The organism is Paraburkholderia sp. HC6.4b (assembly GCF_014200875.1).
GTDB classification, from domain to species: domain Bacteria; phylum Pseudomonadota; class Gammaproteobacteria; order Burkholderiales; family Burkholderiaceae; genus Paraburkholderia; species Paraburkholderia tuberum.
The window spans coordinates 1-56,237 of sequence record NZ_JACHDC010000015.1 but is presented as its reverse complement, the minus strand read 5'-3'; the positions used below and the strand labels follow the sequence as shown (position 1 = coordinate 56,237).

Annotated in this window: 54 protein-coding genes (1 of these 54 running past the window's edge); 41 read left to right on the top strand and 13 right to left on the bottom strand. The window is 64.2% G+C overall.

Annotation, left to right across the window (positions count from 1 at the left end; all coding sequences use genetic code 11):
• From HDG34_RS22345 to HDG34_RS22330, 4 genes are all read left to right on the top strand, one after another.
• Window positions 1-844, top strand: the 3' portion of a protein-coding gene (locus HDG34_RS22345) for a hypothetical protein (protein ID WP_184062219.1). It extends 362 nt beyond the left edge of the window; only the last 844 of its 1,206 coding nucleotides appear in the window; its start codon lies beyond the left edge, outside the window; the stop codon is at window positions 842-844.
• Window positions 845-1,001: 157 nt separating this feature from the next.
• Entirely contained in the window at window positions 1,002-1,916 is a 915-nt protein-coding gene (locus HDG34_RS22340) for a glycosyltransferase family 2 protein (protein WP_090803220.1), read from the top strand.
• Between the two features lie 58 nt (window positions 1,917-1,974).
• Window positions 1,975-3,711 carry a hypothetical protein gene (locus HDG34_RS22335; RefSeq protein ID WP_184062218.1) on the top strand — a complete coding sequence of 579 codons (1,737 nt, stop codon included), beginning with the start codon at window positions 1,975-1,977 and terminating at the stop codon, window positions 3,709-3,711.
• A gap of 31 nt (window positions 3,712-3,742) precedes the next feature.
• Window positions 3,743-5,032: an oligosaccharide flippase family protein gene (locus HDG34_RS22330; RefSeq protein WP_184062216.1), complete on the top strand. Its 1,290-nt coding sequence runs from the start codon at window positions 3,743-3,745 to the stop codon at window positions 5,030-5,032.
• A gap of 102 nt (window positions 5,033-5,134) precedes the next feature.
• Here HDG34_RS22330 and HDG34_RS22325 read toward each other — a convergent pair whose 3' ends face one another.
• A complete protein-coding gene (locus HDG34_RS22325; protein WP_184062214.1) occupies window positions 5,135-6,346 on the bottom strand; it encodes an MFS transporter in 1,212 nt (403 codons plus the stop codon).
• 44 nt (window positions 6,347-6,390) lie between these two features.
• On the opposite strand from HDG34_RS22325, the gene HDG34_RS22320 reads away from it, so the two are divergent.
• The 4 genes from HDG34_RS22320 (at window position 6,391) to xdhC (ending at window position 11,280) form a co-directional block, all read left to right on the top strand.
• Window positions 6,391-6,582: a hypothetical protein gene (locus HDG34_RS22320; RefSeq protein WP_184062212.1), complete on the top strand. Its 192-nt coding sequence runs from the start codon at window positions 6,391-6,393 to the stop codon at window positions 6,580-6,582.
• Window positions 6,583-6,734: 152 nt separating this feature from the next.
• A complete protein-coding gene (gene xdhA / locus HDG34_RS22315; protein ID WP_184062210.1) occupies window positions 6,735-8,252 on the top strand; it encodes a xanthine dehydrogenase small subunit in 1,518 nt (505 codons plus the stop codon).
• Window positions 8,253-8,288: 36 nt separating this feature from the next.
• Window positions 8,289-10,658, top strand: coding sequence for a xanthine dehydrogenase molybdopterin binding subunit (gene xdhB, locus HDG34_RS22310; protein WP_184062208.1), 2,370 nt, complete (start codon window positions 8,289-8,291; stop codon window positions 10,656-10,658).
• A gap of 31 nt (window positions 10,659-10,689) precedes the next feature.
• Window positions 10,690-11,280, top strand: coding sequence for a xanthine dehydrogenase accessory protein XdhC (gene xdhC / locus HDG34_RS22305; RefSeq protein ID WP_184062206.1), 591 nt, complete (start codon window positions 10,690-10,692; stop codon window positions 11,278-11,280).
• Here xdhC and HDG34_RS22300 read toward each other — a convergent pair.
• From HDG34_RS22300 to HDG34_RS22290, 3 genes are all read right to left on the bottom strand, one after another.
• The gene (locus tag HDG34_RS22300) at window positions 11,277-12,227 is read right to left on the bottom strand and encodes a LysR family transcriptional regulator (protein WP_184062205.1); all 951 of its coding nucleotides are present in this window, start codon (window positions 12,225-12,227) and stop codon (window positions 11,277-11,279) included. The genes xdhC and HDG34_RS22300 overlap by 4 nt on opposite strands.
• Window positions 12,228-12,427: 200 nt before the next feature.
• Entirely contained in the window at window positions 12,428-13,084 is a 657-nt protein-coding gene (locus HDG34_RS22295; RefSeq protein WP_184062204.1) for a 2-hydroxychromene-2-carboxylate isomerase, read from the bottom strand.
• A gap of 160 nt (window positions 13,085-13,244) precedes the next feature.
• Window positions 13,245-14,648 (bottom strand): TAXI family TRAP transporter solute-binding subunit, encoded by a 1,404-nt coding sequence (locus HDG34_RS22290; RefSeq protein ID WP_184062203.1) that lies wholly within the window; start codon window positions 14,646-14,648, stop codon window positions 13,245-13,247.
• A 564-nt stretch (window positions 14,649-15,212) separates the two neighbouring features.
• On the opposite strand from HDG34_RS22290, the gene HDG34_RS22285 reads away from it, so the two are divergent.
• Window positions 15,213-15,557 carry a BON domain-containing protein gene (locus tag HDG34_RS22285; RefSeq protein ID WP_184055489.1) on the top strand — a complete coding sequence of 115 codons (345 nt, stop codon included), beginning with the start codon at window positions 15,213-15,215 and terminating at the stop codon, window positions 15,555-15,557.
• 350 nt (window positions 15,558-15,907) lie between these two features.
• Window positions 15,908-16,156 (top strand): hypothetical protein, encoded by a 249-nt coding sequence (locus tag HDG34_RS22280; RefSeq protein ID WP_184055491.1) that lies wholly within the window; start codon window positions 15,908-15,910, stop codon window positions 16,154-16,156.
• A gap of 41 nt (window positions 16,157-16,197) precedes the next feature.
• On the opposite strand, the gene HDG34_RS22275 is transcribed toward HDG34_RS22280, so the two are convergent.
• Both HDG34_RS22275 and HDG34_RS22270 read right to left on the bottom strand, forming a co-directional pair.
• Window positions 16,198-16,986 (bottom strand): sulfite exporter TauE/SafE family protein, encoded by a 789-nt coding sequence (locus tag HDG34_RS22275; RefSeq protein ID WP_090803240.1) that lies wholly within the window; start codon window positions 16,984-16,986, stop codon window positions 16,198-16,200.
• 255 nt (window positions 16,987-17,241) lie between these two features.
• Window positions 17,242-17,889 carry a LysE family translocator gene (locus HDG34_RS22270; protein ID WP_184062202.1) on the bottom strand — a complete coding sequence of 216 codons (648 nt, stop codon included), beginning with the start codon at window positions 17,887-17,889 and terminating at the stop codon, window positions 17,242-17,244.
• A gap of 121 nt (window positions 17,890-18,010) precedes the next feature.
• Between HDG34_RS22270 and HDG34_RS22265 the strand changes: the two genes are divergently transcribed.
• From HDG34_RS22265 to HDG34_RS22230, 9 genes are all read left to right on the top strand, one after another.
• Window positions 18,011-18,181 (top strand): hypothetical protein, encoded by a 171-nt coding sequence (locus HDG34_RS22265; protein WP_184062201.1) that lies wholly within the window; start codon window positions 18,011-18,013, stop codon window positions 18,179-18,181.
• 129 nt (window positions 18,182-18,310) lie between these two features.
• Window positions 18,311-18,742, top strand: a complete 432-nt coding sequence (locus HDG34_RS22260; RefSeq protein WP_184062200.1) for a hypothetical protein — start codon at window positions 18,311-18,313, stop codon at window positions 18,740-18,742.
• Window positions 18,743-18,744: 2 nt separating this feature from the next.
• The gene (locus HDG34_RS22255) at window positions 18,745-19,674 is read left to right on the top strand and encodes a 3D domain-containing protein (RefSeq protein WP_184062199.1); all 930 of its coding nucleotides are present in this window, start codon (window positions 18,745-18,747) and stop codon (window positions 19,672-19,674) included.
• A 565-nt stretch (window positions 19,675-20,239) separates the two neighbouring features.
• Window positions 20,240-20,407: a glycoside hydrolase family protein gene (locus tag HDG34_RS40205; RefSeq protein WP_409259510.1), complete on the top strand. Its 168-nt coding sequence runs from the start codon at window positions 20,240-20,242 to the stop codon at window positions 20,405-20,407.
• Window positions 20,408-20,480: 73 nt separating this feature from the next.
• The gene (locus HDG34_RS22250) at window positions 20,481-20,984 is read left to right on the top strand and encodes a lysozyme inhibitor LprI family protein (protein WP_184062198.1); all 504 of its coding nucleotides are present in this window, start codon (window positions 20,481-20,483) and stop codon (window positions 20,982-20,984) included.
• A 194-nt stretch (window positions 20,985-21,178) separates the two neighbouring features.
• Entirely contained in the window at window positions 21,179-22,072 is an 894-nt protein-coding gene (locus HDG34_RS22245; protein WP_184062197.1) for a LysR family transcriptional regulator, read from the top strand.
• A gap of 245 nt (window positions 22,073-22,317) precedes the next feature.
• Window positions 22,318-23,334, top strand: coding sequence for a hydroxymethylglutaryl-CoA lyase (locus HDG34_RS22240; RefSeq protein ID WP_184062196.1), 1,017 nt, complete (start codon window positions 22,318-22,320; stop codon window positions 23,332-23,334).
• Window positions 23,331-24,578 carry a CaiB/BaiF CoA-transferase family protein gene (locus tag HDG34_RS22235; RefSeq protein WP_184062195.1) on the top strand — a complete coding sequence of 416 codons (1,248 nt, stop codon included), beginning with the start codon at window positions 23,331-23,333 and terminating at the stop codon, window positions 24,576-24,578. The genes HDG34_RS22240 and HDG34_RS22235 overlap by 4 nt, the downstream gene beginning before the upstream one ends.
• 61 nt (window positions 24,579-24,639) lie before the next feature.
• On the top strand, window positions 24,640-26,142 hold the full coding sequence (locus HDG34_RS22230) for an MFS transporter (protein WP_184062194.1): 1,503 nt from the start codon (window positions 24,640-24,642) through the stop codon (window positions 26,140-26,142).
• A 288-nt stretch (window positions 26,143-26,430) separates the two neighbouring features.
• Here the strand turns inward: HDG34_RS22230 and HDG34_RS22225 are convergent, their stop codons facing one another.
• Window positions 26,431-26,580 (bottom strand): hypothetical protein, encoded by a 150-nt coding sequence (locus HDG34_RS22225; RefSeq protein WP_167368625.1) that lies wholly within the window; start codon window positions 26,578-26,580, stop codon window positions 26,431-26,433.
• Between the two features lie 876 nt (window positions 26,581-27,456).
• Between HDG34_RS22225 and HDG34_RS22220 the strand changes: the two genes are divergently transcribed.
• The 5 genes from HDG34_RS22220 (at window position 27,457) to HDG34_RS22200 (ending at window position 35,058) form a co-directional block, all read left to right on the top strand.
• Window positions 27,457-28,452, top strand: a complete 996-nt coding sequence (locus tag HDG34_RS22220; RefSeq protein ID WP_184062422.1) for a helix-turn-helix domain-containing protein — start codon at window positions 27,457-27,459, stop codon at window positions 28,450-28,452.
• Window positions 28,453-28,542: 90 nt separating this feature from the next.
• Window positions 28,543-30,144 (top strand): sugar phosphate nucleotidyltransferase, encoded by a 1,602-nt coding sequence (locus HDG34_RS22215; protein ID WP_184062193.1) that lies wholly within the window; start codon window positions 28,543-28,545, stop codon window positions 30,142-30,144.
• Between the two features lie 55 nt (window positions 30,145-30,199).
• Window positions 30,200-31,585, top strand: coding sequence for an undecaprenyl-phosphate glucose phosphotransferase (locus tag HDG34_RS22210; RefSeq protein ID WP_184062192.1), 1,386 nt, complete (start codon window positions 30,200-30,202; stop codon window positions 31,583-31,585).
• A 40-nt stretch (window positions 31,586-31,625) separates the two neighbouring features.
• Window positions 31,626-32,765, top strand: a complete 1,140-nt coding sequence (locus HDG34_RS22205; protein WP_184062191.1) for a polysaccharide biosynthesis/export family protein — start codon at window positions 31,626-31,628, stop codon at window positions 32,763-32,765.
• Between the two features lie 49 nt (window positions 32,766-32,814).
• Window positions 32,815-35,058 carry a polysaccharide biosynthesis tyrosine autokinase gene (locus HDG34_RS22200; RefSeq protein ID WP_184062190.1) on the top strand — a complete coding sequence of 748 codons (2,244 nt, stop codon included), beginning with the start codon at window positions 32,815-32,817 and terminating at the stop codon, window positions 35,056-35,058.
• Window positions 35,059-35,154: 96 nt separating this feature from the next.
• On the opposite strand, the gene HDG34_RS22195 is transcribed toward HDG34_RS22200, so the two are convergent.
• Both HDG34_RS22195 and HDG34_RS22190 read right to left on the bottom strand, forming a co-directional pair.
• A complete protein-coding gene (locus HDG34_RS22195) occupies window positions 35,155-36,624 on the bottom strand; it encodes a hypothetical protein (protein ID WP_184062189.1) in 1,470 nt (489 codons plus the stop codon).
• A gap of 83 nt (window positions 36,625-36,707) precedes the next feature.
• Complete coding sequence (locus HDG34_RS22190; protein ID WP_184062188.1) at window positions 36,708-37,331, bottom strand: hypothetical protein; 624 nt, start codon at window positions 37,329-37,331, stop codon at window positions 36,708-36,710.
• A gap of 350 nt (window positions 37,332-37,681) precedes the next feature.
• Between HDG34_RS22190 and HDG34_RS22185 the strand changes: the two genes are divergently transcribed.
• The 4 genes from HDG34_RS22185 to groL all read left to right on the top strand — a co-directional run bounded on the left by HDG34_RS22185 (window position 37,682) and on the right by groL (window position 41,713).
• Window positions 37,682-38,071, top strand: a complete 390-nt coding sequence (locus HDG34_RS22185; protein WP_184062187.1) for a hypothetical protein — start codon at window positions 37,682-37,684, stop codon at window positions 38,069-38,071.
• 485 nt (window positions 38,072-38,556) lie between these two features.
• Window positions 38,557-39,195 carry an FkbM family methyltransferase gene (locus HDG34_RS22180; protein WP_184038579.1) on the top strand — a complete coding sequence of 213 codons (639 nt, stop codon included), beginning with the start codon at window positions 38,557-38,559 and terminating at the stop codon, window positions 39,193-39,195.
• 533 nt (window positions 39,196-39,728) lie between these two features.
• The gene (gene groES / locus HDG34_RS22175; protein ID WP_008923887.1) at window positions 39,729-40,019 is read left to right on the top strand and encodes a co-chaperone GroES; all 291 of its coding nucleotides are present in this window, start codon (window positions 39,729-39,731) and stop codon (window positions 40,017-40,019) included.
• Window positions 40,020-40,072: 53 nt separating this feature from the next.
• Entirely contained in the window at window positions 40,073-41,713 is a 1,641-nt protein-coding gene (gene groL / locus HDG34_RS22170; protein ID WP_184062186.1) for a chaperonin GroEL, read from the top strand.
• 205 nt (window positions 41,714-41,918) lie between these two features.
• On the opposite strand, the gene cysC is transcribed toward groL, so the two are convergent.
• Together cysC and HDG34_RS22160 are read right to left on the bottom strand one after the other, a co-directional pair.
• Window positions 41,919-42,557 (bottom strand): adenylyl-sulfate kinase, encoded by a 639-nt coding sequence (gene cysC / locus HDG34_RS22165; protein ID WP_090803263.1) that lies wholly within the window; start codon window positions 42,555-42,557, stop codon window positions 41,919-41,921.
• Window positions 42,558-42,583: 26 nt separating this feature from the next.
• A complete protein-coding gene (locus HDG34_RS22160) occupies window positions 42,584-43,603 on the bottom strand; it encodes a chondroitin 4-O-sulfotransferase (RefSeq protein WP_260321290.1) in 1,020 nt (339 codons plus the stop codon).
• Window positions 43,604-43,624: 21 nt separating this feature from the next.
• Here HDG34_RS22160 and HDG34_RS39385 point away from each other — a divergent pair, with 21 nt between their 5' ends.
• Complete coding sequence (locus HDG34_RS39385) at window positions 43,625-43,813, top strand: hypothetical protein (RefSeq protein ID WP_260321288.1); 189 nt, start codon at window positions 43,625-43,627, stop codon at window positions 43,811-43,813.
• Window positions 43,814-44,100: 287 nt separating this feature from the next.
• On the opposite strand, the gene HDG34_RS22155 is transcribed toward HDG34_RS39385, so the two are convergent.
• Window positions 44,101-44,964, bottom strand: coding sequence for a hydroxymethylpyrimidine/phosphomethylpyrimidine kinase (locus tag HDG34_RS22155; protein WP_090803266.1), 864 nt, complete (start codon window positions 44,962-44,964; stop codon window positions 44,101-44,103).
• Between the two features lie 382 nt (window positions 44,965-45,346).
• On the opposite strand from HDG34_RS22155, the gene HDG34_RS22150 reads away from it, so the two are divergent.
• From HDG34_RS22150 to HDG34_RS22110, 9 genes are all read left to right on the top strand, one after another.
• Window positions 45,347-45,517: a rubredoxin gene (locus HDG34_RS22150; RefSeq protein ID WP_006047743.1), complete on the top strand. Its 171-nt coding sequence runs from the start codon at window positions 45,347-45,349 to the stop codon at window positions 45,515-45,517.
• A 379-nt stretch (window positions 45,518-45,896) separates the two neighbouring features.
• Window positions 45,897-47,303, top strand: a complete 1,407-nt coding sequence (locus tag HDG34_RS22145) for a hypothetical protein (RefSeq protein WP_184062184.1) — start codon at window positions 45,897-45,899, stop codon at window positions 47,301-47,303.
• A 308-nt stretch (window positions 47,304-47,611) separates the two neighbouring features.
• Window positions 47,612-48,190 (top strand): YqgE/AlgH family protein, encoded by a 579-nt coding sequence (locus HDG34_RS22140; protein ID WP_090803272.1) that lies wholly within the window; start codon window positions 47,612-47,614, stop codon window positions 48,188-48,190.
• 10 nt (window positions 48,191-48,200) lie between these two features.
• Window positions 48,201-48,641 carry a Holliday junction resolvase RuvX gene (gene ruvX, locus HDG34_RS22135; RefSeq protein ID WP_184062183.1) on the top strand — a complete coding sequence of 147 codons (441 nt, stop codon included), beginning with the start codon at window positions 48,201-48,203 and terminating at the stop codon, window positions 48,639-48,641.
• On the top strand, window positions 48,628-49,167 hold the full coding sequence (gene pyrR / locus HDG34_RS22130) for a bifunctional pyr operon transcriptional regulator/uracil phosphoribosyltransferase PyrR (protein ID WP_184062182.1): 540 nt from the start codon (window positions 48,628-48,630) through the stop codon (window positions 49,165-49,167). Before ruvX ends, pyrR begins: the two co-directional genes overlap by 14 nt.
• A gap of 460 nt (window positions 49,168-49,627) precedes the next feature.
• A complete protein-coding gene (iscB, locus tag HDG34_RS22125) occupies window positions 49,628-51,034 on the top strand; it encodes an RNA-guided endonuclease IscB (RefSeq protein ID WP_184062181.1) in 1,407 nt (468 codons plus the stop codon).
• Window positions 51,031-52,056 carry an aspartate carbamoyltransferase catalytic subunit gene (locus tag HDG34_RS22120; protein ID WP_090803276.1) on the top strand — a complete coding sequence of 342 codons (1,026 nt, stop codon included), beginning with the start codon at window positions 51,031-51,033 and terminating at the stop codon, window positions 52,054-52,056. Before iscB ends, HDG34_RS22120 begins: the two co-directional genes overlap by 4 nt.
• Before the next feature lie 60 nt (window positions 52,057-52,116).
• Entirely contained in the window at window positions 52,117-53,397 is a 1,281-nt protein-coding gene (locus HDG34_RS22115) for a dihydroorotase (RefSeq protein ID WP_184062180.1), read from the top strand.
• 38 nt (window positions 53,398-53,435) lie between these two features.
• Window positions 53,436-54,293, top strand: a complete 858-nt coding sequence (locus HDG34_RS22110) for a 1-acyl-sn-glycerol-3-phosphate acyltransferase (protein WP_184062179.1) — start codon at window positions 53,436-53,438, stop codon at window positions 54,291-54,293.
• A gap of 46 nt (window positions 54,294-54,339) precedes the next feature.
• Here the strand turns inward: HDG34_RS22110 and HDG34_RS22105 are convergent, their stop codons facing one another.
• Window positions 54,340-55,212: a symmetrical bis(5'-nucleosyl)-tetraphosphatase gene (locus tag HDG34_RS22105; protein ID WP_184062178.1), complete on the bottom strand. Its 873-nt coding sequence runs from the start codon at window positions 55,210-55,212 to the stop codon at window positions 54,340-54,342.
• 219 nt (window positions 55,213-55,431) lie between these two features.
• Here HDG34_RS22105 and HDG34_RS22100 point away from each other — a divergent pair, with 219 nt between their 5' ends.
• The 3 genes from HDG34_RS22100 to HDG34_RS22090 form a co-directional block, all read left to right on the top strand.
• On the top strand, window positions 55,432-55,641 hold the full coding sequence (locus HDG34_RS22100; protein WP_311734828.1) for an NAD-dependent epimerase/dehydratase family protein: 210 nt from the start codon (window positions 55,432-55,434) through the stop codon (window positions 55,639-55,641).
• Window positions 55,642-55,749: 108 nt separating this feature from the next.
• Window positions 55,750-55,950, top strand: coding sequence for a hypothetical protein (locus HDG34_RS22095; protein WP_184062177.1), 201 nt, complete (start codon window positions 55,750-55,752; stop codon window positions 55,948-55,950).
• A partial coding sequence (locus HDG34_RS22090) for a GDP-mannose 4,6-dehydratase (RefSeq protein WP_184062176.1) occupies window positions 55,947-56,237 on the top strand: 291 nt, incomplete at its 3' end. The genes HDG34_RS22095 and HDG34_RS22090, both read left to right, overlap by 4 nt.

The window sequence follows — 56,237 nt, the reverse complement described above, 5'->3', positions numbered from 1 at the left end:
GCTCGTGCTGATCGCGCTGATCGAGGCGGGTGTCGCGCTCGCGCAGCAGCAGAACGTCTTCCCGATCGATCTGCCCGGCGCGACGTACGGCTTCGACAATCTGCGCGCGCCGTCGCTGACCGGCAGCTATCTGCACTACCCGCTGTTCGTCGCGATTGCCGCGTCGCTGTGCGGCGTCGACTATCTGGTGCGCAAGAACGTGCTGTCGGGCCTCGCGTGCGCGGTGCTCAGCTTCGCGATTTTCTCGGCGCTGTCGCGTAGCGGCATGCTGATCATTCTCGGCACGTTCGGGCTCGCGTTCGTGCAGGCGCCGATCCAGTTCATCACGAGAAACGCGAAACTGATCGTTGCCACCGTGTTCGCGACGATGGCAATCATGATCTTCGGCGTTGCGGTGAGCAGTCAGAACGATAGTGTCGTCAACGTCGGCACCGAACGGATCATAGGCGCGACCGATCTGCAATCGGACGGCAACGACGGGCGCACCGAAGCATGGGAAAAGGCCAAGTCGCTCGTATTGCCGGTCAACGTGATCGCCGGCACGTACTTTGGGCTCGTCACGAACTCGGCACCCGAGCCGGTGAAACAGGAGTTCGGCGTCGTCGAATCGAGCGTGCTGCAGCAGATTCTGAATATCGGCCTGATGGGCGCGATCTTCTATTACGGCGTGCTGATATCGGTGACGAAACTCGCGAGCAGCGCGAGCCGGATTTCGTTGTGCATGTGGGCCGCTCTATTTCAAACGCTCTTCTATCAATCGATCGAAGTGATTCCGTTTGTCTTCATCCTGATGACATTGCCAGTGTTCGATTACGTGGGCGGACCGCGTCCAGACAGCACGTAGCGAACCAGAAGGCAGTGCGCTCCAGATCGTCTGCATCGCGCGGACGAGCAGTGGGTAGTCGGTAGTGCGCGCGAACAGCGCGAAGCAAGGTGCAAGAACCAGAAAGCCGTGTTTGGGGGTAATTCCACGAACACCTGATGTAAAGCAGGAGGTGGGGATGAACCTGAAGGGAATGTTTAGCGTGGTGATCGTCAATTACAACACGCCAAAACTGGTCGGAAATTGCGTGCGCTCCGTGCTAGAACTTTCGATTGCGGATAAGGAGGACATCGTCGTGGTGGACAACGCTTCACCCGACAATTCGTTTTCCTATCTGAGGGAGACGCTTCCGACGGGAGTGAGGCTCGTCAAAACGTCGATCAATCGCGGCTTCGGAGCCGGCGTCAATTTCGGCATGGTCGGTTGTCTGCGCGAACTCGTGCTCGTGCTGAACCCGGACACCTATTTCGTCGATACATCGCTCGAAAACGCGGTGCAGTTGTTCAGAACGGAGAAGGATGTCGGCCTCGTCGGTCTCGATCTGGTCTATCCGGATGGCGAGCGGCAGTTTTCCGCGCGGCGCTTTTATTCGGTGCTCGACATACTCGGCCGGCGTTCGCCGCTCGGGCGGCTCGGCGCGTTCAAGCGCCGCATCGACAACCACATGATGCGCGAAGCGTGGGCCGCGGGCACGCCGTTCGAGGCCGACTGGGTGCTGGGCACGGGCTTTATCGTGCGGCGCGCGCTATTCGGCGAACTCGGCGGCATGGACGAGCACTTCTTTCTCTATATGGAGGACGTCGATTTTTGCGCGCGCATCTGGCAGGCGGGCTACCGCGTGCTGTGCGTGCCGGGCGCGCGACTCACGCACGAGCATCAGCGTGCGTCGGCAGCGGGCTTCCTGAGCAAGGCGGGGCGCCGGCATATGAACAGCTTGTGGCGTTTCAGCCGCAAGTATCGTGTGCCGCTGTTCAGACCGCCAGGCGTGCAGGGCCTGAGTCGCAGCGCGAAGGCGCGTGCGGTGCCGGTGCCCATGACCGTGAGCGCGCGTCCGGCGGCCGCCGAGCAGGGGCAAAGCATCACGGTGGACTGATGCCTGTCGATGTCTCGACGTGAAAAAAGAACGGAGTAACGCAATGGGGGAGGGCTAGATGAAAACCCGGCGACAGGCGCTCAAGACGTTCCTGCTCGGTGGCCTGGCCGGGGCCAGTGCAAGCACAGCCGATTTGGGCATCGCGCGCGCGACCGGGCACGCGCTGCGCGAGCGCGGCGCGTTCGCGAGTATGGGCAACGGCGCGGGCGACGGCGCCGGCGGCATCCTGCGCGTCGCCGCGTCCGTGCCCGAGCGTGCCGCATCGGAACCGGTTGCACCGAGCTATCTGAAGACGCTCAGCGATATCGTCGCGGGACTCGAGGTCAGCGTCGCGCGCTTCGTCGATCCGCACCGGCTGGCGGCGATCCAGCGCGGCGCGTCCGGTTACGACTGCGGCGCTGAACTCAGGGAAGCGTTCGCGAGCGGTGCGCGCGGGTTGTATCTACCGCGCGGCATCTGGCGTTACACCGGCGACCTGACCACCGCGAACGGCTCGAGACTGCGCGGCGACGGCGGCGGCGAATACGTGGTGATCACCGACATCGCGATGGGGGCGACCGTGCTGGAGAGACAGGACTCGGGCGGCCCGAGGTCGGCGGCGCTGACGCTGGGCGACTCGGCGTTCGTCGAGCATGTGCAGGTGCGGCCCGCGCATTACGACAAGGTCATCTACTACCTCGCCAACTACCCGGCGCACACCGGCAACACGGCGATCGGCATCCACTTCGGTACGTCGGCCGGGGCTAGTCGTTGCACGGCGATCGGTTTTTCGCGCGCGGGCTACGAACTCGGCGTCACCTCGACGCTCGAGCGCTGCTATGCGTACATGTGCGAGCGCGGCTTCTACGCGACCGAGCACACCGACGGCTCGCTGATCAATTGCATCGGCATGTTCTGCCATACGGCCGGCGCCGATATCGTCGACAACTTCTGGCAGGTGATCGGCGGACGCTGGGAATGGAACGCGCGACACGGCGTGATTCTCGGCGCGGAGTCGCTGATCGTCGGCGCGGTGTTCGATCGCAATGGCTTTGCCGGCGTCTATATGAAGAGCGGCAACTGGGGCAAGGTGGTGAACGGCAATTACTTCTCGCGCAATGGTTGCGGCGGCGACGGCAAGATCGGCCGCTGGAAATTCTCGACGCGCGGCCATCCGTCGTACCTCGATGTGCCGCCCGGTCAGAGTTGCCACATCCAGATCGATTACCAGCAGGCGGCGACGATCGTCGGCAATCGCTACCGTCCCGGCCAGGACGACGAGAACGCCGGCTGCGACGGCCCGCAGTTCGTGTACGGCAGTTCGACCGCGCCGGGCAGCACACCGCTCGACGGCATCACGATTCAGGGCAATTTCGGCGATCGCGCGGGTGACACGATCGTCGGTTACGCCAAGGCGTATCCGGGCGGCGGCGCGATCGCGGGCGGCAAGGACGCGAGCCTCGTGCATGCGCTGAATCTCGGCGTCGGCTACGAACGCGGCGGCGTCGCGGCGGCGCTGCATTGCGGAAACCAGACCGTGTCGCAGGAGACGACGCGCATCGCGATCAACGTGCTGCGCTCGACCTCGGGCCGCGTGATGTTGCGCGCGGCCACACGCGGCCATGCTCTACTCGCCGAAATCCTGTTCGCAACCGACGCAACCGATGCCAACTACAAGACCGTGGTAAGCAATCTGATCGGCAATGCGGTGAAGAGCGCGGTGTTGAACGCAAATGGCGAAGACGATCGCTACAACAAGATCGATATCGCACTAAGTGAACCTGCTTTCGTGTCGTACTCTGTTTTTTCGACCTGAGTTTTAACCGCCTACTGCAAACAGGACGATTGTGTCGACGAGAAACGTCATCATCGCGCTGTATTCGGTGTACGCACTGAACTACGTGCTGCCGCTCGTTACGTTGCCGTATCTGTCGCACGTACTTGGGCCGGCCGGGTTGGGCGTGATCGGTTACGCGCAATCGATTTCGCAGATTCTTCTCGTCATCGTCGACTTCGGCTTCGGCCTGTCGAGCGCGCGCAAGGTGGCGGTGCACATCGATAACCCAGAGGTCGTGAACCGCATCTACTGGTCGACCACGATCGGCCGCGCGATTCTCGCGTTGCTGTGCTCGCTGGTGCTGGTCGGCTGGGCCTTCGCCGCGCACATGTCGCCGCAGGAACGCGGTGCGACGCTGCTGGGCTCGCTCGTGATCTGGGGCGGCGTGCTGACGCCCGGCTGCTTCTACGAAGGCACGCAGCGCCTGCCTGTGCTCGCGGGCACGCTGCTCGCGACGCGCGTGGGTCTGCTGATTCCTCTGTTCCTGTTCGTGAGGACTCGCGACGACGTGATGCTCGCGGCCGCTTTGCAATATGCGCCGACCTTCGTGTGCGGCGTGATCCTGATGGGCGCGCTGATCTGGAAGCGCGAGATCCTGCTGACTGTGCGGGTCAGTTGGGCCGACGTGATGGCCGAGGCGAAAGAGGCGTATCACATCTTTCTCGGTTCGGCGCTGACGTCCGTGTACATGTACGCGAACGTGATCATGCTGCGCATGATCAGCGGCCCGGGCGCGGTCGGCTATTACGTGGCGGCCGAGCGACTCACCAATGCGCTACGCGCGTGCACGGCGCCGGCCATCCAGGCGTTCTTTCCGAAGATCTGCGTCGCTTACGAGCGCAACGACATCGCCTATATCCACAAGGTCAACCGCGGCTTCATGGTCGCGTTCGCGGCGTCGGCGGTGCTGATTCTGGTCGGCTTTACGGTGCTTGGCGAATGGTTCGTCGGACGTTTTCTCGGCGAGGCGTTCGGCGAGACGTTCCGCATTTTGCGCATTCTCGTGTTCGTGCCGGCGATCGTCGGCATGACGACGACCCAGGTGATGCTGACGATCATCGCGTCGGGCAATCAGTCGTTGCTGAAGCGGATCTATATCTACGGCGCGCTGTTCCATCTGGTGCAGGCACCGATCAGCATCTACTTCTGGGGCGGTGTCGGCACCGCGTGCTCGGTGGCCGCGACCGAGCTGTTCATGCTGATCGGCGTGTACAACGTGTCGAGCCGAATCAATCACGGCCAGATCGCGGTGCGCGCGCAGACGACGATCAAGCAGGAGATGGCGGCGGAGAGAGATTAGCCGCGAGGATGGACAGCGGCATCGAATGGCCGCGGCGCGCGTCGTGAAGACTTTGCGCGTGGCGGCCTTGTTGCGTCAGCGCCGCGCGTTCACTGCGAGTGCTTACTGCGCGGTAGACAGACTGGTTACTTTCGCGTTGCGCAGATACAGCACCGTCGACAGCACGACCGCCGCGGCAGCCGCGATCGCGGCAAACAGGAACACCGAGCCGTAACCGAACTCGCCGGCGATATACCCCGCCAGCGGCCCGGTAATGCCGAGCGACAGATCGAGAAACACCGAGTACGCGGACAGCGCTGCGCCGCGGCTCGCCGGCGGCACGAGCCCGACCGCCTCGACGCCGAGCGCCGGAAACACCAGCGCGAAGCCAAAGCCGGTCAGCGCGGCGCCCGCGAGCGCGATATGCGGCTCGGGCGCGAGCCACAGCATCAACAGACCCGCGCATTCGAACGAGAACGACGCGATTGCCACACGAAAGCCGCCGTAGGTCTTGATCGTGTTCGCGAACAGCAGGCGCGCGCCGATGAACAGCGTGCCGAACAGCGTCAGCGACAGCGCCGCATTCGGCCAGTGCTTCGCCGCATAGAACAGCGTGATGAAGGTCGCGATCGAACCGAAGCCGGCCGAGCCGAGCGCGAGACCTATGCCGTGCGGCAGCACGCGCGTCAACACGCTGCGATACGACATCCGCTCGCCGTGCACGACCGGCACCGGCGCGATCAGACGCGCGAGGTAATAGCCGAGCCCCGCGAGCGCGATCACCAGAATGCCGAGCGCGGTAAAGCCGATCGAGCGCGAGATCATCACGCCGAGCGGTGCGCCGATCGCGAGTGCGCCGTAGGTCGCGATGCCGTTCCACGAAATCACGCGGGCGTTGTTGGAGGTGCCGACCCGGCCGATTCCCCACAGAATCGCGCCGGTGCCGCACAGACTTTCGCCGAAACCGAGCACGAGCCGGCTGCACACGAGCAGTGCGAGGCTCAGCCCCGGCCAGCGACCGGTCAGCGCGGCGAGCAACAGCAGCACACCGCTCGCGCCGCAGCCGAGCAGACCGATCGACACCGTGCGCTTCGGCCCGAGCGTATCGGCCGAGCGGCCCGCGAGCGGCCGCGACGCGAGCGTCGCGAGGTACTGCACGCTGATCGCCGCGCCGGCCAGCACCGCGCTGTAGCCGAGGTCGCCGTGCACATAACCGGGCAGCACCGCGAGCGGAATACCGATCGTGAGGTAGCAAAGAAAGGTGAAAAAGACGACCGGAATGATCTGCAGGGTCGTCGCAAATTCGCTGCGGGCGGACGCGGAGTCGGTGGACATCGGGAAAACCAGACTTGAATTCGGCGGGAAGGCGTGATTCTCCCATGGAACCGATTCCCTTGCAGGGCTTGCTTAAAAAATGGGACGAATCAATGGTGGGTTGTGACGTGATAAAGATCGGTTTTCACGCCGCTAGCGCGAGATTGTTCGGCGAGGCGAGGGGCATGCCAAAATCTGGCATGTCCGCTAAACCGGCAAAAATCGATAAAAACGGCAAAAGCGTCAGATCAACATAAGCGCTGCCGTACGCAAATCCACCTCGATATCGCGCGAGGAATATGTCCCCCATGCGATTCGAGCTATGGGTTGCGTTTATTGACGGTGATAGCTTTCAAACCATCGACGCGGCGTGTCCGCGCAAACACGGAACAGACGAGAGCACCGAGACATGACCGAGCCGATTCGTTTCTATCACCGCAACGCGATCCGCGAAATCGAGGACGCGCCCGTCACCCGCACGGTGCTGCAGTATCTGCGCGAGGACGCGCATTGCACCGGCACCAAGGAGGGCTGCGCCGAAGGCGACTGCGGCGCCTGCACGGTCGTGATCGGCGAGCGCAATCCGGCGGGCGGCGTCGAGTTCAAGGCGGTCAACGCCTGCATCCAGTTCGTGCCGACCCTCGACGGCCGCGCGCTCTTCACGGTCGAAGACCTGCGCCAGCCGGACGGCTCGCTGCATCCGGTGCAGCAGGCGATGGTGGACTGCCACGGCTCGCAGTGCGGCTTCTGCACGCCGGGCTTCATCATGTCGATGTGGGCGCTCTACGAGAAGCACGGCCACGAGCATGGCTGCGCGAACCGCACGGTGCCGTCGCGCGAGGCGATCGGCAATGCGCTGACCGGCAACCTGTGCCGCTGCACCGGCTACCGGCCGATCGTCGACGCGGCCGAGCGCATGTTCGACGCGCCCGCGCCGCAAGCGCCAGTCGACGTAAAGGCGCTCGCCGACACGCTCGCGACGCTCGAACGCCGCGACACGTTTCAGTACGAGCACGCGGGCCAGCGCTTCGCCGCGCCGCGCACGGTCGCGGCGCTCGCGCGGATCAAACAGCAGGAACCGGCCGCGCGCCTGCTCGCGGGCAGCACCGACATCGGCCTGTGGGTCACCAAGCAGATGCGCGAGCTCGGCGACCTCGTCTACGTCGGACAGATCGCCGAGCTGCAAAAGCTCGAAACCAATGACGACTGGATCGAGATCGGCGCCGGCGTCAGCGTCGAAAAAGCGTATGCCGAGATCGCGAAGCAGTACCCGGAGCTGACCGAAATGTGGCAGCGCTTCGCGTCGCTGCCGATCCGCAACGCCGGCACGCTCGGCGGCAACATCGCGAACGGCTCGCCGATCGGCGATTCGATGCCGGGGCTGATCGCGCTCGGCGCGCGCGTGATCGTGCGGGGCGGCGACATCGAGCGCGAGATGCCGCTCGAAGACCTGTACCTCGCGTATCAGCAGAAGGACATGGCCGGGCACGAGTTCGTCGTCGGCCTGAAGGTGCCCGCGCGCGGCGGTGCGCGCGCGAACCTGCGCTTTCGTACCTACAAGCTGTCGAAGCGCTTCGATTCGGACATCTCGGCTGTCTGCGCGGCGTTCTCGTTCATCGCCGACGGCGACGCGATCCGCGAGCCGCGCATCGCGTTCGGCGGCATGGCCGCGACGCCGAAGCGCGCGCTCCAGGCCGAAGCCGTGCTGCGCGACGCCGAATGGCACGAGGCGACCGCGCAGGCCGCGATGCTCGCGCTGGGCACCGACTACGCGCCGCTCACCGACATGCGCGCGAGCAGCGACTACCGCCTCGAAGCGGCGAAGAACACGCTGTACCGCTTCTGGCTCGAAACGCGTGCGCATCAGCCGCTGCCGAAGAGCGCGCTCGACGTGCGCGCGGTCGCGCCGGCCGGCGCGAGCGCCTGAGCGCCGCGCGTCCCCGAGGATACGGAGAACACAACCATGAACCAGCAAGCCGAACCGTTCCTGAAAGAGGTTCAGGAACTCGACGACTTCACCCAGGTGCACGTGTCGCGTCCGCACGAGTCCGCGCATCTGCACGTAAGCGGCCGCGCGACCTACACCGACGACATTCCCGAGCTGGCCGGCACGCTGCACGCGGCGCTGGGACTGTCGTCGAAGGCGCACGCGAAGATCGTCTCGATCGCGCTCGACAAGGTGCGCGCGACGCCCGGCGTCGTCGCGGTCTTCACCGCCGACGACATCCCCGGCGTCAACGACGTCGGCCCGATCGTTCATGGCGACGATCCGATCCTCGCCGACGGCGTCGTGCAATACGTCGGCCAGCCGATGCTGATCGTGGTCGCGACATCGCACGAGGTGGCGCGTCTCGGCGCACGGCGCGCCGAGGTGGTCTACGAGGAACTGCCGGCGGTGCTGAGCGCGCAGCAGGCACGCGCCGCGAACCAGTTCGTGCTGCCGCCGATGAAGCTCGCGCGCGGCGACGCCGGCACGAAGATCGCGCGTGCCGCGCATCGCGAGGCCGGTGAGATGTGGCTCGGCGGCCAGGAGCAGTTCTATCTGGAAGGGCAGATCTCGTACGCGGTGCCGAAGGACGACGACGGCATGCACGTCTACTGCTCGACCCAGCATCCGACCGAAATGCAGCAGCTCGTGGCGCACACGTTGGGCGTTGCATCGCATAACGTATTGATCGAATGCCGGCGCATGGGTGGCGGTTTCGGCGGCAAGGAATCGCAGTCGGCGCTGTTCGCGTGCTGCGCCGCGCTCGCCGCGTGGAAGCTGCTGTGCCCGGTCAAGCTGCGCCCGGACCGCGACGACGACATGATGGTGACCGGCAAGCGTCACGATTTCCACTACACCTACGAAGTCGGCTACGACGCAGAGGGCGTGATCGAAGGCGTCGCGGTCGACATGACCTCGCGCTGCGGCTTTTCCGCCGACCTGTCGGGCCCGGTGATGACGCGCGCGCTGTGCCACTTCGACAACGCGTACTGGCTGTCGGACGTCTCGATCGACGGCTTCTGCGGCAAGACCAACACGCAGTCGAACACGGCGTTTCGCGGCTTCGGCGGCCCGCAGGGCGCGTTCGCGATCGAGTACATCCTCGACAACGTCGCGCGCTCGTGCGGCATCGATGCGCTCGACGTGCGCCGCCGCAATCTCTACGGCAAGACCGAGCGCAACCAGACGCCGTACGGCCAGGTGGTCGAAGACAACGTGATTCACGAGCTGATCGACGAGCTCGAAGCGACCAGCGACTATCGCGCGCGCCGCAAGGAGATCGACGCATTCAACGCGAACAACGAGATCCTGAAGAAGGGCCTGGCACTCACGCCGGTCAAGTTCGGCATCGCGTTCAACGTCACGCACTTCAACCAGGCCGGCGCGCTCGTGCATATCTACACCGACGGCTCGGTGCTCGTGAACCACGGCGGCACCGAAATGGGCCAGGGGCTGAACACGAAGGTCGCGCAGGTCGTCGCGCATGAACTCGGCGTTGGTTTCAACCGGATTCGGGTGACCGCGACCGATACCAGCAAAGTCGCCAATACGTCTGCGACGGCCGCGTCGACCGGGTCCGACCTGAACGGCAAAGCCGCGCAGGACGCCGCGCGCCAGTTGCGCGAGCGGCTCGCCGCGTTCGCGGCCGAGCGCTTCGGCGCGGGCAGCGTGAATCCGCGGGACGTGCGCTTCGCGCATGATCGGGTGATGGTCGGCGAGGTCGCCGTGCGGTTCGAGGAAGTGGTTGCGAAGGCTTATCTCGCGCGCATCCAGTTGTGGTCCGACGGCTTCTACGCGACACCGAAGCTCTACTGGGATCAGTCGAAGCTGCAAGGACGGCCGTTCTACTACTACTCGTACGGCGCGGCGGTATCGGAAGTCGTGATCGACACGCTGACCGGCGAAATGCGCGTGCTGCGCGCCGATGCGCTGCACGACGTCGGCGCCTCGCTAAATCCGGCGCTCGACATCGGCCAGGTGGAAGGCGCGTTCATTCAGGGCATGGGCTGGCTCACCACCGAGGAGCTGTGGTGGGACGCGGGCGGCAAGCTGATGACGCACGCGCCCTCGACGTACAAGATCCCGACCGTCAACGACGTGCCGCCGGTTTTTAATGTCAGGCTGTTCAGGAACCGCAACGCGGAAGACAGCATCCATCGTTCGAAGGCAACCGGCGAGCCGCCGCTGCTGCTGCCGTTCTCGGTGTTCTTCGCGGTGCGCGACGCGGTGTCGGCGGTCGGCGGCCATCAGGTCAATCCGCCGCTCAATGCGCCCGCGACCAGCGAGGAAATCCTGAAGGCGGTCGGCGCGGTGCGGGCCGCGACGGCGGCCGCGCGGCGGGCGTGATGGCGAGTGGCAAACGAGTTGGGAGCGCAATATGGAAGCACGCCTGAATTGTTCTCCGGACGGGAGCGGACCCGAGCTTGCACCGCGGCCGGCGCCGATGCACATCGTGCTGTTCGGCGCGGGACACGTCGGCCATGCGCTCGCGCATCTGCTTGGCAGCCTGCCGTGCGTGGTCCAGTGGGTCGACGAACGCGACGAGCTGTTCCCCGACGAAACGCCGCCCAACGTGCAGGTCGAAGCGACCGACACGCCCGAGGCGATCGTCGACGCGGCGCCGCCCGGCGCGTGGTTTCTGGTGATGACGCACAACCATGCGCTCGATTTTTCGCTGGCATCGCGCATCATGCGACGGCGTGATTTCAGCTACTTCGGCATGATCGGCTCGAACACGAAGCGCGTGAAGTTCGAGCGGCGACTGCTCGAACGAGGCGTGGAGTTGGAGCGGCTCGCGGAGATGACCTGCCCGATCGGCGTCGAAGGGATCATCGACAAGGCGCCCGCCGCGATCGCGATTGCGGTGTGCGCGCAACTGCTGCGACTGAGGACACGGCAGGCCGCGACGGTTCATGCGTTGGGGCAGGCCGCGAACCACGTCCGCGCAACGAAGCAGATCACGGTTTAGGCCATGCGGCGCAACGGGGGCTTGCGCGCGACCAGCTCACCCGACACCTCGGACATCAACGTCCTCAGCCAGCCGATATCGCTCGGCCGATCCGGCTGCGGATGCCACAACTGATAGCAGCGGATGCGCGGAAACGCGATCGGCACGTCGACGACCGCGAGCGGCAACATGCTCGCGTAGTGCATCGCGAAGCGCCGCGTCGTCGTGAAGATCAGATCCGATTGCAGTAGCGTCTGCGCGACGAGGCCGAAGTAGGGCAGCGTCGCGACGATGCGCCGGCTCGCCTTCGCCCGCGCGAAGCCGGTATCGATCGCGCCGCCGCGCGCGCCGCTGTAGGGTGTCGGCGCGAGATGCGGCGCGGCCAGATAGGCTTCGCGGGTGAGCGGCTCGTGTGTCAGCGGATGGTCCGCGCGCATCATGCACACGACGGTATCGGCGAACAGGTCGCTGCGCTCGAAGCGCGGATCGGGCTTCGGCCAGTTGCCGATCACCAGATCGAGTTCGCCGGCGTCGAGCGCGGCCGAATGATCGAGCAGCGGCCCCAGCGATTCGATTTCGAGCCGCGCATGCGGCGCCGCTTCGCGAAACCGCGCGATCACGGTCGGCATGAAGAAGTCGTTCAGATAGTCGGGCGCGGCGACGCGAAAAGTGCGGCGCGAGCGGCCCGGGTCGAAATCGCCATGCGGCGTCGCGACGAAATCGACATCGCGAAGCACGCGCTGCGCGGCCGCGAGCAGCGACTCGCCGTATTCGGTCGGCACCATGGCCGACTTGCCGCGCACCAGAATCGGATCGCCGAGCGTGTCGCGCAGCTTGCGCAGCGCGGTGCTGATCGCGGGCTGGGTCTGGTTCAGCCGCAACGCGGTCTGCGTGACGCTGCGCTCGACGAGCAGCGTGCGCAGCACGCGCACGAGCCAGATATCGAGTGAGGCGGCGGTGTCGTCCATGATCGAAGCGTGGTGGCGCGGGCGCTGCCGATGAGCTCGCCGCGCGGCGCGCGCGTGGGGTGCGAAAGCTTAACCTTAGGCGCGTTTGCGCTTCGGCGGCATAGCGGGCACGGTATGGCCGGCATCAGCGCGACGCCTGTCGGCGTCGATTCGTTCGGGCCGAAGCCGCAACCAGGGCGCGGCCCGCTGCGGCCGCCGCGTTATGCCGGTGTTGGTTTGTCCGGCAGCCCCCATGGCAGCGAACTGATCCGCTTCACCTCTCGCGATTCGAGCCAGTTCGGCGTGCGCGCGCAGTACAGCACCATCGGCAGCGCGTCCTCGCCCCAGAACAGCTGATCGTTCAGACGAAACGTCGGCACGCCATAGACGCCGAGTTCGACCGCATCGGCGGTATTGCGCTGCAATTGCGCCTTCACGGCTTCGTCCTGGATCAGTTCCGGGCCGTCCGGCTTGCCGACGCGCTCGCACAACTCGGCGAACGCTTCGTCGCTCGACGGATCGCGCCCCTCGCGCCAGATGAAGCGGAAAATCTCGCGCACGAATTGCACGTCGCCGTTCGCGGCGGTCGCGAGCAGCAGCGGCTTCATCGAATCGAACGGATGGGCGGGCGGCATTTTGTACGGAATGCCGAGCTGCTCCGCGCGAAACAGCGCGTGCCGGTACATGAAGGTGCGCTTGGCGGGCACGCTGTACGCGGAGCGCTGGCCCCAGTGGCGATACAGATCGTTCAGCACGACCGGCGTGAACGCGAAGTCGAAGCCGGGCCATTTGTCGTATTGCTCGAGCAACAGGTAGGTGAACGGCGAGACGAAATCGTAAAACCACTGCCGCTGTTGGGCGTCGATGCCAACGGTCATAAATGTCTCCCGGATTGCCTGTGTCGGACGATGCGGACGGTGCGTCCGTTACCTCATCAAAATTGTAGCGATCTTACGCGGTGCGGTCCCGGCTTGCACCGGTCGATATCCCCTGGTGGCGGCCGGTGGGCGTAGGTTCCGGCGGTGCCGTCAGGGGCGCTCAGCCTTTGACTTTATCGGCCGCCTGCTCGTCGGCCTCGTCCAGCCCGCCCCGCGTGTCGCGGCTTTCCGTGAGCCGCCGCCGCACGAAGCCGATGTGCTCGCGCAGCACGTAGAACTGGTCCGCGTACGCGAGCGGCATCTTCATGCCGTTGACCGAGTCTTCGATCGTGTCGAGCCGCTCGATCAGCGACGCGCGTTCGGCCGACGCATGTTCGCTGAGCGCGCTGCGCTCGATCGCGATCAGAGAGCCGTACCAGCGATAGATGCGCGATTTGACGCGCCACGCGTACAACCCGGGCACGATGCGCAGCGCCGGCACCAGCAGCACGATCAGCGGCACGATGATCACCAGCAGGCGGTCCGCGAGACTCGCGATCCAGAACGGCAGCGTTCGGTACAGGAAGCTCTTGCCCGACTTGTAGTAGCGCGCGGCGTCGTCGGAAAGCGGGAAGTCGTGCGCGAGCGGGGCGGGGAATTCGCCGGCGCGCTGCATCGTCGTCGCGCCGCCATGCACCTCGCGCGCGGCTTCGATCAGCAGATCGGACAGCGCTGGATGCAGCGAATCGCGCGCGATCAGCTCGGCGGTCGGCGCGACGATGCTGATCGAGTTCGCCGGCAGGTTCTTGCCGAGGTCGAAGGCGCCCATCGGCACCTTCAGCTGCGTCAGGTACGGAAAGCGGCGCGTGTACGCGTCGGCCTGCGAAAAATCGTAGAAGCGCACGTTCTGCGTGCGGTAGAGCTTGCCCATCACGGCCGGCTGCGCCGAGTCGCCCGCGAGGAAGGTCGCGTCGATCGTGCCGTCGATCAGCGCGTCGGCGGCGGCGTCGCCCGTTAGCGGCAGCAATTGGGTCGGACCGCCCGGCACGATGCCGTTGGCCTTCAGCAGCGCGAGCGCGAGTTCGCGCGTGCCGCTGCCCTCGGGGCCGATCGCGAGGCGTTCGCCCTTGAACCCGGACAGCCAGTCGACGGGGGCGCCGCGGTAGAAGATCGCGAGCGGCACGTAAGCGACGCTGCCGAGCGACATCAGGCTTTTGTCCTTGTCGAGCCCGGCGGGCGCGATGCCGCTCTGCACGAAGCCGACGTCGACGTCCGCGTTCGGGGCCAACAGCCGCTTCAGATTTTCCTGCGAGCCCTGCGAGGCCAGCACGTTCAGCGTAATGCGATTGCGCGCAAGGATCGTCTTGTACTTTTGTGCGGCGATCCAGAAGGTGCTGCCGACGGGACCGGCGCTAATCGTCAGCGTATTCGGCGGGGCGGGTTGGATCAGCCGCACGGCGGCCCAGATTGCGACGATCACGAGCAGCACGAGCGGGCCGAACGAGACCGCCAGGTCGCGCCACGAGATCGCGACAAAACGGGCGACGAGATGGGTAGGGCGGGTGCGGCCGGTGTCAGGCTTCATCGGATCATCTGAAAGCGGCGGTCGATCGGGCTCGAATGCGCGAAGGCGGCTTGGGCGGCGCGCGCCAGCACGCGTCGCGCCGATGGTACCTGAGATTGGCGCGGCCGCGAAACGCGTAGCCGCCCGTCACGCCGACAAACGCGTAACAAATGGTGAGCACCACGGTGAACGCCGGCATGAGCGCTGGCATGATGCCCGTGCAAATTCTTGCGCGACCACGGAGCGTGTCTGCTTCTCTCCGGCACGCATGACGCACCCGCTGTCGGCGCGCCACGCCGCGCGCTAAATCCTTTGCGCTTCTGTGCCGGCTAGATTAAATTGTGCATCGCTACCGCGATCCAACGTTTGCGGCGCGACCCCGGCAAGACGGACAAGAACCGGGTGCGTCGGCGGACGTCGCGGTTTGCCGGTTACCGGTAATCAGCCTCTTTCGCCTCTTGCACATCGTGTCACAGCCGTTGATGGCCGTCGCTCACGCGCGCGTTCGCGCGATGACGGCCGCCCGTAGTCGTAACGATGCCGCTTGTTCATGCGGTCCAATGTGAAACCAAGGAGAAGAGAGCTATGAAGACGGTCGGTTTTCTGAAAGCACTGGGTCCGGTGGTGGCGATGGTGGTGGCGTGCAACGTCTATGCCCAAAACGCTCCGGCAACCGATACGGCGTCGGCGGCAGCCGCCGTCAAGGCCGGCAAGGCAGCGAATCACGAACTTGGCCGTAAGGTGCGCCACGCGCTGACGAAGACCCAGGGTCTCGACGTGTCGCACATCGCCGTGCGCGCGCGCGGCGGCGCAGTGACGCTGACCGGCTCGGTGCCGACCCAGGGACAGATCGATGCGGCCGGCGAAGCCGCCAAGGGTGTCGACGGCGTAATGTCAGTGTCGAACAAGCTCAAAGTGGTGCAGCAGTAAGCGGTACGCGTGCGCGCGGCGCCGCAAGGCCCGCGTCGCGCGGTGGTGCGCAGCGGCTTTGGTGCATGGGCGCCGTCACCGGCGTCGCGAAGACGGGTTTGCCGCCGCGCTTGCATCGCGTCGCGAGGTCTATCTATCAACCTGGAGGCTCTGGCATGATCGCCGGAGCTTTTTTTTCGCCGCCGGTTTTATGGCGTGGCACTCGCGAGGTTTGCGGGACCGCAGCAATGCGGCTTGCCGCACGCACAGGTCCTGATGGAGGCGCGGCCGTCGCGGATTCGTGCGCTGCGACACATTACCGACGCATCGCGAGGCGTACTGTGACCAAGAGGGAAGGGGGAGCCAAGGTCATGGAAACCACGCTGTTTCGCTATATCGATCTGCCGATCGGCGATCGCGCGGCATTCGAACTGGTGTGCGCGCGACACGGTTTCGCGCCCGCGCATTTCGACATCAGCGCGAGCGTGGCACCCGGTGAGCCGGCGCACGAGCGGGTCGTCACCGTGCGGCGCGGCAGCTGGTCACAGTCGTATTACGACCGCCACGGTCAGTGGGTCAGGCAGTTCGAGGCGGATCTGACCTGCCGGTTTTTCAAATAGACACGGGTTGTGGCGTGCGCGCTTGACGCGTCTTCAGCGCCTCACGACAACACCAGCCGCACGCCGACCAGCGTCAGCGTCGCGGCGAGCAGATTGCGCAGCAGCGCGTCCGGCGCGCGCGAGGCCAGATAGCTGCCGATCGCGATGCCGGGCAGCGATCCCACCAGCAGCGACAGCAGCATCGACCAGTCGATCGAGCCGAGCAGCCAATGTCCGGCGCCCGCGAGCAAGGTCAGCGGCACCGCGTGCGCGATGTCGGAGCCGACGATGCGCGTCGTCGGCAGCATCGGATACAGCAGCATCAACACCGTCACGCCAATCGCACCCGCGCCCACCGACGTCAACGACACCAGCACGCCGAGGGTCGCGCCGGTCAGCATGGTCAGCGCGAGCGTGCGTGCCTGGCTCGGCGCGCGTTGCTTGCGCGCGCCGAGCGCCGCGAGCTGCGGACGGAACACCAGCGCGATCGCGGTAATCAGCAGCGCCGCGCCGAGCACGACCTGGATCAGCCGGCCCGCGCCAGGCGTATCCATTCCATAGCGATGCAGCAGGATCAGCGTGACGGTCGCCGCGGGCACGCTGCCGGCCGCGAGGCGCAGCGTGACCTGCCAGTCGACCGAGCCCTTCAGTCCGTGCACCAGCGTGCCGGTCGCCTTGGTGGCGGCCGCGTACAGCAGGTCGGTGCCGACCGCGGTGGCAGGGTGCACCTTGAACAGCAGGACGAGGATCGGCGTCATCAGCGAGCCGCCGCCGACGCCCGTCAGCCCGACCAGAAAGCCGACGAACAGGCCGGAGACGGAGTACAGCAGATCGATGTGGGGTAGAGCCATTGAACGGAAAGCTGACGCAGCGCGGGTGAAGGGTTGGGCGGCAAGACCGGCGTACGCGCCGGGGCGGGTGGGTGCGGCGGTGTGCGGTGCGCTGCACGGCCGCGTCGGCCGGCGCCTCAGCGGCGAAAGGCGCTATTGTCGCAAAACTGCCGCGCCAGCGTGCGGCACTTGTTCAGGGGGAGCGCGTCGCGGCTGGCAGCGGGCTGCGTTCGGCGTGTACGGCGCTGATGTGCCGCGTGGCGTGTGAGGTGCCGCTCAGAGCGCGCGGCGGATTTCGACGACGCCGAACGCCGCGAGCGTGAAGCCGACCACGCGATCGATCGCGACGCGTAGCCTGCTGCCGATCGCATGACGCGCGAGCGACACCATGGTCACCAGACAGCACCACCACGCGATCGAGCCGGCGAACACACCGCCGACCGTCGTCAGCGCGATGGCCGGCGAGAACGCGCCGCGTGGCGCGAGCGTCGTGAATAGCGCCGCGAACATGATGACGGTCTGCGGATTGGTCAGCGTCAACAGCAGCGCACTCGCGTACGCACGCAGCGCGCCGGCGCGGCCGATCTGCGCGAGCTTGCCGTTGCCGTTGCCATTGCCGTCGGCGGTTTCAGCGGGCGGCTTCTGCAGCAGCGCGCGCACGCCGAGATACAGCAGGAACAGGCCCGCGAGCAGATGCAGCGGGCGGTCGTACGCGAGCATGAACTGAGAAATGCCGACGAGGCCGAGCGCCGCGATCAGCCCGTAGGCCGCGTCGCCGCTGGCGATGCCGAAGCCGATCGCGAGTCCCGCGCGCGGACCGCCGCTCAGCGTTCGGCGGATGCACAGCATGCCCATCGGGCCGACCGGCGCGGCGATCGCGAGGCCGACGCCGGCGGCCGTGAAAAACAGACTGGTGGTGGACATGGGCAGGTTCTCGAGCGTTGTTCTGGTTGGGGCGGTCGCCTGCGGGCAGCCGGCGCACCCGCCAGCATAGCCAGACCGGAAATCGCGGGCAAGGGCAGGGATGGGTGAGACTCGACGCGCGATGACTCGCTTCAGCGGATCGGCCGGCATGGCGATGAAAGCTGACATCGCCGCGCTCGCTTACAACGGCTCTTTTGTCAGAAAAACAAAAATGCCGCTCAGTTGCTTAACTGAACGGCATTGCGGCTCAATGCCGCTTTTTTTGGCCGTGATATCGGGAAAATTCGCCTAAAAATGAGATGGCCAGAGCAATCGTTAATATCTGTCAATGAAGTTTTTGTCTCAAATTAAAATCATTGACCGTGCCCCCGTTTAGATGCTTAATTTGCCGGGTGTTTTCTGGAAAATCAAAAGAGGTCAAATGGGACAACAGAAACAGGCAGGTGCCGCGGGCGAGGAAGAGTGCCAAGTTTGTCGTGTCACCTATTCAATATACGCAAACTTCCCGCCAATGCCGTCTGCAATGGCGATGAACGTCGAAACTGGCGAATGGTTTCCGCAGGATAGGCTTCGGTCGTATTCGAACGGTTACGAAATGGCCGACGCCCTGGGTTATGCATGGGCGTGCGATTGCCGCGGTCGCACGGCGGCCTCAGCGCTGACGTCGAAAATTCGCACTCACGACGAGTATTACGCGCTCAAAAAAAGCGATGGCCAACCCCTCGCCAACGTGCGTTACAGAATTGTCGTTGACGGTAAACGGGTGATAACGGGAACCACAAGCCAGAGCGGACACACTGTGCGCGTAGTTACTCGCGGAACGGCAAGCCTCAAACTTCAATTGGAGAAATAGGAATGCCGGAAAGTCCGGATTGGCTAACGGTTCACGACACCGCGTGTACAAACACGAACCCGAACTCATGCGTTGAAGTTCGGATTGCAGCGAACCTGTTGTCGTGGAATATTCCAGACAACAGTTACGGTGACAAGTTGCCTATCATTCCCTCATCCTCGCGTGTGATGCACGGAAAGATTCTGTACCGTCTGGCTATCCAGGCCGCAGTGAAAAGTCGTCGAGGAGATTCGGTTTTCGGGCGTGCCCTATCGATCAGGAGCAGCCGTCCGGGCGACACAATACGGATTTCAGGTCCGACCGATTTAGACGGTTGCGCGACGGTTATTCTCGAATCGCGCGAACCCGGGGATTTGACACTCACCGTAGCTGACGAAGATATAACCTCGGTCCCGCTGCGTTTGAGGTTCAAGGACGCATGGTACGAGAGCACGTTTCTTATTACGGGGTATCACGTTTGCTTCGAACAGGATTTTACAGGTGAAGTTGTGATTGCTCGCGGAACCAACGATCAACACAAGCGCGATTTTCTCTATGGCGCGCGAGGCGTTGTCATGCAGGGAACCGGTAAAGCATCTAACGGGCGCTATATTCGACCAATACAGGTGAATTCAGGTTGGCATAGAAATAGTCACGGCAATCGCGACTATCTCAACAACCCGGATGGCGTAGCCTTCGCTTACACGGATTCAGTGCAAGGCGCATTCGGACCGGTTACGGAGAATCGTTCGATAGCGGTCGATCCTAACGTCATACCGAAGCACGCTCAAGTCGAAATAGAGATCGTCGGCAGACGCTTCGCCGATGATACTGGCAGCGCGATTACCGGCCATCACATCGACAATTTCGTCGGTGCGGGCGCCGTTGTCCAGTCCGCTTGGGAGCATGGGGCGGTAAACAATACGCAGCGCAAAGTTAAGTATATTGGATGACCGTCGAGGAATAGAGTTATGAGTAAACAACGCTTAGCACATAGACTCAGCGCCGGGTTGTTTTGTACGTTGCTTGTTCCGACTGTCTACGCTGACGGGTCGATTAGCTTCAACGATTACATCGTGCCGATGCTGAAGGATCGCCCCCAATTTAAGGAATTTATACTGCAATCGTTTTCGGTTACGGATACGGGATGGGGGATCCGAATAAATAGTCCGACAATGCCCCATATGGGCGGCGCGCGAATGGGACCATACAGATTCCAGGCTATCTGGCATAGTCCGCGTGGCGACACTCCTGTTACTCTTGTAATTGATACTAAAACGGAGTTTTTTGATCGCCACCGTCGGCAAATAACCGGTAGCGATCTACGCGGAACCACTTCGATTACGGAAACGCTGGACTCTATTGAAGTCGAGCCAGCCCAAACACAATAGCTTGCGCATCCTATGACCGCAATCGTTGGCCCGCTTTGTGGGACCTTCCATCTTGTCTTGCCGGAAGACAATCTGCACCTTGGGCAGAGCAGTATCAGTCAACACGCCAGAGAGTTTTTGAAAGGACTTGAGGCGAACAGAACGCGCCATCAATGCAAAAGTGCACGTACCGTTGTTTCAGTACGTGTACGATGCATTGGTGAGTGTTTCTTTTAATGCTGTAGCAGACCATGCTGCGGACGAATTGACGCATCGCGAAAATCAGGTGACTGCCGAAATATTCCGAATTACATAAAAAAGATTTCGCTGTTCCTCGAGCTTGCGTCAACGCCGGGAAACGGAGGCTGGAGTGTTCTCTGAAGGTGTATATGATGCGTCCAACTAGAATGCTTGCTGTGCGGCTTATCATGGTTTCGATGTTTAATTTTATTGATTCAACTGCGCTGAGCAAAACAATTTACTCGGTGCAGTTCGACTACAAAAAAGCAGCGCCATCATCGGTTTATTCTTCTGGAAAATTGCGCGAGGAAATTGACCGTCTTTGCAAGACCGGTGAGCACGCGGCAACCGCCGATATCGCTGCGTGCAGCCACAGGAATTTCGAACAAATTTACGCAGAATTGAATTCCACGATTAAATCGTTGGAAACTGAGTTGAGGAAAGGCGATGTTGATTTGAAGGTCGATAACAATCCTGTTGCATTGCCTTACTTTGAGAAAGGACAAAGGGCATGGGTCGAGTATCGCGACAACCAGTGTTACGCTGAGAGCTATTCATTAGGCGAAGCGTCGGTGCGTTATATGACGTTTTGGGATTGCATGGCGCGCATAACGAAAGGGCGGATAAGCGATCTGAAGAGCACGGAAGACTAACGGAAGGCAACCGCGCCTCAAACAAGTCGCCCCGCTTTGCGGGCTTTCCATTCGAGCGTCAACGTGCTTGTTTCTGCACTGCTTTGCACGGCAAGCCGTGGTTCGAGCCGCACCGCAAGCGACAGAAATCCTCCACGGCCTTCCACGATCAACCATAATTCCCCCCACCCCCAACCCACGAATCCGCTGCGCCGATGTGGCAAATCGATCAGGTGACGCTGCGCTTGTTCATCGCCGTGTGCGAGGAAGGCACGATCGCGCGCGCGGCCGAGCGTGAGTTCATCGCGCCGTCGGCGGTCAGCAAGCGGCTCGCCGATCTCGAAGCGCTCGTCGATGTCGCGTTGCTGTCGCGCAGCCAGCGCGGCGTGCGCGCGACCGCCGCCGGCGAAGCGCTGTTGCGCCACGCGCGGCTCATCATGCGCGGCCACGAACGCCTGCAGGCCGAACTCAGCGAGTATGCGGCCGGCGCGCGTGGGCATGTGCGCGTGCTCGCCAACGTGTCGTCGATGGTGGAGTTTTTGCCCGAGGCGTTGTCGGCGTTTCTGCAGGCGAATCCGGCGATTCGCGTCGACGTCGAGGAGCGCGTCAGCGCGGACATCGTGCGCGGACTCGAAGAGGGTGTGGCCGATCTGGGCGTCTGCCGCGACACGGTGCCGCTCGGCAGTCTCGACACGTTGCCGTATCGCGCCGACCATCTCGCGCTGATCGTGCCGCGCGCGCATCCGCTCGCGGGCGAGGCGCAGATCGGCTTCGAGCAGACGCTCGGGTTCGATCATCTGGGGCTCGCATCGAATGCGTCGGTCAATGCGCTGATGCAGCGCATCGCGCTGGAGAAGGGCAGCGAGTTGAATTACCGCACCTATGTATCGACGTTCGATGCCGCCTATCGCTTCATCCAGGCGGGTCTCGCGGTCGCGATCCTGCCGCGCGAGGCGCTGCCGCGCCATGCGGCCGACGAGTACGGCATCGTCGCCGTGCCGTTGCGCGAGGATTGGGCCGCGCGGCGCTTCGTGATCTGCATGCGCGATCGCGCGGCATTGACGCTGGCGGCCGCGCGATTGCTCGAGCATCTGCTGAGCGCCAGATAAGACGGGCGACGCGCTTCGTCACCCGCGCCTTCGCTACCTCCCCAGACAAACCCCTAAGCATTTCACCCAGGCGAGCGCCAAAGCCCGCGCCATCGGCCTGAGCGGCCATCGCGAGCGGCGATGGTGTGCTTCGTCAAAGCAGACTTTGCCGCGCGTCGTCACGCGGGCACGCTGTGACCCAGTCAGCGCACCACTTCCATCCAACGGGCCTCTGAAGCCCGCGTCCACGACCAGGATTCCAACCAATGAATGAAACCCGCGAGCGCGTCGTCGTGACCGAAGTCGGTCTGCGCGACGGTCTGCAAAGCATTGCCCGCATCATGTCCACCGACGACAAGCGGCGCTGGATCGACGCCGCCTACGCGGCCGGCGTGCGCCACATGGAAGTCGCGTCGTTCGTGCCGGCGAAGCTGCTGCCGCAAATGGCGGACGCCGCCGACGTAGTCGCCCACGCCCGTAGCTACGACGATCTCAGCGTGAGCGCGCTCGTGCCGAACCTGAAGGGCGCGCAGCACGCGCTCGAGGCTGGCGTAGAGCGCATCGTCGCGCCGATTTCGGTGAGCGCCGCGCATAGCGTCGCGAACGTGCGCAAGACGCCCGCCGAGATGATCGACGCGTTCGCCGCGATGCGCGAGCTGATCGATGGCGCGTCCCCGGCAGGTGGGCGCCGCGTCGAGTTGATCGCCGGTTTGTCGACGGTGTTCGGCTGCACGCTGCAGGGCGCCGTGCCGTACGCGGATATTGCCGCGATCGCGCGCGCCGCGGTGCAGGCCGGCGCCGACGTGATCGCGCTTGGCGATACGACGGGCGAAGCGACGCCGCGTCAGGTCGGCGAGGTCATCGAGCTGGTGCGCGACGTCGCGGGCGACAGGCTGCGCTCGCTGCATTTCCACGACACGCGCGGCCTCGGGCTCGCCAACACGCTGGTCGCGCTGCAGCACGGGATCCGCGAGTTCGATGCGTCGCTGGCTGGTCTCGGCGGCTGTCCGCATGCGCCGGGCGCAACCGGCAACGTCAATACCGAAGACCTCGTGTTCATGCTTCACAGCATGGGCTACGACACCGGTATCGACATCGCGCGGCTACTCGCATCGCGCGCGGTGCTGGCGCAAGCGCTGCCGGGCGAGCCGCTGTACGGCTATCTCGCGCGAGCGGGATTGCCGAAACAGTTCGCGCACGCGCAAGCGGTCGCGCGCGACTCCGCCAGCTACGCCGAATCTTTGCATTGTCTCCATTCTTCCGTTCCGCAGGTGCCGCAATGACTCCGCTTTCCTCCGCTACTTCAGCTTCGTCGTCGACGTCCTCGCCGCAGCCGGGTACCTTGCCGCTCGCGGGCATCCGCGTGATCGAGTTGTCGCATATGGTGATGGGTCCGACCTGCGGCATGATTCTCGGCGACCTCGGCGCCGAAGTGATCAAGGTCGAGCCGCCGCGCGGCGACAGCACGCGCCGGCTGCTCGGCACCGGCGCGGGCTTTTTCCGCACCTTCAATCGCAACAAGAAGAGCGTCGCGCTCGATCTCGACAGTGAAGCCGGTCTCGCCGCGCTGAAGCAACTCGTCGATAGCGCCGACGTCTTCGTCGAAAACTTCAAACCCGGCCGCATGGCGAGTCTCGGCCTCGATTACGCGACGCTGCGCGAGCGCAATCCGCGGCTGATTTACGTGTCCCACAAGGGCTTTCTCAATGGTCCGTACGAACATCGTCTGGCGCTCGACGAAGTCGTGCAGATGATGGCGGGCCTCGCGTACATGACCGGTCCGGTGGGCCGTCCGCTACGCGCGGGCAGCTCGGTCAACGACATCATGGGCGGCATGTTCGGCGCGATCGGCGTGCTGGCGGCGCTGCACGAACGGCACGCGAGCGGCCGCGGCAAGGAGGTGCAGAGCGCGCTGTTCGAGAACTGCGTGCTGCTCTCGGCGCAGCACATGCAGCAGTTCGCGGCGACCGGCATGGCCGCCGCGCCGATGCCCGAGCGCATCAGCGCCTGGGCCGTCTACGACGTGTTTACGCTCGCGCACGGCGAGCAGATGTTCATCGCCGCGACCGGCGACGCGCAGTGGCGCGCGCTGTGCGCGATTCTCGAACGCGACGATCTGCTCGCCGATGCGCGCCTCGCGACCAACAACGACCGCGTGCTCGCGCGCGGCTGGCTGCTGCAGACGCTCGGCGAAAGCCTGAGCCGTCTCGACGGCGCGACACTCGTGCCGCTGTTCGAGCGCAATCACATTCCGTTCGCGTCGATCACGAAGCCCGAGGAGTTGTTCGACGATCCGCACCTGAACGCGAGCGGCGGCCTCGTGCCGCTGACGCTCGACGACGGCAGCGAAACCGCGATGCCGTTGCTGCCGATTTCGCTCGACGGTGCGCGTCTCGGGCCGCGTCGGCCGATCGCGAAGATCGGCGAGCACACCGTCGAGGTGCTGCGCGAACTCGGGTTCGACGACGCGCGGATCGCGGAGCTCGGCGGTGGCGTGCAATCGCGGGCGCCGCGCGCGGCTGCGTGAGCGTCGTGCCGCGCTTGACCCGCTGCAGCGGGCAATAGACCAATGATTCTGGAGACAGACGATGAAATCGTCGAATCAGGCGATGTACTCAACGGCGCTCGGCGATGCCGGCGCGCTCGACGGCTCACCCACGGACGCGGGCGCGGATGCGGCAGGCTCTGACCGCGCCGGCGCGATCGCGCTCGACGGCGCGCGCATTTCCGCGCGGCTCGACCGGCTACCCGCGACCCGCACGATCTGGCAGCTCGTGATGCTGCTGAGCTTCGGCATGTTCTTCGAACTCTACGACCTGATGTACTCCGGCTATATCGCGCCGGGACTCGTGCACAGCGGCCTGCTGACGGCCACGACGCGCGGCCTGTTCGGCACGAGCGGCGTCGCGAGTTTCATCGCCGCGCTGTTCGCGGGCCTGTTCATCGGCACGGCGGCCTGCGGCTTTCTCGCCGACCGCTTCGGCCGGCGCGCGATCTTCACCTGGTCGCTGCTGTGGTACACGGCGGCCAACGTCGTGATGGCGTTCCAGCACACGGCGCTCGGATTGAACTGCTGGCGCTTTATCGCGGGAGTCGGCATCGGCGTCGAGATCGTCACGATCGGCACGTATATTTCCGAACTCGTGCCGAAGCACATTCGCGGGCGCGCTTCGGCGTGCTCGCAGGCGGTCGGCTTCTGCGCGGTGCCGATCGTCGCGTTCCTGTCGTATCTGCTGGTGCCGCAACGCCTGTTCGGTCTCGACGGCTGGCGTGTGGTCGTGCTGATCGGCGCGATTGGCGCGATCGTGGTGTGGTGGATTCGCCGCGGCTTGCCGGAGAGCCCGCGCTGGCTCGCGCAAAAAGGCCGCCTCGACGAAGCCGACGCGGTGATGACGCGTCTCGAAGCACGCGTCGCGCGCGAGTATCGGCGCCAATGCGGCCTGCCGTTGCCCGAGCCGGCGCTGCCCGAACCGGTGCGCGCGCGGGCCGCGTTTCGTGATCTGCTGGTGCCGCCGTATCGCAGGCGCACGCTGATGCTGATCATCTTTCACGTGTTCCAGACGATGGGCTACTACGGCTTCGCGAACTGGATTCCGACGCTGCTGATGAAGCAGGGCATCACGGTGACGACGAGTCTGATGTACGCGAGCATCATCGCGATCGCGGCGCCGCTCGGGCCGTTGCTGGGGCTGCTGATCGCCGATCGCTTCGAGCGCAAGACCGTCATCGTCTGTATGGCGGCGGTCAACGTCGTGTGCGGACTCGCGTTCAGCCAGGCGCGCGAGACGGTGCTGCTCGTGAGTCTCGGCGTGTGCCTCGTGCTCGCGGGCAACATCATTTCATACAGCTATCACGCGTACCAGGCCGAACTGTTTCCGACCGGCATCCGCGCGCGCGCGGTCGGCTTCGTTTACTCGTGGAGCCGGATTTCGGCGATGTTCTCGGCGTTCGTGATCGCCGCCTGCCTCGGTCGCTTCGGCGTGAACGGCGTGTTCGTGTTCATCTCGGGGGCAATGGCGATCGTCATGGTCGCGATCGGTACGCTGGGACCGAAGACGCGCGATGTCGCGCTCGAGGATCTTTCGAAGTAGCTAGGGCCTGTTCACGCTAATAACGGGCTTGCGAACGTGCCTTTGCGCGCGTAGTGCAAGGAGAGAGGAGCGCCGTTTGGCCGAGCCAAACAAGCGACGACCGACGCCGCAATACGGGCGCAAAGGCACGTTCCCCTGTATTAAAAAAACCTTCAAGGGGCTGGCCGCCAGAAGGGCCGATCGCCGCGTCATGCTCCTTGCGAATACGTCGAGTATTCGTTGCGTCGCATTCCTTGCGCTCGGCCCTTCTGGCGGCCAGCGCAAGCCCGTTATTAGCGTGAACAGGCCCTATGAGTCTTGGCGAGTCTCGTCGTTGCTCGACAGCCGGTCCGATACGTTGCCGAGCAGCAGCGCGAGCAGCACCACGCCGATCATTGCGAACAGGAACCCGCCGATCATCGTGGCAAGTATCAGCGTGATCCATGAAATGCCGTCCATGTGTGCGGTTCCAGCGCGTTTGTCGGGGGCATCGTAACCCGTTCAGAACCACTTTTATGTGCGCTTGCCCGCCGTAAACCTGTCAGGCGACGCCGAACTATCGTCGCGTCGTGCGATTACGCGGCGCGTTCTCGACGGGTGTCACAATCGTTGCATAGGGATGGCGGACTTCGTTCGCTGTCCCCAACCCCCTTTGCGGAAACCTCGTAGTCCATTTCCGCAATCGGTTGGCGGAAATGCACCCGCTCGCACCCGACTTATTCCGCCATTGGCCCATCTATTGCGGGGGCGCTAAAGTCGTCCGATATCCTTGTTTCAGGTTTGAAACGTTAATCGCCACGTTAATATTCCCGTCATCAATAAAAATAGATTAAATAATCTGTTCTGGCGCGTTGAGTGCTTGCATTGGACGGCGGAAGGGTCGGTTGCGCGGCGCTTGCGCGGATCGTCAGGGGAAGTTGTCGACGCAGCCGGACCCGCTTGGTAGGGCCGGGGGTTTTCACTCATCGATAGCCAATTCCGGCAAAAAATCTCTTTTAAAATGCCACCTCGGTGGGTACATAAGGCGGGGCACGCCGTTTTTCGAGTAGCCGCGCAGTGTGCGCTGGCGTACGCATTCATTTTTTAAATTGCATTAAGATTTGCGAGTGCATATTCAACCATATGCGGTTAGACGATTAATCCAGTGAAAAGACGGTCGTTTCGGTATTGTGCCGAATTGCACTGGCCGATCACGTATTCATAGTGCCAATATGTCTGCACTTTCGGACATGACGGCAGAGCGCCGGAGGCCGTCGCTATGATGCACTGCGCGGAGTTCGCATTGTGCGTGATCGTAAAAGGTGTAGTAGATCGTTTTCTGTCGAGAGGATGACTATGACCTGCGCGAGTCTCGAGTCTGCAATGCTGCGCTGGGTGCATGCTCCGAACAAGGGCGTGCGTCGTGTCGCGATTCTGTTGTTCAACGACTGCTCGCTGCAAGGGGCGGGCGTGATCGCCGAGGTGTTCCAGGCTGCCAACGAACTCGCCACTTCCGGTTCGGGCGCGTGGCTGTACGACGTATCGTTCTTGTCCGCCGGCGGCGGCATGGTGATTTCGTCGTCGGGTTTGCGCGTCTGGACCGACGGACTCGACGCGCGCCATTACGGCGGCTTCGACGCGCTCTATGTGGCGGGCGGCAAGGGCGCGGCGTCGGCGGCGCGCGATGAGCGTCTGCTTGGATGGCTGCGGCGCGTGCGTCGCAACACCTCGATGATCCGGCCGATCGCCGAAGGGCGCGCGGTGCTCGACGCGGCGGCCCTGCCCGAGGACAAGGACGGGAGCGACCCGCACCAGCCGGCCTTGGCCAGAATTGGCGCGGGCTCGGCGGAGCAGGGCGTCGTCGACCTTAACGACCGGCTGGAATCGATGCGCAGCGCGCTCGCGATGATCAAGCGCGATCTGGGCAACGCGACCGCGCGCTCGGCTGCCGAGCGGCTGCTGTCCGACTCGTGCACGAACCTCGCGCCGCTGCTCGGCGAGGACGGCGGCATGAGTCCCGGCGACAAGGTTCGCGCGGCGGCGCGCTGGCTGCAGGAAAACTGCCAGCAGGCGATTTCGATTGCGGATGCCGCGCAGTTCGCGGCGATGAGCGAGCGCAACTTTCTGCGCCGCTTCAAGATGGAAATGGGTATCACGCCGTCGAGTTTCCTGTTGCACGAGCGCCTCGCGGTGACGTGCAGCCTGTTGACCGAATCGGAATTGCCGGTCGACAAGATCGCCCGGCGCACCGGGATGGGCAACGGCGACCGGCTCGCGAAAGTGTTTCGCAAGCGGATGAGGATTTCGCCGACCGAGTTCAGGATTCAAAGCCGCCGCATGGCAGGCGAGTAGCACCGACGGAGCCAGCCCGGTAACCGCGCGTGACAGGCGGGGACGGGTCCGTTGTTCGTCGTACCTTGCAGATCGAAAAGGATTCCCGATATGTTGACGCAGGCAGGTGTGAGCGCCCGATCCGTCGAGCCGAACGGCGCAAGCGCCGGGGTTGCTGGCGCGCGCTGCGCGCACATCGTCCCGGTCATTCTCGCGGGCGGCTCGGGCACGCGGCTTTGGCCGGTGTCGCGCGAAAACTTTCCGAAGCAGCTGATCGACGTGGTCGGCTCCGACTCGCTGCTGCAGGCGACCGCGCGGCGGCTCGAGAGCTTCCCGGCGGGCTGGAGCGTCGACGCTTCGCCGATCGTCGTGTGCGGCGAGGAGCATCGCTTCGTGATCGCCGAACAGTTGCATGAAAACGGCGTCGACGCGCGTCTGATCGTCGAGCCCGCGCGCCGCGACACGGCGCCCGCGCTGACGCTCGCGGCATCGCTCGCGTGCGCGGCCGGCGACGACGCGATCCTGATCGTGATGCCGGCCGACCACGCGATCGCGGACGTGCCTGCCCTGCAGCGCGCGCTCGCGTGCGCGGCGCACCACGCGAGCGAGGGCGCGATTGCGACGCTCGGTGTGCCGCCGACGCGTGCCGACACCGGCTTCGGCTATATCCGGATCGGCGCGGCATTGGCCGCTGGCGGCCACGCGATCGACGGTTTCGTCGAGAAGCCCGCCGAGGAACTCGCGAGGCAATACCTGGCGGCCGGCACCTACTGGTGGAATAGCGGCATCTTCATCGTGCGTGCGCGCGTGTGGCTCGACACGCTCGCGGCGCTGCGGCCCGACATGCATGCGCCGTGCGCAACCGCGTTCGCGAGCGGTAAGCAGGACGGCGACGTATTCCGGCCATCGCACGACGCGTTCCTCGACGTGCCCGCCGATTCGATCGACTACGCGGTGATGGAGCGTTTGACCGAACCGGCGCCGGCGCAAGACGACAGCGCGAGCAACGTCGAAGCGCAAGGCGCGGCACAGGACGATATGCAAGCTCAAAGTCGAGCCGCGGTCATTCCCCCCGGCGTCGTGATCCCGCTCGAAGCCGGCTGGTCCGACCTCGGCTCATGGGACGCGGTATGGGCCGCGATGGAGAAGGACCCGAACGGCAACGCCGGGCGCGGCCGCGTGGCGTTCGAAGGCGCGGTGTCCTGCTATGCGCATTCGGAAGGGCGGCTCGTCGCGTGCGTCGGCACCGCGAACGTCGTCGTGGTCGAGACCGCGGACGCGGTGCTCGTGGTGGATCGCTCGCATGTGCAGGACGTCAAGGGGCTCGTGTCGCGCATCAAGGCGCAGCACGCGCCGGAGGCCGACGCGCATCGCAAGGTGCGGCGCCCGTGGGGCTTCTATGACTCGATCGATCGCGGCGAGCGCTTCCAGGTCAAGCGCATCGTCGTGACGCCCGGCGCAAAGCTGTCGCTGCAACTCCATCATCATCGCGCTGAGCATTGGGTGGTCGTGCGCGGCACCGCGCTCGTCACGCGCGGCGAAGAGCAGTTCCTGCTCAGCGAAAACGAATCGACCTACATTCCGCTCGGCACGCGTCACCGGCTCGAAAACCCCGGCAGGGTGCCGCTCGAAATCATCGAAATCCAGTCGGGTACCTATCTCGGCGAAGACGACATCGTGAGGTTTGACGACAACTACGGCCGCTGCCCGTAGGCAGCCCATGCACGCCCCTTTTTGCGTACAGGAACGGCAGAACGAGGTAAGTAAAATGCGCAAGTTTCAGGATCTGCTCGCGCGGATTTTCGATGTCGCTCTGGTATTGGCGGGTGCGACCGTGGCGTCGCGGATCCGCTTTGATTATCTCGGCCAGTCGGGTTTCTACTGGGCGCTGGTGATGTTTTCGGCTGCGTTCGCGCTCGCGATCTTCCCCGCGTTCGGCGTCTACGAATCATGGCGCGGCCGCTCGAAGCTCGGTCTCGCCGGTCAGGTGTCGCTCGCGTGGCTGATCGTGCAGGCCTGCGCGCTCGTGCTGATGTACTCGCTGCATCGCATCGATATCGTGTCGCGGCTGTGGTTCTCGTACTGGACCGCGACGACGGGTGGCCTGCTGATCGCGAATCGGGTGATCGCGCACGCGGTGCTCGCGCGGGCGCGCGGCGCGGGTATGAACCTGCATCAGGTGGCGATCGTCGGCAGCGGTTCGCAGTGCGATGCGCTCCTGCGCCGCATCGAGTCGGCGCCGACCGCGGGCTTTCGCGCGACCGCCGTCTACAACACGCGCCCGGACGACTCCGGCGTGACGAATCCGTGCGTGCCGGTGTTCGATCGCGTCGATCTGCTGGCCGACTACATCCGCACCAACGACGTGCACGAGCTATGGCTGATGCTGTCGCTGTCCGAGGAGCCGCTGATCTGCGCGCTGATCGACGAGTTCCGCGACGACCTCGTGAATATCCGCTTCATGCCGGACGTGCGCAGCCATGCGCTGTTCGAAGGCAGTGGCGTGGTCGATCTGCTCGGCGTGCCGGCGATCAATCTGGTCGCCTCGCCGCTGTCGGCCAACGCGATGCTGAAAAAGGAAGTCTTCGACCGGCTGTTCGCCGCGGCCGCGATCGTTGCCCTCGCGCCGCTCCTGCTGGGCATCGCGATCGCGGTCAAGCTGTCCTCGCGCGGACCGGTGCTGTTCAAGCAGAAGCGCAAGGGCGCGGACGGCCGTGTGTTTACGATCTACAAGTTCCGCTCGATGCGCGTGCATACCGAAGCGAAGGGCACTTTGAGCCAGGCGACGCGCAACGACACGCGCGTGACGAAAGTGGGCGCGTTTCTGCGCCGCACGAGCCTCGACGAACTGCCGCAATTTTTCAACGTGTTGCGTGGCGACATGTCGGTCGTAGGACCGCGTCCCCATGCGCTCGAGCACGACGACCTCTATCAGAAGGTGGTCGCGGGCTATATCAATCGCTACCGGATCAAACCGGGAATCACGGGCTGGGCGCAAATCAACGGCTTCCGTGGCGAAACCGACCGCATCGAGAAGATGGAGCGTCGCGTCGAACATGACCTGTACTACCTGGGTCACTGGTCGTTCGCACTCGACATGCGGATCATCGGCGCGACGATTGTCGCCGGACTGGTGCATCGAAACGCTTACTAGAAAGTCGATAACAACGCCTCGGGGCGAAGGAGTAAAGATCATGAGCTCACTTGGTTTTCGCACAGGAAGTCTTGTGGTTTTCGCAAGCGCAGCATTGCTTTCCGGATGTCAGATCGTACCGGGACAACGGATGGTCACGCCGGCCGCGATTCAGGAGACGGGTGGCGAATTCAGTACCGAAGGCTCGCAGCAGAAGCAGATTCCGATCACCGATATCAATCTGGAACTGCTGAAGAAGATGAATGCCGACCAGACTGCCTCGGTGTTGCCGCCGACGACGACGGGTCTGTTCGGCAAGCCGGCCATGTACAGGGTCGGCCCCGGCGACGTGCTGCAGATCGTCGTGTGGGATCACCCGGAACTCGCGGCCGCGCTGGGACAGCCGCCGACGACCTCGCGCCCTTCCGATGCAATTCCGGGCTTCCTGATCGACGAGCACGGCGACATCCAGTTTCCGTACGCGGGCAACCTGCATGTCGCCGGCAAGGACGTCGCGACGATCCAGCGCGAGCTGTATTCGCGGCTGAGCAAGGTCTATCAGAAGCCCGAGGTGACGGTGCGCGTCGCGTCGTTCCGTAACGCGACGGTGTATATCGACGGCGAAGTGCGCACACCGGGCACGCAATCGATCAACGACATTCCGCTGTCGCTGACGAACGCGATCGGCCTGAGCGGCGGCTTCAACGCGACCGCGGATCGCAGCCGGGTCGATCTGATCCGCGACGGCAAGACCTATAGGCTGAACATCGACGAGCTCATCAAGCGCGGCCTCAATCCGTCGGATATCTATCTGCAGCCGGGCGATACCGTGCGCGTGAACGCGCGCGAAGACAGCGGCGTCTACGTGATGGGCGAAGTCAACAAGCCGGCCACGGTGCTGCCGTTGCGCAACGGCTCGCTGACGCTGTCGCAGGCGATCTCCGACGGCGGCAGCTTCGACTCGAATACCGCCTCGGGGCAGCAGCTGTTCGTGATCCGCAATTCGACCAGCGACTCGCCGCAGATCTATCACCTCGATGCGACCTCGCCGGTGGCGATGCTGCTCGCGAACCAGTTCGAGCTACAGCCGAAGGACATCGTGTACGTCGGTCAGGGCGGTCTGGTTCGCTTCAACCGCGTGTTGAACCTGCTGTTGCCCGCGATCAACGCGGCGGTGACGGGAGTCGTCGTGTCGAAGTGATGCATGCGTGACGCGATATCTGAACCGGCAGGCCTTGTTGGGTGAAAACATGGCAATCAATTACGAAAACCGTTACGCCGGCGTGTATGAACCGGGGCAGTTGCATCTGTCGGACTACGTGCGCACGATCGTGCGCGGTTGGCGCACGATCCTCACCGTGACGCTGATCGCGCTCGCGCTCGGTTGCACGTACGCGTTCCTCACGCCGCCGGTCTATCGTTCGGACGTGCTGTTTCACGTCCAGGACAGGACGGCGAACGCGGTGAACGTCAATGCGAACGGCCGGGACGCGGCGGCGCCGCTTCCCGGCGCGTACGATTCGAAGCCGTCGACCGCGGCGCAGATCGAGCTTTTGAAGTCGCGTCTCGTCACCGAGGAGGCGGTCCGCGCGCTGCACCTCGACATCACGGCGAAGCCGCGTTATCTGCCGGTGATCGGCAGCAAGATCGCCGGACTCGTGAACGGGCACTGGTGGTTCCGGCTGCCGTCGTTCGTCAACCTGCGCGGGTTCGCGTGGGGCAACGAGAGCATCGCGGTGTCGCGCTTCGACACGTCGAAGGACTTGTATGGCGAGACCTTCACGCTAGTCGCGGGCGCCGGCAACACCTTCATGCTGCGCGATCCTCACGGCAGCGCGATCCTGTCGGGGCGCGTCGGCGAGACCGTGCAAACCGATACCGCGGTCGGCCCGGTCACGCTGCACGTCGACACACTGGTCGGCGCGCCCGGCTCGCGTTTCGAGCTGACGCGCGCGTCGACGCTCGGCACGGTGGAGCGTCTGGCGAAGACGATGGTCGTGCAGGAAACGGCGGAGGACTCCGGCGTGATCCGCGTGAGTCTCGAAGGCGCCGATCCGGCGCTGACCGCGGCGATCGTCAACAACGTGGCGCGCCAGTTCGTGCGGCAGGATCTCGCGAGCCATTCGACCGAATCCGACCACACGCTCGCGTATCTCGAACAGCAACTGCCCGACGCGCGCAAGGCGCTCGACGACGCAGAAGAGCGCTACGGCAAGTTCCGCAATACACATGGCGCCGTCGATCTCGGTGAAGAAAGCAAGCTGCTGTTGCAGCAGATCGTCGACAACAAGACGAAGCTGCTCGATCTGCAGCAGCAGCGCGCGGAGCTGTTGCAGCGTTTTACGCCGAATCATCCGATGGTCGCCGCGCTCGATGCGCAGATCGCCGCGTTGCAGGGCGCGCAGAGCACGATGAACCACAGCGTCTCGACGATGCCCGACACCGAGCAGACCGCGCTGCGTCTGCAGCGCGACGTGCACGTGAACACCGATCTGTACATGAACCTGCTCAACAGCGTGCAGCGACTGCGGGTCGCGCAGGCGGGGCAGGTGAGCGGCGTGCGCGTGGTGGACTTCGCCGAAACGCCCGACGATCCGGTGTGGCCGAAGCGCATGCTGGTGATCCTGATCTCGCTCGGCGGCGGCCTCGCGCTCGGCTTGCTGCTGGTCTTCTTGCGGCGCGCGATGCGCGGCGGCGTGGAGCGCCCGGACGAACTCGAGGGGATGCTCGGCGTGCCGGTATTCGCGGTGGTGCCGCGCAGCCAGACGCAATTGCGCCTGCAGGAAAAGGTGTCGCTGCGCCAGCGCGGGCAGCATGTGCTGGCGCAACAGGCGCCCGAAGATATCGCGGTGGAAGGGGTGCGCAATCTGCGCACCTCGCTGCAGCTGTCGCTCGATCATGCGGCCAACAACGTCGTGATGATCACCGGCTCGCGGCCCGATGCGGGCAAGTCGTTTCTGTCGGTGAATCTGGCGACGCTGGTCGCGTCGGCGAACAAGCGCGTGCTGATCATCGACGGCGACATGCGACGCGGCGACGTGCATTCGCATTTCGGCGTCAGCCATCGGCCGGGACTGTCCGACGTGCTGTGCGGCGGCGATCTCAACGCGATGATCCAGCGCGACGTGCTGCCCAACCTCGACGTGCTCGCGAAAGGCACGCTGCCCTCGCACCCGGCCGAGCTGCTGATGAGCAAACGCTTCGAAGCGATGCTCGAGGTGTTGAAGCCGCAATACGACGTCGTGATCATCGACACGCCGCCGGTGCTCGCCGTGACCGACTCGACGCTGATCGGCAAATACGCGGCGACGACGCTGCTCGTCGTGCGGCATGGGCGTCAACCGCTGCATGAGATCATCGAAACCACCAAACGCCTGCGTAACGGTGGCGTCGGTCTGCGCGGCGTGCTGCTCACCGACGTGCCGCAGGAAGCGGCGTTTCTCGGCTCGGGGTATCAGGGCGGCTATTACGGCTACGACAGCATCGCCGGCTGACACTGCTGCCCGCGGGCGCGTCTTTCGGGGCGCCGCGCGGGCGGGCGTGATCGACTGCACGCCCGTGCCGCCGTCCCGCGAGATACCTCGCAATCCTTAGTGGTGACGCAGCAGATCGCGCAATGCGCGCGACTCTTCCGCCGTCGGTTGCATGGTTTGCCACGCCGACTCGTGCGACGCGAGGGCGACGAGCCGTTGCGCGGCCTTGCTGCTCGAATCGATCCGCAACGCTTCGTTGGCGTTGTGCGACGCGCACTCCCAATGTCCCACGTTGCTGCAGCCGCGCGCGAGGCTCAGCAACGCGTCGCGTTGCTGCTCTAGCGTGCTCACCTGGGCGCGCATGCTGCGCGCGCCGCGATTGTCGGGCTGCGCGGTGATTACGGCGGCGAGGCGTGCTCTGGTCGCCGCCAGATTGCCTCGTTGCAGATAGCCGTGCGCGGCTTTCAGATTGCGCTCGGCGTCGGCGCGCTGTTTGTCGGCTTGCGTGAGCGGGGCGGCCATCGTGTCGGTGTTGGTGTTGGTGCTGGTCGACGCGAGCGCCGTGCCACGCGGCGTGGGCGCGGAGATGGCCGCGCTCGATGTCTTCGTTGACGCTACGGCGCGCGCGGTCGTGACGACGGGCGGTGCCGGTCGCGCTGCGGTCGGCGTGGTCGCAACGACGGGCGTTGACGGTCGCGCTGGGACGGGCGCGGTCGCCACGACGGGTGGAGCCGATCGCGCTACGGCAGGCGCGGTCGCAACGACCGGCGGTGACGATGGCGCAACGGTCGGTGCGGTCGCCACGATGGGCGGGCTCGATCGCGCTACGGCAGGCGCGGTCGCAACGACGGGCGGTGACGATGGCGCAACGGTCGGTGCGGTCGCCACGATGGGCGGGCTCGATCGCGCTACGGCAGGCGCGGTCGCAACGACCGGCGGTGACGATGGCGCGACGGTCGGCGCGGTCGCCACGACGGGCGGTGCCGGTGGCGCGACGGGGGCCGCGTGCACGTTCGCCGGTTGCTGCCGCGCGACGACAACGGGACGCGGCCGTTGCGCGACGATCGACGCCGGCTTCGGCGCCGCGGCAACCGACGGCGCCGCATTCTGCGCAACGTTCTGTGCAGGGGCTTGGCCAGGGTTGTCCGGGCGCACCGTGCCGAAGACCGTGACCGGCGTGTCGACGCTCGCATCGTCGTCGTTGAGTAGAACGAAGCCGACGTACACGACGCCGAGCGTCGCGAGCGCGGCTGCGGCGAGCGCGAGCGGATGCCGCCGTCGACGCCCGCCCGGCTCGAACGTCGCTTCGTCGATCAGATCGTAGGGGCTCATCTTCGTTTGCGCGGAGCGTCGCGACGAACGGTCCGCGGGCAAGCTCGCGGCCGCTGGCAGCGGTTCGAGTTGCGTGCGCGATGCGCTCAGCGCCTGGGATCGCGCGGAGCGCTCGCCGGGCTTGTCGTCCGTATCGAACGAATCGATCGGCAGCGCATGGCATGCGGGACACGGCGAAAAGCGGCCCGACAGCGGCACGCCGCAGTATGCGCAGTGATGGAAAAATGGCTGGTCGGAGGTCGTGTCGCGCGGCATGGCCGTGTCGCTCCACTGGCGCCGAAGGGCGGCGCCATCAAAAAGAATGAATGCAACGACGCCCGCAAGCGGCGTCGGCCGGACTACTGGACGACGTAACCGCGCGCCTGCATGCACGCGCCGAAGGCGGCCCAATAGCGGGTCATCGGCGGCTCGGGCGCGGGCAGCGGCGGCAGCTTCACGTTCGACGCCGCGTTGGCCTGCAGCGAAGCGGCCGCCCCATCCGACGCGCCGGGTGCCGCGGTCGCACTGGGGCCCGTTGCCGCTGCCGATGCGTTCGGCGGTGCATTCGCCGCCGCGGTGGCTGGCGCGCCTGGCGCGCCGGCGCCGGCCGCGGCTTCGTTCACCGGTTTCGCCGACGATGCGCCGCCAGGCGCTTGCGCGCCAGCCAACGGCGCGCTCGCGGCTTCGGGCGCGCTCGCGCTCCACGGCAGCGGCGTGGCTGAGAAGGAACTAGGCGGAAGCGGCGGCTTCGACGGTACGCCGGTCGACGCACCTTTGGCCGCGGGCGGCTGACGCGGCGGAATCTGCGACTCGTGGGCCATGTTGACCCCGGTCACGCGGTTCGCCTCGGCGTAGCACATCGCGTTGTCGATGCTGCGCTCGTAAGGGCTCTGACTTCGGATCGGATAGGTGACAGGCCGCCACGCGAACGCGGCAGTGCTCGTCACCAACAGCGTCAGTACGGTATATGTTCTAAATGCCATCGCAGTCACTCCCGCAGCGATGTCTCGCCTTTTTGTGTTTGATTTCGTGTCGTGCTTTCGTTCTGTGCTCGTTGCGCGTCGTGTTCGAGCTCGTTCTCATGCCTGGCGCTCGTGCTTCTGTCGCGGCCTGCCGATAGGCCGTGGCGTTGCGGTGCTTGGCGCCACGGTTCCCCGGAACGGGCACGTCGCGAATGCCGCTTTAACGAGCGTAGCACCGCGGTTTGGCCACGCGATGCATCGGATAGCGCGCGAAAACGCCATCGTGCAGTGCAATCAGGACACAATCGGCGAGGCGGCGTTGAAGATCGGGACAATCCCTGGTCGCCACGAAGGATCGTCAGGAGTCGAAGATGAAAAACCTATCGTATCGCTATCGGCCGCTTTGCGCAGCGTTCTGTCTGTCGGTGGTGTCGCTCGCCGCGCCGCTCGCGAGCGGCGCGAGCGACGCCAACATGAGCGCGGAGACGGCGGGTGAGCGCGCAAGCTTCGCGCGGGCGTTTTGCGACGTGTCGCCCGAGCGGATCGGCGCCTATAAGGAGCGGCTCCGAAAGGTCCTGACCGGTGCGACCGATTTCGATCAGCACTGGGACACGGGCTGGCACCGCGCCGACATCACCAATAGCCAGATGAACGCACTGCGCGAGCGAGATCCGAAGGAATTCGCGGCGCGCATCAAGGTCAATTGCGAACGGCTCAAGTGGATGGCGGGTAATGCGTTGCACCGGCCTGCGCAGAAGTGAAGTGAAACGAGCGCGCTGTCGGGCGACCGAAACTGGCGGATCGTGGCCTGATGCAGAAGGCTTCGCCGGACTGAATCTCGCGCGGCTGTAGTCGACGACACGCGAACCGACTGGAACCGGAAGCTTTTTGCATACTCGACGGTTTCGGCCAAAAATACACATTATTATGACTTTCGCTTAATGTTCGGCTAACCGTCGAGTAGTCTGCAGATGTAACGCTCAACGACCTTTCGAGCATGTAACTAATTCGCGAATATCGTTTGGTCCGTACTGCGGCACATTTGCGGCGGTAATGAGGCCTGCTATAGGTGAATATTAGCTAACGTAATGCCGGACCGACCTTCTGCTGGGCAAGCTTCCAGATCAAACGCTGTTTGACCTTTTGCCGTTATCGTTTCGAAGTGAGGAGCGATTATGTTGAACCCGAAGACGTTCGGACACTGCTTTGGCTCGTCCGCAAGACGTGGATAACACGCGGGCCGCGTTTGTACTACTCGCAGTTTGGAGAGGACGCGGTGTTGCGCGAGATAATCAGTCCCCGGTGCAATAAGGGTGTTTATGTCGACGTCGGTGCATACCACCCTGTCAAGTTCTCGAACACACATGCGCTTTACAAGCGTGGTTGGCGCGGCATCAACATAGACATGGATCCAGTGAAAATTGAAACGTTTTCTCTTGCGCGGTCTGGTGATGTCAATGTATGTGCGGCCGTCTCGAACGAGAAACAGCTCAAGGAAGTCTATAATTTTTCAAATTATGGGTTGACTTCGACCATAGATCCCATAGTGGCTGCGGCCGAAGTCCAGAAGCCTATCTCCGTCCGGACCGTTGAAACTACCACATTGAACGACGTTCTCGAGCACACCCCGTACGCCGGCCAGGAAATCGATCTGCTTTCCATCGACGTGGAAGGTCACGATTACGAAGTCTTGCGATCGATTGATATCAGCAGGTATAAACCAAAGATCATTATTGTGGAGTCTACGCTGACTTCGATCAGGGAAGTAATAGATTCAGCCATATTTCGCTATCTGGAGGAGCGCAATTACCGACTGGTCAGTTGGACATATTTGTCGCTGATCTTCAGAGTGGAAAGATCTCAAATCTTTCGCACCCAGTTATAGCGTTACGGTTCCGCACGTATCGTCCTTGCAGCTGCTATCAATTTCACAATCCCACTATCAACGGCCGCTGCAACGGTCCAGATCTACCTGGACCGACTGGTGCCTCAGCCGTGAAGCACATTCATGAGCCCCCTCGACTTGCCTGAAGGCTGACTATCGTAACGGCCCGCGCTTATGGGGGATTTCCCTGGGTTTGACGTTTCGAGCGGGCGCTCCGCTCCGAAGTCGCTGCCTCGTCATGGCTCGCCTCTTCCTTCACGAAGGGCCGAATCTCAACGCAACACGTCGGTAAATTATTGTTTTCTTAGAGAAAATACCGAACGGCAGACGTTCCGCACGGGGCGGGGTTCAAGCCCGAGCGAATCACATTTGAGGATCAGTGAACTTCGACCGCGTTCCCCGCTTCTTGAATTTGTCACTGCCCGTCCATATAATTAGCACTCGCTGCACGAGAGTGCTAACAACATCTCCGGTTGGCTCGGCCAGCCGGGTTTTTCTCAGCGTTCTTCAGTCTCAATCAGAGAGGAGTATGTATGAACCTTCGTCCTTTGCATGATCGCGTGATCGTCAAACGTCTGGATCAGGAAACCAAGACCGCGTCGGGCATCGTGATCCCCGAAGCCGCAGCGGAAAAGCCGGATCAAGGTGAAATCCTCGCAGTCGGCCCGGGCAAGCGCGACGACAAGGGCGCAGCCATTGCGCTCGACGTGAAGGTCGGCGACCGCGTCCTGTTCGGCAAGTACGCAGGCCAGACCGTCAAGGTCGACGGCAACGAACTGCTCGTGATGCGCGAAGAAGACATCATGGCCGTGGTGCAGAAGTAAGCGCAAGGTCGCTACTTCACCGGTTATATCCAAAGTATTCAAGGAGTTAGAAGATGGCAGCTAAAGACGTCGTATTCGGTGATTCCGCCCGTGCCAAGATGGTCGAAGGCGTGAATATTCTCGCCAACGCCGTGAAGGTCACGCTGGGTCCGAAGGGCCGCAACGTGGTTCTCGAGCGCAGCTTCGGCGGCCCGACGGTCACCAAGGACGGTGTGTCGGTCGCGAAAGAGATCGAACTGAAAGACAAGCTCCAGAACATGGGCGCGCAAATGGTCAAGGAAGTCGCTTCCAAGACCAGCGACAACGCAGGCGACGGCACGACGACCGCTACGGTTCTCGCGCAATCGATCGTCCGCGAAGGCATGAAGTACGTCGCATCGGGCATGAACCCGATGGACCTGAAGCGCGGTATCGACAAGGCCGTTACAGCCGCAATCGAAGAACTGCGCAAGATCAGCAAGCCGTGCACGACCAACAAGGAAATCGCCCAGGTTGGCGCGATCTCGGCGAACAGCGATTCGTCGATCGGCGAGCGCATCGCTGAAGCAATGGACAAGGTCGGCAAGGAAGGCGTGATCACCGTCGAAGACGGCAAGTCGCTGCAAGACGAGCTGGACGTCGTCGAAGGTATGCAATTCGACCGCGGCTACCTGTCGCCGTATTTCATCAACAACCCGGACAAGCAAGTCGCCGTGCTCGAGAACCCGTTCGTGCTGCTGCACGACAAGAAGGTGTCGAACATCCGTGACCTGCTGCCGGTGCTCGAGCAAGTCGCGAAGGCTGGCCGTCCGCTGCTGATCATCGCTGAAGACGTCGAAGGCGAAGCGCTCGCAACGCTGGTCGTCAACAACATCCGCGGCATCCTGAAGACCGTTGCCGTCAAGGCTCCGGGCTTCGGCGATCGTCGTAAGGCGATGCTGGAAGACATCGCGATCCTGACCGGCGGTCAGGTCATCGCTGAAGAAACCGGCCTCACGCTCGAGAAGGCAACGCTGGCTGAACTGGGCCAGGCGAAGCGCATCGAAGTGGGCAAGGAAAACACCACGATCATCGACGGCGCTGGCGAAGCAGCGAACATCGAAGCTCGCGTCAAGCAAGTGCGCACGCAGATCGAAGAAGCGACCTCGGACTACGACCGTGAAAAGCTGCAAGAGCGCGTTGCCAAGCTGGCAGGCGGTGTTGCGGTGATCAAGGTCGGTGCTGCGACCGAAGTCGAAATGAAGGAAAAGAAGGCTCGTGTCGAAGACGCACTGCACGCAACGCGCGCGGCTGTGGAAGAAGGCATCGTGGCGGGTGGCGGCGTCGCGCTGATCCGTGCACGTACGGCAATCGCTGGCCTGAAGGGCGCTAACGCCGATCAGGACGCAGGTATCAAGATCGTTCTGCGCGCCATGGAAGAGCCGCTGCGTCAGATCGTCGCCAACGGTGGCGAAGAAGCGAGCGTCGTCGTGGCAGCGGTTGCTGCTGGCAAGGGCAACTACGGCTACAACGCAGCGACCGGCGAGTACGTCGACCTGGTCGACGCAGGTGTCGTGGACCCGACGAAGGTGACGCGCACGGCGCTGCAAAACGCAGCTTCGGTTGCTGGCCTGCTGCTGACGACCGACGCAGCTGTCTGCGAACTGCCGAAGGAAGATGCTCCGATGCCTGGCGGCATGCCCGGCGGCATGGGCGGCATGGGCATGGACATGTAATTCCGCTCGGGCCTCGTGGTCCGGCCGCGTGGTTGAACTGCCGCGCGTCTGGATCACGGCCGAGGCCCGGCTGGCAGTCCATGTGGGGAGTGCGCCGCGAGGCGTTTCCCCAAACGAAAAAAACCCGCTTATGCGGGTTTTTTTCGTTTGGGGCCGGCGTTGATGTGCTTGCTGGCGAGCGCTTCCGGACGCCCTTTTGTCCGGATTAGGCGCCCGCGGCGTGAGCCGTGCGATGAGAGGACCTTCCGAGGCACTTTTCGCGCAGGTAGTGGAAGATCTGCGCGACGCTTTGCGCGGGGCTCAGCGTTCCCGTGTCGACGTGCAGGTCGGGATCGATCGGCGCTTCATAGGGCGCTGATACGCCGGTGAACGAGCTGATCTCGCCAGACCTCGCTTTCGCGTAAAGACCTTTGGGATCGCGGCTCGCGCAGGTGGCGAGCGAGGCGGACACATAGGTTTCGACGAACTTGTCGGCTCCGATGATCGCGCGCGCCATTGCCCGATCTTCGCGTAGCGGCGAAATCAGCGCGGAAATCACGATCAGACCCGCGTCGTTCATCAATTGGGCGACGTGCGCGACCCGGCGGATGTTTTCGCGCCGGTCGTCGGGCTCGAATCCAAGGTCGCTCGCCAGACCGTGGCGGATGTTGTCGCCGTCGAGCACATAGCAGGCGTGACCGAGCGCGATCAGCTGCTCCTCGAGCGCGAACGCGAGCGTCGATTTGCCGGCGCCGGACAGGCCGGTCAGCCAGATCGTGGCGGGCATCTGATCGAACATGCGTATGCGGTCCTGCACCGCGATCTTGCCGTGGAAGCGTTGCACGAACTGGGGCGGCTCTTTCATGGATAGGTTCTCTTGGCTCTTCTGGCTCATTCGCAGTGCCAGCCTTGCCGCCACGTGCCGGCGTTGTGCAGGCTTTCGGTGGAATTGGCAATGGTAACGCGAAAGCCTTCCGGAATATCATTCGGCAGTGGAATCGAAAATCCGCTGTATGCGCTCGGATAGCCGGCGCTCGCCACATCGGGCCGCGGCTCGCCGCTGCAGCCGGTCGCGACGATCTGCGTGCCGACCCGCACCTCGAGCGGTACCTGCCGCTGCGGCTCGCTCAGGTTGACGGCCCAGCCGCACACTACGCCGTCGCGCACCGTGTCGACAAAACCGTCGAACAGGTCGACCGGCGGACGCTGCCGGCTTCGCGCGAACTCCAGATAGGTGTCGATCGGCGCGAGATCGAAGCGGCGGATCACCTCATGCACGCGCGACAGGAATGAGCCGTCGAAGCCGAAAACGGTCGAACTATAGACGTGCGGATTGTCGAGCTGATCGATTTCGGACTGAATCACGCGGACCAATTCGAGCGCATTCGAAAAGACGCTGCCCGTTTCATTCGCATAGGCTTCGACGATTCGATTCGCGTCGCGGAACAGTTCGTAATCGAGGCTATTGTCGTCGATGAACTTTTGTCTGGCTGCTTCGCTGATGTGAGCTTTGCCTTTCGGCGCACCATTGGTGCGATTCGCTACGAAACAGAAAGGTAATTTCATCCCTGTCGAACCGCACAGCCGCAATAAGAATTCGCTCATGTCCTCGCAGACGCCGACGGTACCGATCTGTTCGCGCAAATGGATTTGCGCGACGGCGAGGCTCGCTTCGTTGACCGCCGGCTCGCCGCTCAGCATCTGCACGAACAGGTTCCTGCCGCCGAGCGATTCGCTGACCCACTCGTCGAGCGACAGTACGCCTTGCAGCGCCAGAGCCTCGGTCGCCGACACGCTGACGCCGCGCGTGATCTGGCCGTTCTTGCCGTTCGCCGCATACCAGTAGTGCGAGATCTGGCGCGCGAGCGGATCGCGCAGGATCGTGCAGTAGTTGACCGGATATTTGATCATCCGATGAATGCCATACGGTAGATGACCGCCGCCTACCTGCGTCTCGAGCAGCTTCGCGCGACAGTTTCCCCAGCCATCCTGATCCCAGACAAAGCTAATGAATTGGTCATTACCTTTATTCAAATCAAAAAACGAAATAACGGTCGAACCGCCGCATTTCGGTGGATGGATGAAGAAGGTGGGAAAGGACATGTGGGGACATATGACTGATCGTAATGCGTAAAGTCTAGACAAAAGATGTCATCGGCATTGTAACGTTTGATTACGCGGTAAAACGTCCGGTTGCATCGCCGACAGCAAGATTCATGCGGCTATGCAAAATAAATTGACCAGGATGCCCGCGAGACGAACTGGGCGCGGCAGTATCGATAGCTACGCGCTAATTACATTGTTAAATTTGGATAAATCGAATGGAAAGTCGCACCAATCGCAAAAGTCGCATTAATGAAAAAACCGGCTGACAGCGGGTTTTTAGTCGATGCCGACGAATGGCGAGCTCAGTGCCGCGCTTCCCCCGGCGCCGCGCCCTTGCCTTGCGCGGGCGGCGTTTCGTCTTCATCGCTGCTGCGCGCCCAGAAGAAGCGATCGGGCATGTACGCCCCCATGCCGGGCCGGAACGCATTGCGCACTGCCTGATACAGATACTCCTGGCTTTCGCGCACCGCTTCCGCGGGCTCCTGGCCGTTGGCGAGAAGCGCGGCGATCGCCGCGCCGAGCGTATCGGTCAGGCCCGTCAACCGATGCGGCGCGCGGTCCCACATGTCCTGACGCAACTGGCCGTCCTCGCTGAAGAGTGTGTTGACGAGCCGATGCGTGCCGGTTTCGGTCGACAGAATGTACTCGCAGCCCTGCGACAGCAGATGCGAGATCGCCGCGTCGAGGCTCGGCGCCTCAGCGTCGCCGTCGGGCTGCGCGAGCGCGAGCAGCGTCGCCGAGTCGGCGACTAGCAGCGTGGTTTGCGGCGCGAGCAGATCGGCGATCGCTTCGCGCAGTTCGTCGGCGGCGAGCACGTGCTCGTCGTCGAGCGTGAAGTCCGGGGCGAGGATCAGCGGGATGTCGTCGTAGTCGGCGACAACTTCCGCGATCGCGCTGACCACTTCGGCGCGCGTGCACGCGCCGACCTTGAATGCGGCGATCGGCATGTCCTCGAGCAGCATGCGCGCCTGCGTCGCGACGATGTCCGGGTCGAGCCCGGTGACTTCGTCGCAGTTCGCCGAGTCGCGCACGGTATAGCCCGTGAGCACGGAAACGCCGTGGCAGCCCATGCTGGCAAGTGTCAACAGGTCCGCCTGCAGGCCGGAGCCGCCGGTGGGGTCGGAGAGACCGAAGGTGAGGACGATCGGAGGCGTGTCGCTGGGCATGAAAATGGATAAGGAAAGCAGGATTTCGGCGCGCAATGCGCAATTGGCTCAATTATGCGGCCTAAACCGTGGAGAGGGCGTTTTTTCGCGCGGCGGGGATTGCCAGAGGCTGGCTCGCGGCCCGCTGACGCGCAGCCGGCGGGGATTGCTTTGAGGTTGCCACGCTAGCGCCGCGAGCTTGCCGAGGCGCCCCCTATCGCGCTGCCGGGTGTCCCCACCGCCATGCGGCATGACGCCGCGAGCGTCGTGCGCACGGCGCGCGGGCGCACCGCCGAAGCCCGGTCCACGCTACGATTGCGAGTTTTCGATTGCTAGGCATGGGGGCGGCAACACGGTACCATCATGGCTCCCGCTTCCACGGACTCAACGACGCGACAAAAGAATGGAATATCAAAGCTGGATGTGCCTGATTTGCGGCTGGATTTACGACGAAGAGGCCGGCTTGCCCGACGAAGGCATTGCGCCGGGCACACGCTGGGAAGACGTGCCCATCAACTGGACGTGTCCGGAGTGCGGAGCGCGCAAGGAAGACTTCGAAATGGTCCAGATCTGAAGTTCGGCAAGCCGCCGGCGTCAGCCGGTCGGTCGGTCGTTCGCGTCGCTTGATCATTGTTCCGGCGTCGCGGTTTGATGGGCTCGTGCGACACGCCGGAAGCTTCGGCCCCCAAACCGGGTCCCTAGATTCGGTCCCGAACCTGAACCCTGAGCTTCGATCCCGAAAAGTCAGCGGCGTCATCCGCCGCGCAATTGCTGCAATCGCTTGATGCGTCCGGCACGCCCGGCGCCTGTCTGAGCGCGCCGGCGCGGAACATCGCCGGTCGCGTCGTGTCGCAACGGTAGTCTGTCATTGTCCTGTCGCCGGTTCGCGCGGTGGCCGCTCACTCAGCATGCGGCGCGAAGCGACGGCCCCGTCAGCTTCGTGTCGCCTGCCCATGACTCTTCGATCCGCAGCACCCGTTTCCATCGATGCACTGCCGAACCCGCGCGGCGGCGCGGTCCGCCCTGCGGAACTCGCGCTCGCCGAGGCGTCGCTCGCGTTCGAGCAGCGCGACGAGAGCGGTGCCGCGCTGCTGCGCGCGTCGCATGCATTGCGCACGGCGGGCTGGCTCAGCGCGCAGCGTTTCACCGACGCCCTCGTGCGGCTCTCGCCGCTCGCGTGCGGCGAGCCAGCCGAAGCGGAAAGCGCGCGGCCAGTGTTCGGCGCGGCGCTGCGCGACTTCCGCGCGGCGCTCGAGCGTCACAATCTGCGCGAGCTCAGTTGCTCGCCGACGCTGTTCAACCACTACCGCGAGCTGTGTGCGCAACTCATCGAACCCACGCCGGGCTCCGCCGTTGCGTTCGAAGACCTCGCGCTGTGCGCGCGGCCAGTGCCGCCGGCTTCGCTGCACGCGCAATCGGCCGATCAGCTTGCCCATCAGCGGGCGCGCTACGAGCGCGCGTTGCTGCCGGTGCTGCGCTCGCAGGCCGACACAGGCAGCGCGGTAGCGCTTGCGGTCACGAACGCCGCGCTCGACGAGCTCGACGCCGTGTTCACCGAACTCGCCGGCCCCGATCCGTATGACTTCTGGCGGCTCGCGCGCGCCTGCGCGAAGGCGCTGCGCGCGCGCGGCCACGCAATCCGCGATATCGAGGCGCGGCGCTTCTACGCGCGCTGCAATCTGGCGCTCGCCGATCACGCGCGCGGCATCGAGCGCGCGCCGCGTTCGCTGGTGCGCGCGACGCTCGCGCTGCTGTGGCGCGACTACGCGCTGTTCGGCGCGGCCGCGCAAGACGCCGACCAGGTCGAGGTGCTGCACGATTATGGCTTGACCGTCGACTGGCACGTCGCCGGCACGCAGTCGTCGGAAGCGCTGTGGGAGGCGGGCGCGCTCGAGGCGCAGTCGCTGCCGCACACGCGCGATCTCGGCGTGCTGAGCGTCAACGCGAACGCGTACGAAGACTTCCTGCAGACCGCCGACGCGTCCATCGAGGCGCTGGCCGCCCATGCGCGCGCGGCCGATCAGCCGGAAAAAGCCGACCCGAGCGAAGCGCTGCAGGCGGGCTCGGCCGCCTACCGGCTCGGCTCGGCCGCCTGCGCGCTCGGTCTCGGTCACGTGGCGCTGCTCGCCGACGCGCTCGGTCTCGCATGGCGGCGTCGTGCGCATGCGAGCGTCGCGACGCCGGCGGTACGCGCGCACGTGATCGTCGGCGCGCCGCCGGCCGACACGCTCGAGCAGGCCGCCGAGGCCTTGCGTGCGTCGCTGCACAAGGTCGCCGCGGGCGTTGGGCCGGCGGGCGGCAGCTTCACGCAGGCGGCGCTCGCCGCGCTCACGCGTGCGATCGAGCAGGGCGGCGCGTGAAGCGCAAGCCGGGTCGAACCAAACGCGCGACGTGGCGCGCGAATTGCGTCCGCAACGCTTCGACCGACGCGCGCCGAACCCGCTGAAACCCATTGTGACAAGTCACAATGCCGCAACTTCGCGACGGGCGCCGAACGTGCCGTTCTACGCGGTGTTTCGGCGCCTGATCGCGGCATGGCGCAAGTCGCGCGCGTGATAGAGTGCAACTTGATCCGGCGTCGATGGCGCGTCGCGTAGCGTGCAACCCAACGCGTTGCAATGCTCAAAGCAGCCCGCCATGACGCATCGTCTTTGCTAAAATCCGAACTATGTCCAAGAGTACCGATCGCATCAATCTGACCAACCAGTTCCTGATCGCCATGCCGAACATGGCCGATCCGACGTTTTCAGGAACGGTGGTCTACCTTTGCGATCACAGTGAGCGCGGCGCGCTCGGCCTCGTGATCAACCGGCCGACCGATATCGACCTGCAGGCGCTCTTCAATCGCATCGATCTGAAGCTCGAGATCGAACCGCTTCTCCATGTCCCCGTGTATTTCGGCGGCCCGGTGCAAACCGAGCGCGGCTTCGTGCTGCACGATCCGAAAGGCGGCAGCGCATACACGTCGTCGATGTCGGTGCCGGGCGGGCTCGAAATGACCACGTCGAAAGACGTGCTCGAGGCCGTCGCGAGCGGCAACGGTCCGGAGCGTTTCCTGCTGACGCTCGGCCACGCCGGCTGGGGCGCGGGTCAGCTCGAAGACGAAATCTCCAAGAACGGCTGGCTCACGGTCGAGGCCGATCCGAAGATCGTTTTCGACGTGCCCGCCGAAGATCGTCTCGAAGCGGCGCTCGCGCTGCTCGGCGTGTCGTTGTCGATGCTCTCGGGCGAGGCCGGGCACGCATGAGGGGCCGCGCATGAATCTGCCGGCCGGACGTGAGGCGACGCTGCTTGCGTTCGACTACGGAGAGAAACGCATCGGCGTGGCAGTCGGCAATTCGCTGACGCGCCGCGCGCGGCCGCTCGTCGTCGTGCAGAACCGCAGCAGGGAGTACCGCTTCGAAGCGCTCGGCAAGCTGATCGCCGAATGGAAGCCCGATGCGCTGGTGGTCGGCCTGCCGATGCACCCCGACGGCACACCGCACGAGCGCACGCAACTCGCGAAGCGCTTCGGCAACCAGCTGAACGGCCGCTTCAATCTGCCGGTCACGTGGGTCGACGAGCGCTACTCGTCGGTCGAGGCCGAGGCGGAAATCCGCGCCGGCAATGCCCGCGCCGACATGCTCGATGCCGAAGCCGCGAGCATCATCCTCCAGCAATATCTAAACGGACTTTCCGACGATCATGAGTTCCATTGACGCCGAAGCGCTGTATCGCGCGTTGCTCGACCAGATTCGAGCGGCGTATGGCGACCAGCTCGCCGCCACGCAAGACGGTGCCGAAGCGGCGGTACTGGCGGGTATCCATAGCGGCGGCGCGTGGCTCGCCGAGCGGCTCGCGCGCGACCTGAAACTGCCGAGCTTCGGCGTGGTGAACGTCGCACTGCATCGCGACGACTACGCGAAGAAAGGGCTGCACGCGCAAGCAAGCCCGACCTCGCTGCCGTTCGAGGTCGATGGCCGGCGCATCGTGCTGGTCGACGACGTGCTGTACACCGGCCGCACGATTCGCGCGGCGGTCAACGAGCTGTATGACTATGGCCGGCCGGCATCGGTCGAACTCGCGGTGCTCGCCGATCGGGGCGGACGCGAGTTGCCGGTGGCGGCGCGCTTCGTCGGTGGCGTGGTCGACGTACCCGCCGACGCGACGCTCGTGCTGGCCCGTGAAGACGACGGCGCGGGCGGCCAGCGGTTTTCTTTTCACACTGAAGCACGCGTCGATTGAAGGCAGTTTTGCGCAACGCAATGCCACGCAACATACGTGGAGCGCGCTGCGTTTGGTGAGATGCTGGAGTCGCCCCGAACCGTGGCAAGCAGCGTGCATCTGCAGCGATAGACTTGAGGTCCGTGTTTGAAGCAGGTACATCGTCAATCACCCCGGCCTATAGGCCGAGGCTTGCGGGGGTAAAAGTCCGCGAGTCTGAGATTGACCAGACCATGCGTCGCAAGACGCACCGTTGTGCAGAAGATTGCAGACCCACCGCCGGATGCTTCCTCAGTCTGGCGCTCTGGAAGTCGCAGCAGCAGACAAGCCACGGGTAGGTGTGAAACGGGCTGCGGCCGGTAGGAGTAATCCGCCCCTGCTGCACAACATGGTCGAGGGGAGCGGCGCCGCGAGGCGCCCGTCACCAGGCCCGTAAGGGCAACGCGCCGGAGTTTTTCCGGTTGGGCACCAGGAGCTACAGTTGGCGGTATTCGTTTTAGACAAGGTTGGGCGGCCGTTGATGCCGTGCAGCGAGAAGCGCGCGAGGCTGTTGCTCGCGCGTGGACGTGCGCGGGTTCATCGCCTCATGCCCTTCGCTATTCGGCTCGTCGACCGGGAGCTTCACAGCAGTGCATTGCAACCCCTGCGCATCAAGCTGGACCCCGGCAGCAAGGCCACCGGACTGGCGCTTGTGCGCGACGCGGAACACGTCGACACCTCGACGGGAGAAATCCATCGCGGCGCCGTGGTGCTTAACCTGTTCGAGTTGATCCACCGCGGTCGGCAAATCAGTGAGGCGCTTACTGCGCGCCGCACCATGCGGCGCCATCGGCGCAGCACCCTGCGCTATCGTGCACCGCGATTTCTAAACCGTACCCGGCCTGCAGGATGGCTCCCCCCATCGCTGCAACACCGGGTGGATACGACGCTCGCTTGGGTCGAACGGCTTCGGTGTTGGGCCCCGATAGCGGCGGTGAGTACTGAACTCGTACGCTTTGACATGCAGGCACTCGATAACCCAGAAGTCACCGGCATCGAGTATCAGCATGGAACTCTTTTCGGATATGAGCTGCGTGAGTATCTGTTGCAGAAGTGGACACACAAGTGCTGCTACTGTGACGCTCAGAACGTGCCTCTGAATATCGAGCACTTGGTGCCGCGCGCGCGCGGTGGCTCAAAACGGGTTTCCAACTTGGCAATTGCTTGTGTAGCCTGCAACGTCAGCAAGGGCGCGCGGCGGCTCGACGTCTTCGTAAAGGACGAGGCGCGCCTCGCGCGCATCATTGCCCAAGCCCTGCGCCCCCTGAAGGATGCATCGGCGGTCAATACCACCCGTTGGGCGCTGGTCAATGCCTTGCGCGCCACGGGTGTTCCTGTCGAAACAGCTTCCGGGGGACGAACGAAACACAACCGTAGCCAACTTGGCATCCCGAAGACTCATGCGCTGGATGCCGTGTGCGTGGGCGACGTTTCGACTGTGTTGGGGTGGCGAAAGCCGACATTGCAGGTGAAGTGCACTGGTCGGGGCAGCTATCAGCGAACGCGCCGAAACAAGTATGGTTTTCCTGTCGGCTATCTGATGCGGGCAAAACGCGTTCAAGGGTTCGGGACGGGAGACGTTGTGCGGGCGGACGTGCCTACAGGCAAAAAAGCAGGCCCATATCATGGGCGTGTAGCCGTGCGCGCCAAGGGGAATTTCAACATTCAAACCCACGACCGGGTCGTACAGGGCGTTGCTCACCGCTATTGTCGGTTGCTGCAGCGCGCAGACGGCTATGGCTACTCAAGGATGGCAACTAACAAAGGAGAAGCGGGAGTAGGGGCTGTTATGCGGCCCGCGCCATCCCTCCCCGGCCCGGCGGCCGAGGTTTCCCGCGATGAAGGATGAACACCGCCACCCCGGCTCCGCAAGATTCCTCCGCTAGCGCATCCGAGCGCTTCCGCTACGGCTTCCTGAAGGGCAACCCGCAGCTCACGAAGAGCGGCGAGCTCAAACATCTGCTGTCGATCGAGGGGCTGCCGAAGGCCATCGTCAATCACATTCTCGAGACCGCCGACCAGTTCGTCAGCGTGACCGATCGCGAAGTGAAGAAGGTGCCGCTGCTGCGCGGCAAGTCGGTGTTCAACCTGTTCTTCGAAAACTCGACGCGCACGCGTACCACGTTCGAGATCGCGGCCACGCGGCTGTCGGCCGACGTGCTGAATCTGAACATCAACGCGTCGTCGACCAGCAAGGGCGAATCGCTGCTCGACACGATCAACAACCTGTCGGCGATGCACGCGGATCTGTTCGTCGTGCGTCATGCGTCGAGCGGCGCGCCGTTCCTGATCGCGCAGCACTGCGCGCCGCACGTGCACGTGATCAACGCCGGCGACGGCCGTCACGCGCACCCGACGCAGGGTCTGCTCGACATGTACACGATCCGCCACTACAAGAAGGACTTCACGAAGCTGCGCGTGGCGATCGTCGGCGACATCCTGCATTCGCGCGTCGCGCGCTCGGACATTCATGCGCTGACCACGCTCGGCGTGCCCGAAGTGCGCGCGATCGGTCCGCGCACGTTGCTGCCGGGCGGGCTCGAACAGATGGGCGTGCGCGTGTTCCACAACCTCGACGAAGGTCTCAAGGATGTCGACGTGATCATCATGCTGCGCCTGCAGAACGAACGCATGAGCGGCGCGCTGCTGCCGTCGTCGCAGGAGTACTTCAAGAGCTGGGGGCTCACGCCCGAGCGTCTCGCGCTCGCCGCCCCCGATGCGATCGTGATGCACCCCGGCCCGATGAACCGCGGCGTCGAGATCGACTCGCAGGTCGCGGACGGCCCGCAATCGGTGATCCTGAATCAGGTCACGTTCGGTATCGCGGTGCGCATGGCGGTGATGGGGATCGTCGCGGGCAATAACGATTAAGCAACGACTGATCGGGAAGCCGAACGATAGGCTGAACCACAGGTTTAACAAAGGCAGCGCATGAAGATTCATATTCAAGGCGGCACGCTGATCGATCCGGCAGCGGGCACCGAACAGCAGCAGGACATCTTTATCGAGGCGGGCAAGATCGCCGCCTTGGGCAACGCGCCGGCCGGCTTCCAGGCGGAGCGCACGCTCGACGCGCGCGGTCTGTCGATCGCGCCGGGTCTCGTCGACCTGTGCGCGCGTTTGCGCGAGCCGGGCTACGAGCACAAGGCGACGCTCGGCTCGGAAATGGCCGCGGCGCTCGCGGGCGGCGTGACGAGCCTCGTATGTCCGCCGGACACCGATCCGACGCTCGACGAACCGGGCCTCGTCGAAATGCTGAAGTTCCGCGCGCGCAATCAGAACAAGGCGCACGTGTATCCGCTCGGCGCGCTGACGGTCGGTCTCAAGGGGCAGGTCATCACCGAGATGGTCCAGCTCACCGAGGCGGGCTGCGTCGGCTTCTCGCAGGCCGACACGCCGATCGTCGATACCCAGGTGCTGATGCGCGCGCTGCAATACGCGAAGACCTATGATTTCACCGTGTGGCTGCGTCCCGTCGATGCGTATCTGGGCAAGGGCGGCGTCGCCGCGAGCGGCGCGCTGGCGTCGCGGCTCGGGCTGTCGGGTGTCCCGGTGGCGGCCGAAACGATCGCGCTGCATACAATCTTTGAACTCGTGCGCGTAACCGGCGCGCGCGTGCATCTGTCGCATGTGTCGTCGGCGGCGGGCGTGGCGCTCGTGCGCGCGGCGAAGGGCGAGGGCCTGCCGGTGTCGTGCGACGTCACCGTGAACCACGTGCATCTGATCGACCTCGACATCGGTTACTTCGACGCGCAGTTCCGGCTCGATCCGCCGCTGCGCCAGCAGCGCGATCGCGAAGCGATCCGCGCGGGCCTCGTCGACGGTACGATCGATGCGATCTGCTCCGCGCACACGCCGGTCGACGACGACGAAAAGCTGCTGCCGTTCGCCGAAGCGACGCCGGGCGCAACCGGCCTCGAATTGTTCCTGTCGCTGACGGTGAAGTGGGCCGACGAAGCGGGCGTGCCGCTCGCGACCGCGCTCAATCGCATCACCGCGGCGCCGGCGCAGGTGCTCGGCCTCGAAGCGGCTGGCCGCATTGCGGTCGGCGCGGTGGCCGACCTCTGCGTGTTCGACCGTCACGCTCACTGGCGCGTCGAGCCGCGTGCGCTGAAGAGCCAGGGGCACAACACGCCGTTCCTCGGCTACGAGCTGCCGGCACAGGTGCGCGCGACCGTCGTGTCCGGTCAGCTCGCCTACGAACAGCGCTGAGCGGTATCGTTTCGGTCCAGTCAAGGAAAGCTCCGGCCATGAAGCTCGCGTTACGCAAGGTCCGTCTCATCACGCATCTGCTGCACGGCATGTGGACCGTCGCGACGCGCTTTCCGAACGCGAGCACCGAGCGGCGTCACGCGCTCAATCGCGCGTGGTCACTGAAGATGCTGCGGCTGTGCGGCATGCGCCTCGTCGTGCATAACGACGCGGTGCGGCTCGATCGTGGCGTGCTCGTCGTCGCCAATCACATCTCGTGGATCGACATCTACGTAATCAACGCGTGGCGGCCGACGCCGTTCGTCTCGAAGGCGGAGATCCGGCAATGGCCGGTGGTCGGATGGCTCGCACAGCAGCTCGATACGGTGTTCATCCAGCGCGAGAAGCGCAGTGACGCGAAGCGCATCATGCACGAACTCGCCGCACGGCTCAGCGCGGGTGAACTGATGTGCGTGTTCCCCGAAGGCACGACGTCGAACGGGCTCGAGTTGCTGCCGTTTCACGCGAACATGTTCCAGGCCGCGGTGTCGGCCGGTGTGCCGGTGCAGCCGCTGTGCATCATGTACGAGGACGCGCAGGGCCGGCAGTCGACGGCACCCGCATATATCGACGACGTGTCGTTGTCCGACTCGCTCGACATGCTGTTGCGTGGCGGTCCGCTGACCGCCCACGTATATGTTGGCGCACCGCTCGCGCCGGACGCGGACCGGCGGGTGCTCGCGGCGCAGGCTCAGCAGGTGGTGGCGAACGCGTTGCGGGACATGCAGGCCGGCAACGCAGTGGCGGGGACGGTCGCGCAAGAGGGCGACGTTGTAGATGCTGCGTCGTCGAGCGACGCCGCTGAGACGGCGCAAACGCTGATCGAGCCTGTCGATCAGCCGCGCCGCTCGGTCTAAGCGGCGGCGCTGCCGGGCAGCGTCGCCGTCTTCTGTTTAGTTCTGTTTAGTTGCCCCCGCGCGGCACGCCGCGCGAATCGCAATCGACTTGCGTCAACGTCCGCTCAGCCGGGTTATTCGCGAGCCGTACCGCCGACAGCTTCTGCCCCCACACGCAACCCGAGTCGAGGCCGATCAGGTTGTCGCGCAACATCAGGCCGAGCGCGGCCCAATGACCGAACACGACGGTCACGTCGGCGGTCCGGCGCGACGGCACGTCGAACCACGGCATGCAGCCGCTCGGCGTGGATGCGAGCGTGCCGCTGCTGCTGAAATCCATCACGCCATCGGCGCTGCAAAAGCGCATGCGCGTCAACGCGCTGCACGTGACGCGCAGACGCTCGATACCCTTCAGGCCCGGCTTCCAGCGGTTCGGTTCATTGCCGTACAAGCCGGCAAGCGTCTCTTTCCAGTTCGGCGCACGCAGCGCGCGTTGCAACTCGTCGGCGAGTTCGAGCGTCAGCGTCGCATCCCATTGCGGCAGCACGCCCGCATGCACCATCAGCATGCCGTTGTCGAAATGCGCGAGCGGGCGGTGGCGTATCCACTCGAGCAGATCGGCGGCATCGGGCGCGGCGAGGATCTCTTCGATCGTGTCGCCTTTCTTCGACTTGCGAATCCCCGCCGACACCGACAGCAGATGCAGATCGTGATTGCCGAGCACCGGCACCGCGCGCTCGCCGAACGCGATCACGTCGCGCAAGGTGTCGAGCGAGTCGGGGCCGCGGTTGATCAGATCGCCGGCGAACCACAGCGGTGTGCCGTCCGGCGGCGCGGCTTTGGCCAGCAGTCGCTGAAACGGTGCGCGGCAGCCTTGCAGATCGCCGAAAGCAAGAGGGACGAGGGGAGCGGAGGTACTGGAAGCGTTGAGGGGTGTCATCGAGGAAATCAAGGCGATTCGATACGCGCGGTGCTGCACGACGCGTGCCACGCTGGGCAGGGCAGGGCAGCAAGATAGCGTGACATAATAGCCCGTTTGGGGTTCGGGTATCGCGCGATCACGTTGCGGGACGCGGGTGGAACACCGCCGTAACACGGCACGGCGGCAGCCACGCATGGACCGCGCGCGATTCCAATACAACAACAGGATGACTCTCTCGTGAACGAAGCCAGCATGCCGTCTTCCGCGGCGAAGCAATCATTTCGCACGCTCGTCACCGGTGCGAACGGTTTTACCGGCCGCTATCTGGTCGAGAAGCTGACCGGGCGCGGCCATACCGTGATCGAAGCGGTGTCCGGCCGCGACGAGCCCGACACGCCGGCACGCGTCGGACTCGGCACGTGTCGCGGCGGCGTTCGCTCGGCTTGACACGATTCACCGGCGGTGTCGATCGCGAGATGGCATAGCGTTTCTGTGCTCGGTTCGCGCTATCGGCCGCATAAATGGTCACTACGACAGTCAACAGCAACCAGACTGGTGAAGCTGTTTCAAGTTGTTGGGTTCGAGTTTTGGCGTGGACAACCTTATAATCGGGTCATCATAAGAATAGCGTCCGAGCGTTTGCTTGCGCACAAGCGGATGCAACCGACTGCTGCAGAATCGGAAACCATCACGCATCATGGGAAGGTCGGCGAGTCGATTCCGGGCGCCACTCACATCGACAAGGGAATTACATGATCCTGGTAACGGGCGGTGCCGGCTTTATCGGCGCTAATTTCGTGCTCGACTGGCTGAATGCGTCGGACGAAGCGGTGCTCAACGTAGACAACCTGACCTACGCCGGCAACCTGGGCACGCTGAAGTCGCTACAGGGCAATCCCAAACACATTTTCGCGCGCGTCGACATTTGCGATCGCGCCGCGCTCGATTCGCTATTGGCCGAGCACAAGCCGCGCGCCGTGCTGCATTTCGCGGCCGAGAGCCATGTGGATCGCTCGATCCACGGTCCGGCCGATTTCGTGCAA

What these genes read in the sequence shown, in the direction of transcription:
- xdhA (WP_184062210.1), top strand. Translation starts at nt 6,735, where the DNA reads ATGACCGAGCCGATTCGTTTCTATCACCGCAACGCGATCCGCGAAATC.
- HDG34_RS22110 (WP_184062179.1), top strand. Translation starts at nt 53,436, where the DNA reads ATGAAGCTCGCGTTACGCAAGGTCCGTCTCATCACGCATCTGCTGCAC.
- HDG34_RS22320 (WP_184062212.1), top strand. Translation starts at nt 6,391, where the DNA reads ATGGAACCGATTCCCTTGCAGGGCTTGCTTAAAAAATGGGACGAATCA.
- HDG34_RS22235 (WP_184062195.1), top strand. Translation starts at nt 23,331, where the DNA reads ATGACTCCGCTTTCCTCCGCTACTTCAGCTTCGTCGTCGACGTCCTCG.
- HDG34_RS22205 (WP_184062191.1), top strand. Translation starts at nt 31,626, where the DNA reads ATGAGCTCACTTGGTTTTCGCACAGGAAGTCTTGTGGTTTTCGCAAGC.
- HDG34_RS22325 (WP_184062214.1), bottom strand. Translation starts at nt 6,346, where the DNA reads ATGTCCACCGACTCCGCGTCCGCCCGCAGCGAATTTGCGACGACCCTG.
- HDG34_RS22215 (WP_184062193.1), top strand. Translation starts at nt 28,543, where the DNA reads ATGTTGACGCAGGCAGGTGTGAGCGCCCGATCCGTCGAGCCGAACGGC.
- HDG34_RS22250 (WP_184062198.1), top strand. Translation starts at nt 20,481, where the DNA reads ATGATGCGTCCAACTAGAATGCTTGCTGTGCGGCTTATCATGGTTTCG.
- HDG34_RS22155 (WP_090803266.1), bottom strand. Translation starts at nt 44,964, where the DNA reads ATGCCCAGCGACACGCCTCCGATCGTCCTCACCTTCGGTCTCTCCGAC.
- HDG34_RS22105 (WP_184062178.1), bottom strand. Translation starts at nt 55,212, where the DNA reads ATGACACCCCTCAACGCTTCCAGTACCTCCGCTCCCCTCGTCCCTCTT.
- HDG34_RS22260 (WP_184062200.1), top strand. Translation starts at nt 18,311, where the DNA reads ATGGGACAACAGAAACAGGCAGGTGCCGCGGGCGAGGAAGAGTGCCAA.
- HDG34_RS22340 (WP_090803220.1), top strand. Translation starts at nt 1,002, where the DNA reads ATGAACCTGAAGGGAATGTTTAGCGTGGTGATCGTCAATTACAACACG.
- HDG34_RS22295 (WP_184062204.1), bottom strand. Translation starts at nt 13,084, where the DNA reads ATGACCGTTGGCATCGACGCCCAACAGCGGCAGTGGTTTTACGATTTC.
- HDG34_RS39385 (WP_260321288.1), top strand. Translation starts at nt 43,625, where the DNA reads ATGACCGCCGCCTACCTGCGTCTCGAGCAGCTTCGCGCGACAGTTTCC.
- HDG34_RS22270 (WP_184062202.1), bottom strand. Translation starts at nt 17,889, where the DNA reads ATGTCCACCACCAGTCTGTTTTTCACGGCCGCCGGCGTCGGCCTCGCG.
- HDG34_RS22160 (WP_260321290.1), bottom strand. Translation starts at nt 43,603, where the DNA reads ATGATCAAATATCCGGTCAACTACTGCACGATCCTGCGCGATCCGCTC.
- HDG34_RS22145 (WP_184062184.1), top strand. Translation starts at nt 45,897, where the DNA reads ATGACTCTTCGATCCGCAGCACCCGTTTCCATCGATGCACTGCCGAAC.
- HDG34_RS22140 (WP_090803272.1), top strand. Translation starts at nt 47,612, where the DNA reads ATGTCCAAGAGTACCGATCGCATCAATCTGACCAACCAGTTCCTGATC.
- HDG34_RS22115 (WP_184062180.1), top strand. Translation starts at nt 52,117, where the DNA reads ATGAAGATTCATATTCAAGGCGGCACGCTGATCGATCCGGCAGCGGGC.
- ruvX (WP_184062183.1), top strand. Translation starts at nt 48,201, where the DNA reads ATGAATCTGCCGGCCGGACGTGAGGCGACGCTGCTTGCGTTCGACTAC.
- HDG34_RS22245 (WP_184062197.1), top strand. Translation starts at nt 21,179, where the DNA reads ATGTGGCAAATCGATCAGGTGACGCTGCGCTTGTTCATCGCCGTGTGC.
- HDG34_RS22280 (WP_184055491.1), top strand. Translation starts at nt 15,908, where the DNA reads ATGGAAACCACGCTGTTTCGCTATATCGATCTGCCGATCGGCGATCGC.
- HDG34_RS22150 (WP_006047743.1), top strand. Translation starts at nt 45,347, where the DNA reads ATGGAATATCAAAGCTGGATGTGCCTGATTTGCGGCTGGATTTACGAC.
- HDG34_RS22120 (WP_090803276.1), top strand. Translation starts at nt 51,031, where the DNA reads ATGAACACCGCCACCCCGGCTCCGCAAGATTCCTCCGCTAGCGCATCC.
- xdhC (WP_184062206.1), top strand. Translation starts at nt 10,690, where the DNA reads ATGGAAGCACGCCTGAATTGTTCTCCGGACGGGAGCGGACCCGAGCTT.
- xdhB (WP_184062208.1), top strand. Translation starts at nt 8,289, where the DNA reads ATGAACCAGCAAGCCGAACCGTTCCTGAAAGAGGTTCAGGAACTCGAC.
- HDG34_RS22290 (WP_184062203.1), bottom strand. Translation starts at nt 14,648, where the DNA reads ATGAAGCCTGACACCGGCCGCACCCGCCCTACCCATCTCGTCGCCCGT.
- HDG34_RS22210 (WP_184062192.1), top strand. Translation starts at nt 30,200, where the DNA reads ATGCGCAAGTTTCAGGATCTGCTCGCGCGGATTTTCGATGTCGCTCTG.
- HDG34_RS22285 (WP_184055489.1), top strand. Translation starts at nt 15,213, where the DNA reads ATGAAGACGGTCGGTTTTCTGAAAGCACTGGGTCCGGTGGTGGCGATG.
- groL (WP_184062186.1), top strand. Translation starts at nt 40,073, where the DNA reads ATGGCAGCTAAAGACGTCGTATTCGGTGATTCCGCCCGTGCCAAGATG.
- HDG34_RS22190 (WP_184062188.1), bottom strand. Translation starts at nt 37,331, where the DNA reads ATGGCATTTAGAACATATACCGTACTGACGCTGTTGGTGACGAGCACT.
- groES (WP_008923887.1), top strand. Translation starts at nt 39,729, where the DNA reads ATGAACCTTCGTCCTTTGCATGATCGCGTGATCGTCAAACGTCTGGAT.
- HDG34_RS22200 (WP_184062190.1), top strand. Translation starts at nt 32,815, where the DNA reads ATGGCAATCAATTACGAAAACCGTTACGCCGGCGTGTATGAACCGGGG.
- pyrR (WP_184062182.1), top strand. Translation starts at nt 48,628, where the DNA reads ATGAGTTCCATTGACGCCGAAGCGCTGTATCGCGCGTTGCTCGACCAG.
- HDG34_RS22335 (WP_184062218.1), top strand. Translation starts at nt 1,975, where the DNA reads ATGAAAACCCGGCGACAGGCGCTCAAGACGTTCCTGCTCGGTGGCCTG.
- HDG34_RS22300 (WP_184062205.1), bottom strand. Translation starts at nt 12,227, where the DNA reads ATGGACGACACCGCCGCCTCACTCGATATCTGGCTCGTGCGCGTGCTG.
- HDG34_RS22265 (WP_184062201.1), top strand. Translation starts at nt 18,011, where the DNA reads ATGACTCGCTTCAGCGGATCGGCCGGCATGGCGATGAAAGCTGACATC.
- HDG34_RS22185 (WP_184062187.1), top strand. Translation starts at nt 37,682, where the DNA reads ATGAAAAACCTATCGTATCGCTATCGGCCGCTTTGCGCAGCGTTCTGT.
- HDG34_RS22275 (WP_090803240.1), bottom strand. Translation starts at nt 16,986, where the DNA reads ATGGCTCTACCCCACATCGATCTGCTGTACTCCGTCTCCGGCCTGTTC.
- HDG34_RS22220 (WP_184062422.1), top strand. Translation starts at nt 27,457, where the DNA reads ATGACCTGCGCGAGTCTCGAGTCTGCAATGCTGCGCTGGGTGCATGCT.
- HDG34_RS22240 (WP_184062196.1), top strand. Translation starts at nt 22,318, where the DNA reads ATGAATGAAACCCGCGAGCGCGTCGTCGTGACCGAAGTCGGTCTGCGC.
- HDG34_RS22230 (WP_184062194.1), top strand. Translation starts at nt 24,640, where the DNA reads ATGAAATCGTCGAATCAGGCGATGTACTCAACGGCGCTCGGCGATGCC.
- cysC (WP_090803263.1), bottom strand. Translation starts at nt 42,557, where the DNA reads ATGAAAGAGCCGCCCCAGTTCGTGCAACGCTTCCACGGCAAGATCGCG.
- HDG34_RS22225 (WP_167368625.1), bottom strand. Translation starts at nt 26,580, where the DNA reads ATGGACGGCATTTCATGGATCACGCTGATACTTGCCACGATGATCGGC.
- HDG34_RS22255 (WP_184062199.1), top strand. Translation starts at nt 18,745, where the DNA reads ATGCCGGAAAGTCCGGATTGGCTAACGGTTCACGACACCGCGTGTACA.
- HDG34_RS22195 (WP_184062189.1), bottom strand. Translation starts at nt 36,624, where the DNA reads ATGCCGCGCGACACGACCTCCGACCAGCCATTTTTCCATCACTGCGCA.